At 63.5% G+C, this 46,596-nt stretch carries 40 protein-coding genes; 17 read left to right on the forward strand and 23 right to left on the reverse strand.

The window, feature by feature from the left end; genetic code table 11:
• Positions 1-471 precede the first annotated feature (471 nt).
• The 3 genes from FG93_RS29945 to FG93_RS29955 all read left to right on the forward strand — a co-directional run bounded on the left by FG93_RS29945 (position 472) and on the right by FG93_RS29955 (position 5,118).
• Positions 472-1,686 carry an MFS transporter gene (locus FG93_RS29945; RefSeq protein ID WP_043242396.1) on the forward strand — a complete coding sequence of 405 codons (1,215 nt, stop codon included), beginning with the start codon at positions 472-474 and terminating at the stop codon, positions 1,684-1,686.
• Between the two features lie 73 nt (positions 1,687-1,759).
• On the forward strand, positions 1,760-2,812 hold the full coding sequence (locus tag FG93_RS29950; protein WP_052514381.1) for a glycosyltransferase family 4 protein: 1,053 nt from the start codon (positions 1,760-1,762) through the stop codon (positions 2,810-2,812).
• 62 nt (positions 2,813-2,874) lie between these two features.
• Positions 2,875-5,118: a glycogen debranching N-terminal domain-containing protein gene (locus FG93_RS29955; RefSeq protein WP_043242398.1), complete on the forward strand. Its 2,244-nt coding sequence runs from the start codon at positions 2,875-2,877 to the stop codon at positions 5,116-5,118.
• Between the two features lie 801 nt (positions 5,119-5,919).
• On the opposite strand, the gene FG93_RS34105 is transcribed toward FG93_RS29955, so the two are convergent.
• Entirely contained in the window at positions 5,920-6,606 is a 687-nt protein-coding gene (locus FG93_RS34105; protein WP_081882008.1) for a reverse transcriptase domain-containing protein, read from the reverse strand.
• Positions 6,607-7,434: 828 nt separating this feature from the next.
• Between FG93_RS34105 and FG93_RS32725 the strand changes: the two genes are divergently transcribed.
• A complete protein-coding gene (locus FG93_RS32725; RefSeq protein WP_152579702.1) occupies positions 7,435-7,779 on the forward strand; it encodes a hypothetical protein in 345 nt (114 codons plus the stop codon).
• 589 nt (positions 7,780-8,368) lie between these two features.
• Here FG93_RS32725 and gcvA read toward each other — a convergent pair.
• Positions 8,369-9,262, reverse strand: coding sequence for a transcriptional regulator GcvA (gene gcvA, locus FG93_RS29965; protein ID WP_200878184.1), 894 nt, complete (start codon positions 9,260-9,262; stop codon positions 8,369-8,371).
• A 139-nt stretch (positions 9,263-9,401) separates the two neighbouring features.
• On the opposite strand from gcvA, the gene FG93_RS29970 reads away from it, so the two are divergent.
• The gene (locus FG93_RS29970) at positions 9,402-10,106 is read left to right on the forward strand and encodes an SDR family oxidoreductase (protein ID WP_043242464.1); all 705 of its coding nucleotides are present in this window, start codon (positions 9,402-9,404) and stop codon (positions 10,104-10,106) included.
• 290 nt (positions 10,107-10,396) lie between these two features.
• On the opposite strand, the gene FG93_RS29975 is transcribed toward FG93_RS29970, so the two are convergent.
• Positions 10,397-11,137 (reverse strand): bifunctional 2-polyprenyl-6-hydroxyphenol methylase/3-demethylubiquinol 3-O-methyltransferase UbiG, encoded by a 741-nt coding sequence (locus FG93_RS29975; RefSeq protein WP_043242403.1) that lies wholly within the window; start codon positions 11,135-11,137, stop codon positions 10,397-10,399.
• Positions 11,138-11,716: 579 nt separating this feature from the next.
• Here FG93_RS29975 and FG93_RS29980 point away from each other — a divergent pair.
• On the forward strand, positions 11,717-12,067 hold the full coding sequence (locus tag FG93_RS29980) for a hypothetical protein (RefSeq protein ID WP_152579703.1): 351 nt from the start codon (positions 11,717-11,719) through the stop codon (positions 12,065-12,067).
• Positions 12,068-12,206: 139 nt separating this feature from the next.
• Here the strand turns inward: FG93_RS29980 and FG93_RS29985 are convergent, their stop codons facing one another.
• From FG93_RS29985 to FG93_RS30015, 7 genes are all read right to left on the reverse strand, one after another.
• Positions 12,207-12,662, reverse strand: a complete 456-nt coding sequence (locus FG93_RS29985; protein ID WP_161783912.1) for a Spy/CpxP family protein refolding chaperone — start codon at positions 12,660-12,662, stop codon at positions 12,207-12,209.
• Positions 12,663-12,832: 170 nt separating this feature from the next.
• The gene (locus tag FG93_RS29990) at positions 12,833-13,417 is read right to left on the reverse strand and encodes a Crp/Fnr family transcriptional regulator (RefSeq protein WP_052514382.1); all 585 of its coding nucleotides are present in this window, start codon (positions 13,415-13,417) and stop codon (positions 12,833-12,835) included.
• Between the two features lie 61 nt (positions 13,418-13,478).
• Positions 13,479-14,195 carry an amino acid ABC transporter ATP-binding protein gene (locus FG93_RS29995; protein ID WP_052514387.1) on the reverse strand — a complete coding sequence of 239 codons (717 nt, stop codon included), beginning with the start codon at positions 14,193-14,195 and terminating at the stop codon, positions 13,479-13,481.
• Positions 14,196-14,345: 150 nt separating this feature from the next.
• Complete coding sequence (locus FG93_RS30000) at positions 14,346-15,449, reverse strand: amino acid ABC transporter permease (protein WP_043242409.1); 1,104 nt, start codon at positions 15,447-15,449, stop codon at positions 14,346-14,348.
• A gap of 3 nt (positions 15,450-15,452) precedes the next feature.
• On the reverse strand, positions 15,453-16,568 hold the full coding sequence (locus FG93_RS30005; protein ID WP_052514383.1) for an amino acid ABC transporter permease: 1,116 nt from the start codon (positions 16,566-16,568) through the stop codon (positions 15,453-15,455).
• 66 nt (positions 16,569-16,634) lie between these two features.
• Positions 16,635-17,663, reverse strand: a complete 1,029-nt coding sequence (locus FG93_RS30010) for a transporter substrate-binding domain-containing protein (RefSeq protein ID WP_052514388.1) — start codon at positions 17,661-17,663, stop codon at positions 16,635-16,637.
• Between the two features lie 37 nt (positions 17,664-17,700).
• Positions 17,701-18,915, reverse strand: a complete 1,215-nt coding sequence (locus FG93_RS30015; protein WP_043242418.1) for a PLP-dependent aspartate aminotransferase family protein — start codon at positions 18,913-18,915, stop codon at positions 17,701-17,703.
• A 79-nt stretch (positions 18,916-18,994) separates the two neighbouring features.
• Here FG93_RS30015 and FG93_RS30020 point away from each other — a divergent pair, with 79 nt between their 5' ends.
• From FG93_RS30020 to FG93_RS33110, 3 genes are all read left to right on the forward strand, one after another.
• The gene (locus tag FG93_RS30020) at positions 18,995-19,891 is read left to right on the forward strand and encodes a LysR substrate-binding domain-containing protein (protein ID WP_043242421.1); all 897 of its coding nucleotides are present in this window, start codon (positions 18,995-18,997) and stop codon (positions 19,889-19,891) included.
• A gap of 137 nt (positions 19,892-20,028) precedes the next feature.
• Entirely contained in the window at positions 20,029-20,997 is a 969-nt protein-coding gene (locus FG93_RS30025; protein WP_081882009.1) for a linear amide C-N hydrolase, read from the forward strand.
• 143 nt (positions 20,998-21,140) lie between these two features.
• Positions 21,141-21,302: a hypothetical protein gene (locus tag FG93_RS33110; RefSeq protein ID WP_161783913.1), complete on the forward strand. Its 162-nt coding sequence runs from the start codon at positions 21,141-21,143 to the stop codon at positions 21,300-21,302.
• A gap of 44 nt (positions 21,303-21,346) precedes the next feature.
• Here the strand turns inward: FG93_RS33110 and FG93_RS30030 are convergent, their stop codons facing one another.
• Together FG93_RS30030 and FG93_RS30035 are read right to left on the reverse strand one after the other, a co-directional pair.
• A complete protein-coding gene (locus tag FG93_RS30030; protein WP_043242423.1) occupies positions 21,347-21,580 on the reverse strand; it encodes a hypothetical protein in 234 nt (77 codons plus the stop codon).
• 537 nt (positions 21,581-22,117) lie between these two features.
• Complete coding sequence (locus FG93_RS30035) at positions 22,118-22,492, reverse strand: hypothetical protein (RefSeq protein WP_152579705.1); 375 nt, start codon at positions 22,490-22,492, stop codon at positions 22,118-22,120.
• Between the two features lie 17 nt (positions 22,493-22,509).
• On the opposite strand from FG93_RS30035, the gene FG93_RS33115 reads away from it, so the two are divergent.
• The 3 genes from FG93_RS33115 (at position 22,510) to FG93_RS30045 (ending at position 26,865) form a co-directional block, all read left to right on the forward strand.
• Entirely contained in the window at positions 22,510-22,668 is a 159-nt protein-coding gene (locus tag FG93_RS33115; RefSeq protein ID WP_161783914.1) for a hypothetical protein, read from the forward strand.
• Between the two features lie 115 nt (positions 22,669-22,783).
• Entirely contained in the window at positions 22,784-25,846 is a 3,063-nt protein-coding gene (locus tag FG93_RS30040; protein ID WP_043242431.1) for a penicillin-binding protein 1A, read from the forward strand.
• Positions 25,843-26,865 carry a hypothetical protein gene (locus tag FG93_RS30045; RefSeq protein ID WP_052514384.1) on the forward strand — a complete coding sequence of 341 codons (1,023 nt, stop codon included), beginning with the start codon at positions 25,843-25,845 and terminating at the stop codon, positions 26,863-26,865. Before FG93_RS30040 ends, FG93_RS30045 begins: the two co-directional genes overlap by 4 nt.
• Before the next feature lie 160 nt (positions 26,866-27,025).
• Here the strand turns inward: FG93_RS30045 and FG93_RS30050 are convergent, their stop codons facing one another.
• Positions 27,026-27,532 (reverse strand): Hsp20/alpha crystallin family protein, encoded by a 507-nt coding sequence (locus FG93_RS30050; protein WP_043242433.1) that lies wholly within the window; start codon positions 27,530-27,532, stop codon positions 27,026-27,028.
• A 292-nt stretch (positions 27,533-27,824) separates the two neighbouring features.
• On the opposite strand from FG93_RS30050, the gene FG93_RS30055 reads away from it, so the two are divergent.
• Entirely contained in the window at positions 27,825-28,049 is a 225-nt protein-coding gene (locus tag FG93_RS30055) for a hypothetical protein (protein ID WP_043242436.1), read from the forward strand.
• 17 nt (positions 28,050-28,066) lie between these two features.
• Here the strand turns inward: FG93_RS30055 and FG93_RS34110 are convergent, their stop codons facing one another.
• The 3 genes from FG93_RS34110 to FG93_RS30065 form a co-directional block, all read right to left on the reverse strand.
• Positions 28,067-28,327 (reverse strand): pentapeptide repeat-containing protein, encoded by a 261-nt coding sequence (locus tag FG93_RS34110; RefSeq protein WP_081882010.1) that lies wholly within the window; start codon positions 28,325-28,327, stop codon positions 28,067-28,069.
• A complete protein-coding gene (locus tag FG93_RS30060; RefSeq protein WP_052514385.1) occupies positions 28,242-28,712 on the reverse strand; it encodes a DUF2267 domain-containing protein in 471 nt (156 codons plus the stop codon). The genes FG93_RS34110 and FG93_RS30060 overlap by 86 nt, the downstream gene beginning before the upstream one ends.
• A gap of 426 nt (positions 28,713-29,138) precedes the next feature.
• Positions 29,139-29,741 carry a hypothetical protein gene (locus FG93_RS30065; RefSeq protein ID WP_043242438.1) on the reverse strand — a complete coding sequence of 201 codons (603 nt, stop codon included), beginning with the start codon at positions 29,739-29,741 and terminating at the stop codon, positions 29,139-29,141.
• A gap of 623 nt (positions 29,742-30,364) precedes the next feature.
• Here FG93_RS30065 and FG93_RS30070 point away from each other — a divergent pair.
• On the forward strand, positions 30,365-31,258 hold the full coding sequence (locus FG93_RS30070; RefSeq protein WP_043242441.1) for a hypothetical protein: 894 nt from the start codon (positions 30,365-30,367) through the stop codon (positions 31,256-31,258).
• A gap of 164 nt (positions 31,259-31,422) precedes the next feature.
• Positions 31,423-32,079, forward strand: coding sequence for a MarC family protein (locus FG93_RS30075; protein ID WP_043242443.1), 657 nt, complete (start codon positions 31,423-31,425; stop codon positions 32,077-32,079).
• Positions 32,080-32,684: 605 nt separating this feature from the next.
• Here the strand turns inward: FG93_RS30075 and FG93_RS30080 are convergent.
• From FG93_RS30080 to FG93_RS30100, 5 genes are all read right to left on the reverse strand, one after another.
• Entirely contained in the window at positions 32,685-33,677 is a 993-nt protein-coding gene (locus tag FG93_RS30080; RefSeq protein ID WP_244448781.1) for a HupE/UreJ family protein, read from the reverse strand.
• Positions 33,677-34,543: a peptidyl-prolyl cis-trans isomerase gene (locus FG93_RS30085; RefSeq protein ID WP_043242447.1), complete on the reverse strand. Its 867-nt coding sequence runs from the start codon at positions 34,541-34,543 to the stop codon at positions 33,677-33,679. Before FG93_RS30085 ends, FG93_RS30080 begins: the two co-directional genes overlap by 1 nt.
• An 87-nt stretch (positions 34,544-34,630) precedes the next feature.
• On the reverse strand, positions 34,631-35,233 hold the full coding sequence (locus FG93_RS30090) for a hypothetical protein (RefSeq protein ID WP_052514386.1): 603 nt from the start codon (positions 35,231-35,233) through the stop codon (positions 34,631-34,633).
• Positions 35,230-37,173, reverse strand: coding sequence for a DUF3604 domain-containing protein (locus FG93_RS30095; RefSeq protein WP_043242449.1), 1,944 nt, complete (start codon positions 37,171-37,173; stop codon positions 35,230-35,232). Before FG93_RS30095 ends, FG93_RS30090 begins: the two co-directional genes overlap by 4 nt.
• Positions 37,174-37,774: 601 nt before the next feature.
• Positions 37,775-39,211 carry a PLP-dependent aminotransferase family protein gene (locus FG93_RS30100; RefSeq protein ID WP_043242451.1) on the reverse strand — a complete coding sequence of 479 codons (1,437 nt, stop codon included), beginning with the start codon at positions 39,209-39,211 and terminating at the stop codon, positions 37,775-37,777.
• Positions 39,212-39,287: 76 nt separating this feature from the next.
• On the opposite strand from FG93_RS30100, the gene FG93_RS30105 reads away from it, so the two are divergent.
• Together FG93_RS30105 and FG93_RS30110 are read left to right on the forward strand one after the other, a co-directional pair.
• Positions 39,288-39,911: an FMN-binding negative transcriptional regulator gene (locus FG93_RS30105; RefSeq protein WP_043242454.1), complete on the forward strand. Its 624-nt coding sequence runs from the start codon at positions 39,288-39,290 to the stop codon at positions 39,909-39,911.
• A 162-nt stretch (positions 39,912-40,073) separates the two neighbouring features.
• Positions 40,074-41,078: an alpha/beta fold hydrolase gene (locus FG93_RS30110; RefSeq protein WP_244448779.1), complete on the forward strand. Its 1,005-nt coding sequence runs from the start codon at positions 40,074-40,076 to the stop codon at positions 41,076-41,078.
• 109 nt (positions 41,079-41,187) lie between these two features.
• On the opposite strand, the gene FG93_RS30115 is transcribed toward FG93_RS30110, so the two are convergent.
• Both FG93_RS30115 and FG93_RS30120 read right to left on the reverse strand, forming a co-directional pair.
• Positions 41,188-42,408, reverse strand: a complete 1,221-nt coding sequence (locus FG93_RS30115; RefSeq protein WP_244448780.1) for an AraC family transcriptional regulator — start codon at positions 42,406-42,408, stop codon at positions 41,188-41,190.
• 93 nt (positions 42,409-42,501) lie between these two features.
• Positions 42,502-46,596: autotransporter domain-containing protein (locus tag FG93_RS30120; protein ID WP_161783915.1), on the reverse strand; the 4,095-nt coding region annotated here is incomplete at its 5' end.

Here is a 46,596-nt window from a genome sequence, read left to right on the forward strand (position 1 = left end):
ACAACGATCCCGTCCGTTCGTCCCCACCGCGCATCCAAATCAATCCTGTGGCCGCAACCCCACGGAATCATCACACCAACCAAAAAGCCAGCGCGTTTTTCAGCAGCCTGCTAGAGCATTTTCGAGCGAAGTGGACACCGGTTCGCGTGAAGAAAATGCGATAAAACAAAGAGCTAGAGCATTTCCGCGATTCGGAGAAACACGGAAATGCTGTAGATCACGCTGCGTTTGGACGACATCTCCAAACGCAGAAAACCTGATCGACGCTCATCGTTTAGAGCATGCTTTGTGCGAAAAACCGTTGACCACTTTTCGCGGTATGCTCTGGCACGCTGGCGGTGCGGGGGCCGTGGGGCATTCCCCATGGCTCCTGCCAGCTCCAGCGCTTCATGCCGCGGCGCGGCCGAGGTCGCCGCCTGCGGCTGGGGCAGTCCTTGACATCTTTGCGGGAAAGACCGCCGCGAGGTTTCAGTGTCTTATCGGCCCAGCCTCGACTGGTTGAACTTCCTGCTGGCGGACCTGCGCGGTGGCCTTGGGCCCTACGTCAATGTGTTCCTCCTGACGGAAGTCGGATGGGATCAAGCGACGATCGGGGCTCTTCTGACCGCAAGTGGACTGATCGGGATCGCCTTTCACACTCCTATCGGCGCCTTGATCGATGCCACCCGCGCCAAGAGGGCCCTTATTGTAGGTGGGGCCTGGGCCTTGGCGATATTGGGGACTGCCATTGCGACAGTCCCGACACTCGCGGTTGTCTTCGTCGCGGATGTCAGCATGGCCCTTTTGGGAGCCGTGTTTGCGCCGACGGTTGCGGCGATCACCTTGGGACTGTTCGGCTCCCGCGGAATTTCACGGCAGCTTGGGCGCAATGCCGCGTTTGACCGCTTCGGCAATCTGTTCATCGCGGCAATTGCTGCGGTTGTTGGCACCCATTTCGGGCAACGCGGCGTCTTCTACATGCTTCCGCTGTTCGCCGGGTTGACGACGATCGCCGTCCTTTCGATCCCTGCGAGCGCCATCGATCATCAGGCAGCCCGAGGCCTCGAGGGGGCGGGCCTCGGCCAAGGCGCTCCCTATCCATGGCGGCGGTTGTTTGCCGAGCGGCCCTTTGTCGTGCTCGCGGTCGGAACCGCATTGTTCCATTTTGCCAATGCACCGATGCTGGCGCTCGCAAGCCAAAAGCTCGCCTTGGAAGCCAAGGGCTTCGAGTCTGCCGTCACGTCCGCCGCGATCATCGTCGCTCAGCTCGCAACGATCCCGATGGCTTTCCTTGTCATGCGGGCCAATCTCATCGGCGGGAAATTGCTGCTGGTCCTGGCGTTCGCCGCCGTGCCTCTGCGCGGCATCCTGTTCGCACTTGTCGATGACCCCTATTGGATGATCGGCTTCCAGCTTCTCGACGGTGTGGGAGCAGGGCTGTTCGACGTTTTGCTACCGCTCGTCCTCTATGGCGCCGTCCGTGGCAGCGGTCGCTACAACATGGCGCGCGGAATCATCGGCACGATTCAAGGCATTGGCGGTGCGTCGAGCTATGTGTTTGCCGGCAGTCTCGTGGTCTGGGCCGGATACAGCGTTGCCTTTGCCGTGCTGTCCGGAGTGGGGCTGCTCGCCCTTTTCCTGATGGTGACGGCAATGCCGGAGACCGTCCCGCGGGTCCCAGCGGAGAAGAGTATGAGCAGTCAATAATCTCGAACTTTTCCGCCAGATTGGAGTTGCTTGCTCGCCGCCTTGGCGGAATTATCCTGTTTGGAGAAATCGGATGCGGATTGCGCAAGTTGCACCGCTGTCGGAGTCGGTTCCGCCCCGAATGTACGGAGGGACGGAGCGGGTTGCGTCCTGGCTTACTGAAGAACTCGTTCGGCAAGGCCATCACGTCACTCTCTTCGCGTCGGGCGATTCAAAGACCTCGGCCGAGCTCATCGCTTGCGCACCGCAGGGGTTGCGACTTGCTGGCATTCGCGATCACACGGCGAGCCACCTTGCCATGCTTGCCAAGGTCCGGGAGCGTGCGGCGTCGTTCGACATCATCCATTTCCATCTCGATCTGCTGCAGCATGCGGTATTCACAGATCTCGCTCATAAATGCGTGACGACACTTCACGGCCGCCTGGACCTCCCCGATTTTCTTCCGGTCTATGAGGCCTATCCCCAAATGCCGCTGATATCGATTTCCGATTGCCAGCGGAATCCGATGCCGGCGACTGCGAATTGGCTGGCGACAGTCCGTCACGGATTGGGTCCGGGGCTTTGCCCGTTCGACGGGCGAGGAGGGGACTATCTGGCTTTCCTTGGGCGCATCACGCCGGAAAAACGACCGGATCGGGCGATTGAGATCGCCAAGCGTGCCGGCATGCCCCTCAAGATCGCGGCGAAGGTCGATCCTTTTGATGAGGACTATTTCAGAACCCGGATCATGCCCCTGCTCGATCATCCCTTGATCGAGTACATCGGGGAGATCGACGAGGTGCAAAAATCTGCGTTTCTCGGGGGCGCGCGTGCTCTGCTGTTTCCGATCGATTGGCCCGAGCCGTTCGGACTCGTGATGATCGAATCCATGTCGGCGGGAACGCCGGTTATCGCCTGGCGCAACGGTTCCGTGCCTGAAGTCGTCAAGGACGGCGTGTCCGGAATCCTCGTCGACACAATCGCCGAGGCTGTCGCAGCTGCCCAACACTGCGTTGCCATGGATCGCTTCGCGGTCCGGCAGCATTTCGAAAACCATTTTACCGCCGCCCGGATGGCGACGGACTATCTCGACGCCTTCGATCGATTGCTGCATTCGTCGAGGGATCCTCGAAAGGCCGCAGAATAGACGCAGAGACATGAACCAATCCGCTCGGACCTGCCTGATCTCCAGCGATGAGGAGCAGTGGGATGAATGAGCACAGCGTCAGCGAGCGCCAGATCCCGCCGCCGCAGGAAGAATTGCTCGAGCACGCCCTCGATGCCCACCCGTCGCTCGTCGAGCGTCCGCTCCGCACGCTGAAATCCGGCGAAGCCTTCGCCGTTCTCGACAGCTATGGCGACCTGGGGATCACCCCGGATACCTCCGAGGGGTTGTTCTGCAACGACACCAGGTATCTTTCGCGACTGCAGCTGTACTTCGAGGGCAAGCGCCCGCTTCTTCTCAGCTCGGTCATCCAGGACGACAACGCGTCCTTGACCGTCGATCTGGCCAATCCTGAGATTGCCCGAAAAGATGGCACCACCATCATACCGCGCGATGCGATCGCCATCGAGCGGACAAAGTTTCTCTGGAATTCCGTTTGCTATGAGCGCGTAGGCTTGCGCAATTTCGGCCGCGTTCCCTACGAATTCAAGCTTTCATTGCTTTTCGCCGCAGATTTCCGCGATCTGTTCGAAGTCAGGGGCATGAAACGAGCTCGCCGCGGCGAGGTCGATATCCTGATGTCTTCACAGATTGCACAATTCCTCTATCGCGGCCTCGACGACAGGATACGCAGAACCGTTATTCGTTTCGAGCCTGACCCGGTTCATTTGACCAAGGACTTTGCGTCCTTTCGATTCTCGCTCAAGCCGGGCGAGCGAACGTCGCTTCTCATCGCAATTGCCTGCGATATCGTTGATGCACCCACTCCTGGCAATGGGTCCGGAGCAGACGCGCCCGGCGCAGCGCCTCAAGGCTTTGCCCAGGCTTACCGGGACGCTCGCCGGGACCTGCGCGCGCTGACCTCCAACATTGCCAAGGCAGAATCGACGAATACCCACTTCACGGATCTTGTCTGTCGATCGACGTCCGATCTGTACACGCTCATGACCCGGAGTGCGGACGGAGTATATCCGTATGCTGGCATCCCGTGGTTTTCGACGATGTTCGGGCGTGACGGCATTATCACGGCAATGATGCTGCTCTGGACCGATCCCCTGGTGGCGCGGGGCGTATTGCTGCAACTGGCGAAGGCACAAGCCGTCGCGACCGACCCCCACGTCGATGCGCAGCCAGGCAAGATCCTGCATGAACGACGAAGCGGGGAGATGGCCAACCTTGGCGAGGTTCCGTTCGGTTTCTATTACGGCTCCGTGGATGCCACCCCGCTTTTCGTCATGTTGGCGGGCCAATATTTTGGTCGAACAGGTGACCGGGCCACGATCGAGCAGATCTGGCCGAACATCGAGGCCGCACTTCAGTGGTGCGACACCTTCGGCGATCGCGACGGTGACGGGTTTGTCGAATACTATCGCGAGACGGAGAACGGCTTGACCAACCAAGGCTGGAAGGACAGTCACGATTCGATTTCGCACGCCGATGGATCTTTGGCGCAGGGGCCGATCGCCCTCGTCGAGGTTCAGGCCTATGTTTATGCCGCCAAGCAAGCGGCAGCCACGATGGCGAGCGCTCTCGATCTGGGCGAGCGCGCCGACGTGTTGCGGCGTGAAGCATCGATTCTGCAGGAGCGGTTCGATCAGGCGTTCTGGTGCGAGGATATCGGCTCCTATGCGTTGGCCCTGGACGGAAACAAGCAGCAGTGTCGGGTTCGGTCTTCCAACGCCGGTCATGCTCTGTTCGGCGGCATTGCCTACTCCGCGAGGGCGGCGCAGGTCGCTCAGTCCCTGATGAGTGAAGGTGGCTTCAGCGGCTGGGGTATTCGCACGCTCAATGTCAATGAAGCCCGCTATAATCCGATGTCCTATCACAATGGCTCGGTATGGCCCCATGACAACGCACTGATCGCTCTCGGCTTCGGCAAATATGGCTTGAAAGCCGAGGCTGCACGGTTGTTTGAGGCGATCTTCGACGCGGCGATTTACCAGGAACAGCGCCGCTTGCCGGAGTTGTTCTGCGGCTTCCTGCGAAGGCGCCGGCGGGGACCGACGGCCTATCCCGTGGCCTGCTCGCCTCAGGCCTGGGCTGCCGCCGCGCCCTTTGCGATGCTGGCAGCCTGCCTTGGTCTGCAATTGCCGGCGGCGACGAATGAGGTGAGGCTAACGGATCCGATCCTGCCATCATTTCTCGAAGACGTGACAATTCGCGGACTCAGACTGGGTGCCTCACAATTCGATCTACGGGTGCATCGACACAAACGCGACGTCACGATCAATGTCCTGAAGCGATGGGAAGACAGCAACGCCCGCGTCGTGATGGTTAAAACCAAGTAAGAGGCAGCGGCCGGCCTTTGGCCGCTCGTCGGTGCCGCCGCGGGATGGTTCGGCGCAGTCCTGGGAGGAGGGCGCCGTGATGGGCAGCGCGAAATGCCCGGCTGGGGCTGGCGGCGGTCGTCCGTAAATGGCGGGCCATCTGCGCGGCGTGAGCGTCTTGGCTACATCGTCGCCGGTTTGTGGTCGGCCGGCATGCGACGCGGGTGGAGATGATCGAGGCGCTAGAGGGGTAGCACCGTTCCTTAGCGTCGGGAGAATGTCCTGTTTCGGGTAAGGGGCCAATGTCCGGACCCGACCTGTAGCCGAAGCTGGGAAGTTCGGCTTCCGGCTGAACCCTAAACGCTATCAAGCGTGCAGCCATTCGTTGGGCCACTCTATCGCTGAAAAGGCGCTCGACATTTTCTGCCAATAGGATTGGTCGATTGACTTCGAGTGGTCGAGGAGCCCTTTGACGTGTCTGTAAAGACCGGAGACAGAGTCGAATCCTCGCCGTTCAGCGTGCGCCTGAACTCCATACTCCGTCATGTAGTAAATATGCATTCGCAAGGTATCGCGGAATTTTCGCGATAGCCGGGGTTCAGGGCCGTCGACGAGGAGACCTAGTACTAACCGTCGACCACCCGGCGGGATAATTCGGGTTTTCGCGGTATTGATCCGGAAGCCCTTTGGACGGATTAGACCTGCCACCGAATGAATCAAATTTTTAGCTTGCTCTCGACTGTAGTCACCGTGAGTCGAAAAGGTCATGTCATCACTATATCTGCTATAGCGCAGGCCCACGCGCGCCGCCAACGCTTCAAGCTAGGAATCAACGTCGAACATAACGAGATTTGACAGCAAAGGGCTAGTTGGAGCGCCTTGTGGAAGAAAGCCCACATTCTGTAGATTATACGCAGAAATATTGTAGCTGCCGAGTGGACGTTTCCACGGCGCTGCCGAGTACCTTGTGCTTAAACGGGGGGCGTCTGTAACGATTCTAGCCAATTCGAACGCTACAAGCCGACAGTATCCCAGCCTTGTGAAAACATCGAATGCGTCTCGCTCACTGATCGATCCGAAGAACGCGGAGATGTCGATTTTTATTATCCATTTGGCCCCGCGGTGCTGGGCGGCACAGTCGCGGATTGATGTCTTAGTCTGAAAAGAGAAACACGCTGGATGGGCTTTGGCTTTGCTCAGAATATAAGTGTGGATCCATTTCTGAACTTGAAGCAGTTCCGCATCCGGAACACTAATCATGCGGTGGCCACGGGACCGCTTTCGAATGCGAAAGTATGTATAAAAAGGCCCGTGGCGCGCGACTATCTGCCTAATTTTGACATAACTGACGCCGCAACGCTTGGCCAAATGCGCCAGAGTAAGTACGGCGGGCACGGCCGGATTTCCGTACACAGGCCGAGCGATTTGAATAGCTGCAGTTTTCAGCAGCTCAGGATCGCGGCCTTCAGCAAGTCCATTTGTAATATAGCGTTGAGAGGACCAGGGCATCAGCTACTTTGACTTCACCGTAGGTGAATAAAGGGAAGGCCGACTCAAGGCGTACGATGGGGATAGGCTTTCCCTTTAATCGACTGCCTTGCGTCAGCTTGCTCTTAGAACTGCGGTAATCCGCGTCCCAGCAGTTGCAGCGTACAACTACCTAGGTGCCTGCCTGGCGACAGACACACACTAGCTACCCCCTAGCCCCCTCAACTGGCTCGGATAGTAATCATCAGAACCGAGTTTGGGAAGCGTCCCTTGCTTTCCACCCATGCGCCGTGCGTAGCCAAGTTCAGCATTTCCGCGGTCCGTTAGCTGCAGAGCGGGAGTCACGAATTTCCACGATATGCACCGCTCGATGATGGCTGTGCATTCCTCGTTTGTCAGACCTGATGCATGAGCAAGCGCGGAACGCTTACGCACTCGTTTCGCAATCAAGCCTAGGATCACAAGAATTGTTTGGCCCATGGGCCCTCGGCGGGAGAGTGCGCCCGACATAGCGAGGCGCGCTTGCCCGACGCCCTGCAACACGGCAGAGGCGGCTGGAACGTCCAGTTCGGGCGGAAATGCCGACGTTTCGCCAATTGAAACAGACCGGGCGGGGAACAGCGGTTTCCACGTCTTGCCGACGCCAGCCGCAGCCCAAAATATGACAGGCACGTTGTCGGGGCAGCCGTGCTAAAAGACCGGGGCCGAGCCCGTCCCGCCGTAACCTAATGGGTATCTATGGTGCTCAGTATAAGTGGCATATTTTTTTATCGCGGACAATAACATGGAGCGCTCTTGATGCCTCATCGGTAGATCATGAAAGGTAGGGCAGCCTCGCACCAATTTCGGTTGACTATCTATCAATTTAGAAACTCGCTGTTCGCCGCGATTAGTTGCGGCGTACGCGATAAGAGCAAACCTGATCAATCCAAGAGAATGCCACGACCTGATTGTGCGGTTGGCCCACAAAGCTGCATAGAACTCGGCAACACGGTCGCCGGAACCAACAAAATCATCAACCAGCACAACAAGCCGACATTTCGCGTCGTGCATCGCATTAATGCTGGGATGATTCAAAAATTGGCTCGGATGCATACGACAAAGGCCGCGTATTATTGCGGCGACACGGCCTTCGCTTCCTATATCTCCGCCCGCACCGACGGCGTCGGCCTCTTGGTCCGCGTAAAGATATGAAAGAGAAGAATCTGGCCATTCTCGCACTGCGAAAAAAGCAGTTGGTCCGGTGGCCTTAAGCGCTGTTTCGCTCAGGAGTGATGCGAGCTGCCGCTCGAACTCTATGCCGGAAACGAGGACGAGCGACTCTAACAACCGGCGCGCCAGTTCGTGATCGGCTGTGTCGAACTGGTTGATCCAGTCTTGGCCTCGCGCCGTCTCTGGAAGCCTCTGGGATAGCGTCCGAGTCAACCTCGTTGGCCTTTCAGTTTAATTTGCATGATCCACTTCTTGTCACGCCGGTCGAAACATCCTCGCGACTTCGATCTTTCCATGGCGATGACCATGGGGTAGCCAGATGCCGGTTTAATAGCAACGAGGTTGATTTGCGCGAAGTTGGTAGCAGGACAGAAGCAGGCGTCCTCAAGCTCGGCGACCGGTTGCTGACGACGCCGCTGAATTGTCTGGCTAGCGTCCCCTTGCGGGCGCTCACTAGACGTCCGCTTTCCACCCTCCTGCGACCTTCGGAACGTCTGCCAATCGGCAAGGCTGCGCGGCGCCTCCGCGAGCCGTAAGAACGGTCCTAGGCGGGCAATCCGAGGCCGTGGTCTCAGGCCCTCGTGCCCGCCTTGCTCAGCCATTCCCGCACGTCCAGGACAGCGGCCGGGTGGCGCGGCTTGCGCGGTGAGACCAGGTAGAAGTCGGCGCCAACCCGCAGTTCCGTCGTCAGGGGGCGGACAAGGCGATGGGAGGCCAGATCGTCTGTCACGAAGAACAGGCTGGCGAGGGCAAGGCCCTGGCCGGCCGCCGCGGCCTCGATGGCAAGCGAGGTCTGGTTGAACCGGATGTTCTTGCCCGATGTCGCGGCACCTCCGGGAAAGGCGAGGTCCAGAAACTGAGGCCAGAAGTCATGGGAGTCATGCAGCAATGCGTAATGCCTGAGATTCTCCGGTCGTTCCGGTGGCCCCAGTTTCTCGATCAGCAGCGGACTTGCGACAGCGACGACCACCTGTTCGAACAGAAGATCGGCGATCAGGCCGGGCCCGAAGGGCGGACGGCCGTAACGCACCGCCAGATCCACCGCGTCGGTCTGGAAATTGGAGATCCGGTCGGTCGCCAGGATCCGCAGGTCGATATCGGGATGCGCCTCGGTGAAACCAGGCAGCCGCGGAATCAGAAAGCGTGATGCGAAGGAAGGCGTCACGCTGATGGTCAAGTGTCGTGGTTCGGGTTTCAGGGCATGTGTCGCCTCGACGATCAGCTCAAAGGCGCGGCCGATCGTGCCGACATAGCTGCGCCCGGCTTCGGTGAGCGCAAGCGTTCGCGTGTGGCGCTCGAACAGCTTCAGACCAAGGGCAGCTTCCAGACCGCGCACCTGCTGCGCCACGGCACCCTGCGTCACGCCCAATTCATCGGCCGCGAGCCGGAAGTTCAGATGCCTCGCCGCGACCTCGAAGGCACGCAGCGCGTTCAGCGGGGGAAGTCGCCGGATACCATCAGCCATTCGATAGTTTTTCTACTGGATAGAGGGCGTCGTTCTGGTTCGTGGCCTTGCGTTGCCGATGCTATCAGTTTGCCGTTGCCTGCAACAGATTGTGCGCGTTCGCGCCAATTCCCCAAATTTCATGACCAAGGAGACGACCATGCCGGCAGAAAAAGTGGCCATCGTGACGGCGGGCGGCAGTGGCATGGGGGCGGCTTCGGCCCGGCGCCTGGCCGCTGACGGGTTCAAGGTGGCGATCCTGTCCTCTTCGGGAAAGGGCGAGACGCTGGCGCAGGAACTCGGTGGCTTTGGCGTCACCGGATCGAACCAGTCCAATGACGACCTGAAGCGCCTGGTGGATGGCGCGGTGGATCGCTGGGGGCGGATCGACGTGCTGGTGAACAGCGCCGGCCACGGGCCGAGAAAGCCGATCCTCGAACTGACCGACGAGGACTGGCACGCCGGAATCGAGGTCTATTTCCTGAACGCGGTGCGGCCGGCCCGGCTGGTCACGCCGGTGATGCAGCGCCAAAACGCAGGCTCGATCATCAATATCTCGACGGCCTGGGCTTTTGAGCCGAGCGCGATGTTCCCGACCTCGGCCGTGGCGCGGGCAGGCCTCGCCTCCTTCACCAAGGTCTTCGCCGACACCTACGCGGCCGAGAACATCCGCATGAACAACATCCTTCCCGGCTGGATCGACAGCCTTCCGGCCACCGAGGAACGCCGTGAGGGCGTGCCGATGCGGCGCTATGGCACCAGCGAGGAAATCGCGGCGACGGTCTCGTTTCTTGCCTCTGAAGGAGCGGCCTACATCACGGGTCAGAACCTGCGTGTCGACGGCGGCGTCACGCGGTCGGTATGACCAGATGAAGACATCCGCGGTTCTTGCGTCCTGCTTCCTCGGCCTGGTCTGGGGAAGCAACTTCATCTTCGTGAAATGGGCCGCAGCGCATCGCCGTCATCACCCTGATCGAGGATCATGGCGAGGCCACATGGGTTACGGTCTTCGGGACCGCCGATGCAAACCCGAAAGGGCTGGATCATCGGGTTGCGCAGCCGCTCGAGAGCGGCCGGGCGCCCAACCATTCGCGACCTCGTCCGCAACGGAACCGGCCCCGTTGCGGACAGGGTCTTGCCAATGGCCGCTGCCGCTCAGTCGGTCGCTGAGCGCTCCGCGGAGAGCAGCAGCATCATCGGCCGCTCGCATTCCTCCGCCAGGGCAGGGCTCTCGGCGATCTGATCGGCTGTCGGGGCGAATTCCTCGACATGGCGGATCGAAAAACCCGTGGCGATCAGGCTGTTGAGTGTCGTCGCGAGCGTCCGGTGATATTTGAGCACGCCGTCGGTGAACCAATTGGTCCGGCGCTCGCCTTCGATCGCGTAGCGGTTCACCGGCCAGGTCTTGCGGCCGTCCTCGTCGGTCCACCAGCGTGGCTGCACGGCGGCCATGTAGATCGGATGTTCGATCGTGAACACGAACTGCGAGCCTGGCGCCAGCGAGCGATGCACCATGCGCAGCAGGCGCCCGAAATCGGCGATATAGTGGAAGGTGAGCGCGCTGAAGGCGAAGTCGAACGCAGCCGGCGGCAGGTCCAGCAGCTCGAGATCCGCGATTGCGTACGTGACGCCCGAGTCGGAGGTATCCGCGATCGCCCGCGCGATCATCTTCTCGGAGACGTCCAATCCGAGCACGGACTGAGCGCCGTGCTCGCGCGCCCAACGGGCAAACCAGCCGAAGCCGCAGCCCAGATCGACGACGCGCTTGCCCGTCAGGGCGGGCAGCATGGCACGGATCGCGGGCCATTCCGGCGCCCCGGCGAGACCATGCACCTGCCGGGGAAGCTGGCTGTAGCCGGCGAAGAATTCGGGGTTGTCATAGATGTTCTGTGCCAATGCTTTCACTCCATCAAGATCCGATGGACGAGGCACAGGCATGAAAATGGCCCCGTCCGTTTCCGGCGAGGCTGCGGGGGCGCGATACGCGTGAGTCAGCGCGGCGATCGGCTTCCCTGCATCCCGCCTGTTGGGATGCCGGCAACCCGGGCAACGATATGCGTATCCGTCTCGACCATGACGGATGTATCGGAAATGGCACCGTGCCTGTCAACGCCGCAGCGCTTGTCAAACGGATGCCCGCAAGTTGAGAGTTTGACGCGAGCGGACTTCGCGACGGTCCCTCATCCCGGCAAAAGGATCGCAGGTTCCGCTCCGCCGATCTCGCCAGCCTGCCAGTTATCGTCATCCCGGTGAACCGGGCTTGCTGGGGTCGCCGCTTTGGAGCCGATCAGATGTGAACCCTTTCACTCAGGCGGCGCCTTCCCATATCTTTTCTGGGCCAAACCGTGGGGAGGCCGAGCCGATTTCAGGCACTTGACCTCATTCGGCTGATACCGAAATCGCGTCCCGGCTCCAGCGAAGTTCGAGCTCATCACTCTCGCAATCCCACGAGAGAGGGTGCTGCTGGAGGGGGCCATGGACATTTCACCGTTACCCCTCGTTTTGCTCGGGGCCTCGCTAACAATCCTTGCTTCTGCTGGCCCGATAGAGGCCCACCCGGGCGGCGCTTCGTTGACCGCAGCTGAAATCACCTTCGCAATCAAGGGCAAGATCTGCACGACGAAGGCCGGAGCGAAATTCTCCTTCGGTGTCGATGGAACTTACATCTATGATGGCTTGTGGCAGAGCCATGGGAGCTACGCCGTCGACGCGGATTCCATCACGGTAACGTTTGCCAATGGCCTGAGACGGTCCTTTGCGATCTCGGTCAGAGACGGTATTTTTTACTTGGAGAAAACGGCCATATTCTGTGCAACAGAAGGTTAGAGCATTTTCGAGCGAAGTGGACACCGGTTCGCGTGAAGAAAATGCGATAAAACAAAGAGCTAGAGCTTTTCCGCGATTCGGAGAAACACGGAAATGCTCTCGCGGCCGTTTCGTAGGTGATCCCTATTTTCAGTGACCCTCAATGCTTGACCGCGTGGCCGCTGTGTTTCGAGGGCGCTTTGATTTCGGAATAGCCGCGCAAGGCATCGTATCGAGCGATCTGTTCAGGGGTGAGCAATGCCGCCGTTTCCAGGTGCGCTTCGAGATGCACTCTCCGTAACGTCCCTTGCCCGGCGCCAAGACGCGCCGTCAGCTCAGCCAATCCTGCGGGATTGATCGTCCGCCCCGCGAAGGCCGCATCGAGTTCGCCTTCGAGTGCCAGAATTTCAGCTCCGATCTGCTTGGCTTTAGCGCTCATGCGCGCCATCGACGCCTCCAGGCCCCGGCGCTGCTCCGCCGTCAGACTGAGGTCCTGCGCCAGGTCAAGGCTGTGACTGGGGCCGGGATAGTGGTTGAGTTCGGCGGATTTCGCCAAGCCCATGCCGCGTCCCTGCACGAGATCGTCGACCTCCTTGGCCGAGAGCGCCTTGACCACGCGGCGCTCCTCGCCTGCATAGGGGCTCGCTGTCTGCGCCGCGGTCGAGGCCGCTGTCGCGGTCAGCGCGCAAAGACACAGCAGCGATCCAGCGGTTCTGCGTTTCATCATCGGGCGTCTCCTTCGCGCACTTGATAGCGCACCGACGCCGGCACGCGACATGATCGCAATCATGTCAGCGTGATGCTGTCCTCTCCGCGGCGAACCGCGCCCTCGGCCTCGAGCTGCGCCAGCGTCCGGTAAAGCGCCTCCGGTGTGAGTCCGATTGCCGCTGCGACATCCTTGAGCCTGCCGTCGATCGAGATCGTGCGGCCGTCGCGACCGGCTCGTGCCACGAGGTAGGCCAGAACGCGCTCACGCGCCGAACGGATGTCGCGCAGGGTCAAGGCCGCTCTAAGGTCCATGACCTGTCGAGCAAGGTCGGCCATCAGATCCATCGTCGCGCTGGTGTTGGCCTGCAACAGCGTCAGCACCGCCGCCTTGGGGAAGCAGGCAACCGAACTTTCGATCAGGGCGACGGCGTCGCAATGATAGGTTTCGGCAAAGAGGGACGCCTCGGCGAAGCGCTCGCCCGGCCCCGCGACGAACAAGGCCGTCTCACGCCCACCAGCGCTAAAGCGCACGAGGCGCATCCTGCCGCTCCGGACAAGGAAGAAGCCGCGGGCGGCATCTCCGGCCGCGAACAGCGTTTCGCCGGCCGCCAGTTCGCGGATGACCGGTTTCACTCCCATCAGGACAGTGTCAGGCAACGTCATCGGCGCAGTCTCGCCCGCCAGCGCCGATTTTCAAGCAAGGGATCGATGCCGGGCGCAGGCCTCAATGCAGGATCTGGCTGAGGAAGAGCTTTGTGCGTTCGTGCTGCGGATTCCCAAAGAACGCGTTGGGCTCGTTCATCTCGACGACCTGGCCGGCATCCATGAAGATGACGCGGTCGGCGACCTGGCGGGCAAAGCCCATCTCGTGGGTGACGCAGAGCATGGTCATGCCCTCGTCGGCCAGGCTCACCATGGTGTCGAGCACCTCCTTGACCATCTCGGGGTCGAGCGCCGAGGTCGGCTCGTCGAACAGCATGATCTTCGGGCTCATGCAGAGCGAGCGCGCGATCGCGACGCGCTGCTGCTGGCCGCCCGAGAGCTGGCCCGGATATTTCAGCGCCTGCTCCGGAATCTTGACGCGGCTGAGATAGTGCATGCCGATCTCCTCGGCATCCTTCTTCGGCATCTTGCGCACCCAGATCGGGGCGAGCGTCAGGTTCTCCAGGATCGTCAGATGCGGGAACAGGTTGAAGTGCTGGAAGACCATGCCGACATCGCGGCGGATCTCGTCGATCTTCTTGAGATCATTGGTCAGCTCCGTGCCGTCGACGATGATCTGGCCCTTCTGGTGCTCCTCGAGCCGGTTGATGCAGCGGATCATCGTCGACTTGCCCGAACCGGACGGGCCGCAGATCACCAGCTTCTCGCCGCGCGCCACCTTCAGGTTGATGTCGCGCAGCACGTGGAACTCGCCATACCACTTGTTGACCCCGACCATCTCGACGGCCGTGTCGGTGTTCAGGGAGGTCTGCTTCAGCGCCGCCGGCGCCGGCGTCTGGTCGATGGTCCGGGCGGTCTTCGCCGGGGCTGCGGTCATGGCTGGCTCCTTAAAGCATCGGCCCGAAAAGTGGATTGCGGTTTTCGGGATCTAGTGAGCGGTGGGTCCGCGACGCTCGAGAAAATCGGCGAAGCGGGCGAATGAAAAGGACAGGGCGAAGAAGATCGCGCCGATGAACAGGAAGGTCTCGGCGGCGGGCGAGGGCCAGGCTGGATCGGCGAGCGCCGCCTTGCCGGAGCTGATCAGGTCGAACAGGCCGACCACCAGCACCAGGCTGGTGTTCTTGATCATGACGATGATGGTGTTGGCCAGGGCCGGGATCACCACCCTGATCGCCTGCGGCAGGATGACGAGATACTGGGTGCGCCAGAACGGCAGGCCGAGCGCGGCCGCGGCCTCATATTGCCCCTTGGGGATGGCCTGCAGGCCGCCGCGAATGACTTCCGCGAGGTAGGCCGCGGCAAAGATCGTGAGAGCGACGAGAGCGCGCACGAATTTGTCGGGCAGCAGCGCCTCCGGCAGGAAGAGCGGCAGCATGATCGATGCGACGAAGAGGATCGAGAGCAGCGGCAGCCCGCGCACGGATTCGATCGTGACCACCGCCCCGATCCTGACCGCCGGCATGGTCGAGCGCCGCGCCAGAGCCAAGAGGATGCCGAGCGGGAAGGCGATCCCGATCGCGACGACGGTCAGGATCAGGGTCACCGGCAGGCCGCCCCAGGACGAGGTCGGCACCTCGCTGAGCCCGAGGCCGCCGCCCATCAGCCAGACGATCAGCGCAAGCGCCGCGATCCAGAGCGGCACCAGCCGCGGCGTCCAGCTCGCCGGCCGCACCGACCAGGCGAGCAGCGCCACGATCATCAGGCAGACCAGGGCCGGCCGCCAACGCTCGTCGAACGGATAGATGCCGAACAGCAACTGGCCCGACTTGGCATGGATGAAGCTCCAGCAGGCACCGCTCGCCAGGCGGCAGGCATTCGGATCGGGATCGAGCAGCACGGCGTCGATCACCAGCCAGCGCAGCATCGGCGGCACCACGAGGATCAGCAGGGTGCCGAAGACCAGCGTGAGCGCGGCGTTCAGGGGCGAGCCGAACAGAAGCCTGGCGCCCCTGAGGAAGGAAGCCAGGAGCGACGCCAGCCAGGCCTGGGGTGGCGCGGTCTCGCTGGGGAGTGGCAGTGAAATGCTTTTCACGGTTCAACGTTCCACGATGGCGATGCGGCGGTTGTACCAGTTGGCCGCGCTCGACAGGCTCAGGTTGAGGGCGAGATAGACGCCCAGGATGATGAAGACACCTTCGATCGAGTGGCTGGATTTGCTGATGATCGTGTTCATCACCGCAAGGAAATCCGGATATCCGACCGCGATCGCAAGCGTCGAATTCTTGACGACATTGATGTATTGGCTGTTCATCGGCGGAACGATCACGCGCAGCATTTGCGGGACCACGATCAGTCGCAGGATTTTTGCCCGCGAGAGGCCAAGCGAACGGCCGGCATCCCACTGGCCCGAACCGACGGAGAGGACGCCGCCGCGCACGATCTCGGCGATGAAGCCGGTGGTGTAGAGCGTCAGTCCGAACAGGATCGTGCTGAGCTCCGGCGTCAGCTCCAGCCCGCCGCGGAAATTCGAGCCGGTGAAGACCGGCCAGTCGATCGAGGCCTCGATATCGGCGAGCCAGAGGCCGAGCAGCAGCACGCCGGCCGCACTCCATCCAAGCCCGGAGCGGAGCCTGCGAGCCGGGCCGGCAAGCCAGGCGGATGCGAGCAGCAGAAGCGCCAGCAGGATCAGGCCGAGGCCTGTGCTGTCCAGTTCGAACCGGAGGGCCGGGACGACGAAGCCGCGCATCGAGGCAAAGACGCCGGGAACCGGATTGAGCGCCTCGCCGACCGGCGGCAACACCTTCCACCACAGCGAGTACAGGAAGATCAGCAGCACGATCGGCGGCGAATTGCGCGCGATCTCGACCCAGACCCGGCAGGTGCCGGCCGCCAGCGGGTTACTGCTCAGCCGGGTCACGCCGACGATCAGCCCGAGCACCGATGAGAAGGCGATGACGAGCGCGGAAATGAAGATGGTGTTCACGAGCCCGACCACGATCGCCCAGTAATAGGGATCGCGCGACTTGTAGGAGAGCAGCGCCTCGGAGATGACGATCCGGGACGGCATCGTCAGGAAGTCGAAGCCGATCGGGATGCCGCGGGCCTGCAGGTTCGCGAAGGTCGTGCTGACGAGAAGGCTTGCGCATCCGATCACGGACGCGACCAACGCGCATTGAATGAAGATCGATCTGGCTCTGGCGTCGCTAAGCATGCCACCCTCCCGGTCCCAAAACGTCAAAGAAGAGGGGAGCGCTCGTCGCGCTCCCCTGGAAGGCGCCTAGTCCCACGGGAACGGGTAGTTCAGCCCGCCATCCTTCCAGAGCGCATTCAGGCCGCGCTCGACCTTGAGGGGGCTGTTCTTGCCGAGATTATTGTCCCAGATCTCGGCGTAGTTCCCCATCTGCTTGATGATGGTGTAGACCCACTTGTCCTCGAGCCCGAGCGGCTTGCCGAAGCCCGGCTCCTGGCCGAGCACCCGTTTGACCTCGGCGTTTCCGGTCTTGAGTTTCTCGTCGACATTCCTGGACGTGATGCCGTTCGACTCCGCCCAGAGCAGGGCGTTCACTGTCCAGCGCACGACGTCGAAAAGCTGGTCGTCGCCACGCGCGACCGCGACGCCATTGGGCTCCGCCGCGTGACCGACCTTGATGATGTCGTAGTCGTCCGGGTTCTTCGCGACCGAGGCGCGCTGCCCCGCCGCTGCGGTGCCGTCCGTGACATAGGAGTCGCAGCGCCCGCCGAAGAAGGCGTCGCGCGCCTGGATCGTCGAGTCGAAATAGACCTTCTTCATCGAGATGTTGTGTTCCTCCTCCGTCTCCTCGATCGCCTTCTCGGTCAGGCTGCCGCCGCCCTGCAGGCAGACCGTCTTGCCGTCGAGCTGCTTGGGATCGGTGATCTTGTCGGCCTTGCGCACGAGCAGGCCATCAGTGTCGTAGAGGTTGATCCAGACGAAGCGGACGACCGTGTCGCGGCTATAGGTGATGGTCGAGGTGCGCGAGAGCACGTCGATCTCGCCGGTCTGCAGGGCAGGGAAGCGCTGGCCCGCATTGAGCGGCACGTAGCGGATCTTGTCCTTGTCGCCGAGAATGGCTGCCGCGAAGGTGCGGCAGATATCGGAGTCGAAGCCGCGATAATAACCCTTCTCGTCCGGGCGGGAGAGGCCCGGAACACCTTGGCTCGCGCCGCAGCTGAGATAGCCGCGCTGCTTGATCTTGTTCACGACGCTTTGCGCGGACACCTCGCCAATGCCCGCCGCCAGGCCGGCAATGGCGCAAGCCGCCCCGGCCAATGTCTTCAATCCTGTCATCATCCCCTCCGTTCTCTTGTTGTGAAATGGATCGTGGTCATTCCGCAGCCCGGCCACTGGCCTGGGCTGCCTCGGGCTCTCCCGCTGCGGAGAAGAGCGCGAAGGCTGCAGCAAGATCGGCGATGAGGTCGTCGAGCGCCTCGAGACCGATCGAGAGGCGCCAGACCGGCCCCGGCGGCAGCCAGTCCAGGCTCGTCCTGCCTTTTCGCGGGTCGCTGACGGCAATCAGCGAATGCACGCCGCCCCAGCTCGCACCCAGCCGCAGCAGGCGCATGCGGCGCAGCGCTTGCGCCTGCAACGGGGCGAGATCGGCCCGGAGCACAAGTGAGAACACGGCAGCCGATCCGGCGAAGTCGCGTTTCCAAAGCGCGTGGCCGGGGTGGTCGGGCAGGCTCGGATGCAGGATCCGGACGACCTCGCTGCGGGCCGACAGCCACGACATCACGCCCTGCGCCGTGTCGGCCGCGTGACGCATTCTGATCGGCATGGTCATCAGCCCGCGTTCGCACAGCGCGCAATCCTCGGGCGAGACGCCGTAGCCGAGGAAGCGCGCCGTGTCCTTGAGCTGGCGGAACAGCGCCTCGTCGCGCACCGCGAGCGAGCCCATCAGCAGGTCGCCATGGCCGCCGGCATGTTTCGACAGCGCCTGCATGCTGATATCGACGCCATGCGCGAGCGGCTTGAACAGCAGATGCGACGCCCAGGTGTTGTCGGCAGCAACCAGCGCCCCGACCTTGCGTGCGGCTGCGACGATGGCGGGCACGTCCTGCACTTCGAAGGTGGCCGAACCCGGAGACTCGACCCAGACCAGGCGGGTCCGCGCATCGAGCAGCGCTGCGATGCCGGCGTCGAGCCGCGGCGCATAGAAGACTGCCTCGACACCGAGCGGCCCGAGCAGACGGGCGATCATGTCGCGCGCCGGGCCGTAGAGCGTCTCCGGCACCAGGACCCGGTCGCCGCTGCGGCAGACCGCCATCGTCGCCAGCGTCAGGGCCGCCATCCCGGAGGGGACGACGAGCGCGCGCCGTCCGCCTTCGAGCTGGGCGATATGGTCCTCGAGCTGGCGGCTCGTCGGCGTGCCGTAGAGCCCGTAGCTGAAGCCGTCATAGACCCGCTCGGCCCGGCGCTCAAACGCTTCGAGATCGTCGAAGACGATGGTCGAGGCGCGCTCGATCGGCATGGCGACGGCCCGGAAGGGCTCCTGCGAACGGCCGGGCGGATGGATATGGGAGGTGTCGTCGCTTGGTTTCATGCGCAGACCCTAGCGAGGCTACCCATTGCCATCTATGGCCGCAGCGATAGAGTTGATCCGTTTTTGATATGGACTAGCCATGAACCTGCGCGATATCGACGTCTTCAACGCGATCATGATCAGCGGCGGAGCGGGCGCGGCGGCGACCCTGCTCGACACGTCGCAACCGGCCATCAGCCGCTCCCTGGCGAAGCTCGAGGCGGAATTGGGCTTCAGCCTGTTCGACCGCATTCGCGGCCGGCTCGTGCCGACGCGGGAAGGGCAGCTCTTTCATGCCGAGGTCAGGGCCAATCTGGTCGGGCTCGATCGTCTCAAGCTGCGCGCCGCCCAGATCAAGGAGGTCGGGGCCGGCGCCATTCGCGTCGCCAGCCTCTCGGCCCTCGGCCACGGCGTGGTGCCTCGCGCCATCGCGGCCTTCTCGCGCAAGCATCCGCAGGTGCGCGTCAGCTACCAGGTCCGGACCTCCAATGTCGTGCGGGACCTGATCGCCTCCGGCAGTTTCGACATCGGGCTCGCCGCCGACGAGATCGACACCAGCGGCGTGCTGCACAGCGTCTTCACCACGCCGCGGGCCGTCTGCGTGATGCCGGAGCGCCACCGCCTGGCGCAGCGTTCGGTGATCACGCCGGCCGATCTCGATGGCGAGGCCTTCCTGGCCCTGGCGCCGGAGGACACGGTCCGCCTGGCGATGGACCGCATCTTTGCCGAGCACGCCGTGCAGCCGCGCATCCGGGTCGAGACGCCCTATGGCGTGACGATCGCGATTCTCGCCGCGCAAGGGCTCGGCATCGGCCTGGTCAATCCCTTCGTCATTGCCGATCGCATGATCGGCGGCATCGCGGTGCGCCCCTTCGAGCCATCGGTCCATTTCCGGGCGCTGCTCCTGCGCCCGCCCGACGGCGCGAATTCACGGCTCGTCGCGGATTTCACGAGCGAACTCTTCGCCGTTCGAAACGCGTTCTCGGTCGCCGATTGAGGGGCGGCCAGCAGACGTTCCGAAGGGCGCAGGAGAGTGGTGGGAACCGGAAGTTGCTGAAAGCCGCAAACACAGAGTATCGGTGCCTTTGCATGTCGGCAGCGGACCGACTGTGAGTGCCCGGGGAGGTGACGGATATGTGCACGCGGATCATGTTCCAAGGCGACAAGGCCGTGATGACCGCGCGCTCGATGGATTGGAGCCGAGATCTAAAGAGCAATCTCTGGGTCTTTCCGCACGGCATCGCCCGCGACGGCCAGGTCGAGAGGAATCCGCTCAAATGGACCTCGAAATACGGCAATATCGTTGCGGCAGCCTTCGATATCGGAACCACCGACGGCATGAACGAGAAGGGGCTGACGGCCAATCTGCTCTGGTTGGCCGAGTCGAAATATCCGGAATGGGATGGCAGCAAGCCCGGCATCTCGATCGCTGTCTGGACTCAATATGTCCTCGACAATTTCGCCACGGTTCAGGAGGCGGTCGAGGCCATGCGGGCGGAGGGCTTTGTGATTGTCACCGGCGGCTTCCCCGGCCAGGAGGAGCTCAAGGCGGCACTGCACCTGTCGATCTCCGATCCCTCCGGCGATAGCGCGATTTTCGAGTTCATCGACGGTAAGCTGGTGGTTCATCACGGCCGTACCTTCCCGGTCATGACAAACTCTCCGGTCTTCGATGAGCAACTGGCGCTCAATGTCTATTGGCAAGGAATCGGTGGCTCCGTGATGCTACCGGGCAGCAGTCGCGCCGCCGATCGCTTCGTACGAGCCTCCTACTATGCGAGCATCTTGCCTAAGAACGGCGAGGCGAACGCAGCGCTCGCCGGCTTGCTCAGCGTCATCCGCAATGCCTCGGTGCCGATTGGTGTCGCGACTGCGGGGCAGCCCAATATCTCCTCGACATTGTGGCGTTCTGTCTCCGACCAGACCAACCAAGTCTACTATTTCGAGACCGCGCACACGCCGAACACCTTCTGGGTCGACCTGAAAAAGTTCGACCTGTCGGCCGGCGCCGGAACACGCAGGCTCGAACTGACCGGCGGCCAGATCCATGCCGGCGAGGTCTCCAGCCAGTTCAAGCCGGCCGAACCCTTCAAGATCCGCTGAAGCTTTCGTCTGCAACGGGTCGAACCCCCCGTTGGCCGCTTTCCTCGCCAAGGGTTGGCAGACCCGCCGCAGGAGCTGCGCTTCGACGCCATGCGGGGGGGCATCCGGAAATTCTCAATTTCACCGTAACGAAGCTGAAGCAGATGATCATCAGTGGCGACGCCGATGAGGGCGCGGTTGTGTTCCTGGAAACAGACAATGAGATCACACTCGAACCTGTGATCGGGCCCGACGTTCTGGCTGCTTTGGAAGTGGTTCTCGTCAAGGCTGCCGCTGTTCACGCGAAGCATCACCCCGTTCGGTGATCCTGCTGGTCGGGCTCGGACCGCGCACGCAGACGCGGTTGGGCCTATTGGCTGGTTTGGGGCACCTTGGCGTCTTCTTCCATGTGCACGGCGATGAATGCATGCGCGAACCGCTCGTTCTGAAAGCGGATCATCAGCACGCAATCCTCGATTATTGGGGGAACAACCTGGTAGGGGATGCTCCACTCGCCAAGCCAGTCCTCCATCTTCTGAAGTCGAGGCAGAAATTGGCGTCCCGTAATGGAAATCAGGACGTAGCCAAGCAGCTTCACAGGCATCGCATTTCACAATGGTTTGCGGTGAATCAATCATCTTGGCGGCGGCCTGCGTTTTGCCCTCGTCCCGGATCTCACTCTGGCACAAAGGGCCCGCGGCGGCTTCCGGCGGGCCAAGTGTGGGTTCCTGGATAGTCTGGGGAAGGAAACGCCCTGACAGCATCCGGGTTCCATGCGTGAAAAGCCGGTGACCCGGGGCGCGGCTGGACGCGAGCTTTGGGAGGCAGCTTTGGGAGGCATGACTCTATCCGCTCCGGCATGGAGACTTCGAAGAGAGATGGCGCCTGCCGGGAATCTTTCGCACGCGAAAGGGCTGCTCCGGGCCGTAGGCCGTGCTGCCCTTAGGCTAGTGGAAGGATGGCCAGCACGTAGAGAAAACGAACGGTTCCGATCGGCGATCAAAGCCCAAAGCCCCGCCGGTTCCGGGGGAGGAATTGCGGCGGGGCTCCCAGGCTGCGACGGCGCCGGATGTGGGACGACGCCACCACGCATAGCGAACCCATGGCGAAGCGCCGAGTTCCGCGGAATATCCGTAATTTGTCAGGGTTTTTTTGGGATTACCGTCTGCCGTTCGAGAGGGTCAGCCATGGCGGTCTCATCGAAGCGCAGGACGGCCAATTCGGCGAGTTCGAACGAATGGCCCGCCGACCACAAACCAGCGATGATGTAGCCAAGACGCTCACGCTGGCCGACGGCGTTCAATGGGTCGAATGATCCTCGCGCCTCGATCTCGCTCCAAGCCTTCTCGAACTCCGCCGCAATCACGGCGAGTTCTTCAGGCGTGGCGACGATCGAACGGAATGGCATCGCTTCCCCCTGCGATGCGCAATTTAGAACTTCTTGAATAAACGTAAAATGAACACGCACAGCAAGCCCCCGCCGAATGCGGCTCCGCAATAGGGCATCGTTGCCCATCACCGATCCTGCTGGCCATGCGGGAGGCGCAGCGCGCCGAGTTTCTCGTCGGCATTCCGGGCGCGCTCGACCGCGAAAGCAAAGGGGTCAAGGGCGTTCGCGGAGAGGCCGCCGTCGCCGGGCTGAAAATCGATATCGAGCGGTTGCGGCCGATTGGCGCGGCGCCGATCAGGTGAAGGTCGGCGATTTGGCTAAGACATCCGCCGCGACGGGAACCTTCTCCTCAAACGGTTGTTGGTTTATTGATGTATTCGCCATGACTTACGAGGCGGCTGTTCGGCCGTCAGCAGGATGGACTCGATCCTCATCAAGATCTTCGCCACGGCGCTGACCTTCAGCCAGGTTACCACCCGGCCGGATGCGGTGAAGACCGAGTTCGACGCGGTGAGCGACCGCGCCGAGGTGGCGCAGCTCTTGAACGCCGGCTGCGTCCACATGCGCAAGGCTTTTGACATCGAGGATATCAACCTCGACGATTTGATCGCCACCGCCACGGAGGACAAGGAGGCCCTGGGCGCGGAGATCAAGGCGCTCAAGGGATTGAAACTTGACGACCTGCACGGGGCCTATCGGCAGTTCTGCAAGCTCGAGACCGTGGAGAACGCGTCCGTCGATCTCGGTCAGGTCATCACCTTCTACAACAACGCGGTCAAGGACCTGCCCGACGTCGCGCAGCTCAAGGGTCTCAAGCTGCCGGGCACGAGCGTGATCCTCGGCAACAAGGGCGAGCGCTTTGCCGAGGTTTTCACACCGAACAACCGCCGTGTCCCGGTGCCGCTTGCCGACATCCCGGACGTGGTGCGCAACGCCTTCATCGCCGCCGAAGACAAGCGCTTCCATCAGCACGCGGGCATCGACGAGCGCGGGCTGGTGCGTGCGTTCATCGGCAATCTGGCGCAGCCGGGCCGGCCGCAGGGCGGCTCGACCATTACCCAGCAGGTCGCCAAGACCCTGCTTGTCGGGAACGATGTCACCTATGAGCGAAAATTGCGCGAGATGATCGTCGCCTCGCGCATGGAGCGCGCCCTGACCAAGGCGGAGATTCTCGAGCTCTATCTCAACTCGATCTATCTCGGTCGCGGGGCCTGGGGCATCGAGATGGCGGCGCAGGGCTATTTCGGAAAACCGGCGAAGGCGCTGTCGGCGGTCGAGGGCGCGCTGATCGCCGGGCTCGCCAAGGGGCCGGGCGCCTTCAATCCCGATCGCCACCCCGCGCGCGCGCGCGCGCGCCTGGCCTACGTGCTGGGTCGCATGCACGAGGACGGCATGATCGACGCCGCCACGGCGCAGGCGGAGTTGCCGCAGCTCGTCGCATACCAGCCGCTGCGGCGGGACTTAGGCTTCCACTTTGTCGACTACGTCGCCCGCGAGGCCAAGGCGGTCGCCAAGCTCGATACGCTCACGCAATCGTCCTACACGGTGCACGCGACCATCAATCCGGCCTTGCAGCGTGTCACGGAGGCAGCATTGCAGGAAGGCCTCGCGCGATACGAGTTGAGCACCGCGCGCTCCAAATTCGAGGGACCCGAGGCGAATATTTCCGATGCCGTCCGGCTTGCCGCGGCGGACCCGAAGCGCGTGGAGCCGGCCTGGCTCGCGGCGCTGAAGACGACAAGGCTGCCGCTCTACGATGTTCACTGGGAAACGGCGGTCGTGCTGGACAACACGCACGGCAAGCGTGGCAACGCGATCACGGTCGGCCTGATCGACGGACGCATCCTGCCGCTGAACACCTGGGACGCCGCGATCCGGCGCAATCTCAAACCGTACGACGTCGTCTACGTGCAGGTGTCCGAAGTTACGGCCAAGCAAAAAGTCACGGGCAATCAAAAAGCAACGGGCAAGCAAACGGCACGGGCCGATCTGCGCGTTCGGCCGGCTGTGCAGGGAGCGGTGCTCGTGCTCGAGAACGAGACCGGCCGCATTCTCGCGATGACCGGCGGCTTTTCCTATCCGGCAAGTCAGCTCAACCGTGTCGTTCAGAGCCCGCGGCAACCCGGCTCGACCTTGAAGCCGCTGACCTATCTCGCCGCTCTGCGCAACGGCCTGCAACCCAACACGCTGGTGATGGACGCACCCATCACGCTCTCGCCGATCGGCGCCACGGCCTATACGCGCCAGCGCGGGTTCTGGTCTCCGAAGAACTATGATGGCGGCGCCTTGGGCGCCATCACGCTGCGGAACGCGCTGGAAAACTCCCGCAATCTCGCCACCGCGCAACTGCTCGCGACCGGCCTCGACGACAGCGCCGAGCACGGCCTCGACCGCGTCTGCGAGCTTGCGATGGAAGCGCAGCTCTACAAGGACTGCATGCGCTACTATCCGTTCGTGCTTGGTGCCCAGGCCGTGCGGCTGATCGACCTTGCGGCGTTCTATGCGGCCATCGCCAATGAAGGCGCTCTGCCTCGTCCATATGCCATCGACAGGATCGAACAGGGCGGCCGCCCGATCTACCGGCACAATTCGCGTGTGACCTGGATCGGCTCCGCCGATCGCGCCTCGTTCTACCAGTTGAAATCGATGCTGCAGGGCGTGCTCGCGCGTGGCACCGCGCGCGCAGCGAAGCATCTGTCACCCTATGTCGGTGGCAAGACGGGGACCACCGATGACACGGCCGATGCCTGGTTCGTCGGTTTCACCAACGACGTGACCGTCGCCATCTGGGTCGGCTACGACAACGGTGACGGCGAGCGCCGCACGCTCGGGCGCGGTCAGACCGGCGGCAAAGTGGCGCTGCCGATGTTCGAGCCGATCATGCAGGCGGCCTGGGAGGTGCAGGCTCCCAAGACGGCGTTGAAGGGACCATCGCGCGACGCCATGCGTCAGCTCGTCGCCTTCGCGATCGATCCGGACACTGGCGATCCGGCGCCGGCCGGCGCCGGGCACGCTTTCACCGAGTATCTCAGGAGAGACGCGACAGGCAGAATCGGTGACACGCGATTTCGGATCGTCTCGCGCGCAGAGAGCTACGCCCGACATCGCGGCGACGACGGCGGCGACTACGGCGAAGACCACGAGCCATTCGAGCAATGGACCCCTGACAGGCGTCGCTACGGCGACAACGGCGAGCCATTCGAGCAATGGACCCCTGGCAGGCGTCGCTACGGCGACAACGGCGAGCCATTCGAACAATCGTCCCCTGGCAGGCGTCGCTACGGCAACAACGGCGAGCCATTCGAGCAATGGCCCGATGACCGCCGCCGCTACAGCGACAACCGCCCGTTCCCGATCGCGCCCTGGCGTGTTGTTCCGCGCGAGCATCCCCCCTGGGGCGGATATTTCGATGACGATGACCGACTTCCGCGACCGCCGCGACGCGTTGATCCCGACTATTTCTGGCGGCGGATCCAATGAGCATCGATGCCATGAAAACCAGCCGCACCGCTCTTCTCATCGCCGCCTGGCTGGTCGCGCACACGGGTGCGAACGCGCAGGAGCTTAGGCTGGAGGATGTACCGGCCGTCGCCAGCGTTCCCATCGCGCAGCTCACGCCGCGCACCGTTCTCTTCGCCGACCAGGGCGACGCCAGGCTCGCCGATCCCTCGACCGGACTGATTGCCTTCGAAGCCTGGGCACGCGAACGCCCGGTTCAGCGCCGCTTCCTCTCGCTTTTCCCGAGCTTCGTCGAGCCCACCAGCAGCGAGCAGGTTAAATTCAGCCTTTCGATTTACCTTGCGGAAGCACGCTTTCGACTGACGAAACCAGCGGCGGCGCTGGATCTGTCGCGCTATGCCAATGTCGCGTTCCTCGAGCGTGTCGATCCGGCGGTCAAGCACCGGCCGATCGCGGCGGCCGACGCCATTCCCAATAAAGTTGCGGGCGCCGCACGCAGTCGTCCGCCCGATCGCCGCTGGTGCGAGGAGGCGCAGGCGATCTGCACCCAGTCGCGCTATGTGTTCGAAGGAAAAATTCCGGCTGGCATTCAGCTCGCCAACAAGCTGCGCGAGGAGAGCAGGAAGCCGATTCCGGATTTCGTCGAGTTCCAGAGCGAGATCAGGATGGTCGCCGGACCGGACCTCGACGCGCTGCCGAGCCTGACCGGGCTTGAGTCGAAGGTTGCCAGCGCGCTGGAGCAAAACATCTTCTGGGCCAACCAGGTCATTCAGTTCGGCAAGCTGCTCGCCGTGGTGCAACAGCATCCGACCGAGCCGAACGCCGCCATTGCGACGGTCTATATCGTGGTCGCGGTCAGGAACGACATGCTGAACAAGCAAAGGGAGTACATCAAGACACCGGTCCTTCGGAACCTCGTGCCCGGCCAACTGCTCATGGGCAACAGCTCCTTCAACAGCGGCAGCTCGCTGAGCGCCGGGCTGCCGAAATACGCAAGAAGCCGTATCAAGGCGATCGCCGAGATGCTGGAGCGGGAATGAGCGCTGGTGCGCCGTGCCGGGCTCGTGAGGCGCTTGCGCCCACTCGTCCAAAGCATCGGCCCGAAAAGTGGATTGCGGTTTTCGGGGCAAGGCCGATGCGAACACAAGGTTAGATCATCGGACCGGGTACGATGTCCGGTCCGATGATTGGGCCGGCCGATCAGCCCTTGATCGCAATCCGCTTGACCTGCGACTGCGCCTTCGCGGTCTTGGGCAGCGTCACGATCAAGACACCGTTCCTGAACTGCGCGTCGACCTTCCCCGCCTCGACCTCATGGCCGAGGTGAATGCGCCGCTCGAAACGGCCATAGTGCCGTTCGGAGAACTGCTTTTGGGTATCCTCGGCCTCCGAACGCTTCTCGCCGCGCAGCGTCAGCACGTCGTTATCAAGCAGGACTTCGACGTCCTTCTGTTCGAGCCCCGGCATTTCGGCGGTCACGCGAAGCTCCTTGTCGGTCTCCGAGATCTCGACGCTGGGCCAGCCTCCGTTGAAGGTCGAGGGTGACCCGAAGCTCGGAAAACGGCCATCGAAGCCGCGGAAGACGTCGTCCAGGAGCCGGTTCATCTCGCGATGCAGAGAGACGAACGGGTTGCGATCGCCCTCGCGATAAAGGGATGGCAGCTGGTCGCCGCCACGTCCCCATGGAATCAGATCACGGACGCTCATGCTTCTCCTCCTTTCCATAGGTTTGCAGCCAGTCGGGGCGGTGCAGGAAAAGCGGTTCTCGTGGCCACATCCTCATTCGAGCAACATGGATACAAGAAGGCACCCGGCGCTCGGCTGAACCGCCTCGACGCCGCCTGGGCGCTGCCGGCCCACGATCGGCACCGGCAGTTATCGATTTAGAACAGAGAGTTGCCAGTTCAAGGGCCAGGGCGAGGGCTGTCGTCGAACTCTTTTCGGATGTTTGAGTTTCCTTTCAGGAGAGCCGGCGGGATGCCGGCAGGCCAGGGAGGGGATGACAATGACAGCCGACGACGTCACCGCGATACTCGGACCCATCGATGAGGTGCTCATGGCCGAGATCCTGTCGACCGATGCAACGCGCGACGAGCTCGCCCAGGCCTGGGTCTGGCTGCAGAGCGACGAGGCCTTGATCAACGAGGGACGACCGCTGCCGTCCGGCAGGGTTGCCGTGCTTATCGACTTGCTGTCCCCGGACATGGACGATCTGGAGGGATGAGTTTCCGCCTCGGCTCGTCACGAGTCCCGGCCACCGACCGGAAGGAAGTCGGCCGCCATGCGGCGGGCGACCCTGCAAAATCTCGTCCCTGCAAGGTCTGTCCCTGCAAGGTCTGACCCTGCGAGGTCTGTACCTGCAAGCTCTGACCCTGCGAGGTCTGTACCTGCAAGCTCTCCTGCGGCCGGGCGCCCCTCAGTGCCGGAGTCTCCTCTCTTCCGTGACATCGCCGGCGCTCTTCTGCGCCGGCCAGAGGGCGCGGATCCCCTCTGGCAGCGCATGGCGCACCTTCGCGATCTCGCCAGGGTCGAGATGGTGCTGCAGCACCGCAAAAACGGCTTTCGCCGCCGCTGCGGGATTGACCGGCCTGACATTGCCGAGCGTGTCCTGGATGCGCTGCACGAACTCGTCCTGCGTGCGCAGCGCCAAGGGCTGCTGGGAGGGGCGGTACTGGTCGTAGAACGCGCCGCGCACGAAGAGCGGCAATTGCGCCGCGAGATGGGCGGCATCTTCAGGCTGCAACCTGTCGCGCAGGACGCGAAGCACCACGCTGAGGACATGCCAGGCCAGCTTGCGGTCGGGGCCGATCTGCTCGGTGATTTCGTTCAGCCAGATATGGGTAGCCTGCGCCGACCGTTCGAAGACATCCAGGCCTATCGTGCTCATCGTCTTCCTCCGATGCGGTGGGGTTCTCGGGGCAACTGAGCCGGCGGGCATCGGTTCCCAAAAAAGGGGAGTGGGGTCCCAGGTCCGCTGCTGCTCCCAAGTCCGCTGCTGCTCCCAAGTCCGCTGCTGCCCCAAGTCCGCTGCTGCCCAGGTCCGCTGCTGTCCTGCGCCCAGGTCGCCGGGCCCACGGCTTTGGGCCGCCTGCTATCGGGGTCGACCCGGAATGTGATCGGGACACGATCCCGTCGAGGACCGCCAGCCCTTGCGGACGTGAGGGAACGAAACCTCGTGGGAAGCGCCGGCACGCGCCAGCGGAAATGCTCCAGGGATCGCGCTGGGTCCGTTCGGACGCCGGAGCGGCGCTCCAGCTCTTCGTTTGAGTATCGGATTATTCCGAAAACCGGATCCACTTTTCGGTCCGATGCTCTATTCTTCCAATTTCTTGTTCAGCTCGGGATCGAGCTTGTTTCGATCGACCGACTGATAGAACGCGACAGGTCTGCATCGCCCCTCGACATCCGCAAGGACAATGGCCGTCCACGGACCCGTGGCTTCGCCCGGATTGTCGCGGGCGTCGGGGCGGACATCGGGCATGATCTTGCGGGGGACGATCACATACCAGGCGCGGCCGTCCGTTGCAGCCTTGGCGGCCGCCGCATACTCGTCCAGGATCGCGCGCAGGCTCTTGCGCATTTCGTCTTCCGTTTCCCCGCGCAGGTATTTTCGGGCAGATTTTCCGGCCTCGCCATACTCATGGTGAATGTTCAGCTGCAGCCGCGCGTCATCCACTTCGACCTTCGTGGCCAGGATCACCGCTCCGCCTTCGCGAAGATAGTCTCGAACCCGGACGTCGCAGGCCAGGAATCTGTCTGCGGGAGGTTGCACGACGCTCGCTGCAGGAGGGACGGCGGCAAGGGCCCGGGTCTTCTTTTTCCGGGCAGCATCCGCAGGCGTCGCAGTGATGGCGGCGCTCAAAACCGCCCCGACAAGCACGACCGGAAGAAGGGCTTTCATGACGGTGCTGCCCATATGGTGCTGTCAATACCGTATTGGACTTAAAACGCGCTCGCCGTATCCCTGGTTCCGCCGCCCGGGCAAGCAGTGCGGAATTGCCGATGCGGTCCCGCCATGGCGAGAGAGGCCCCAGCCGCACCGGAAGGACAAGTTCGCCCGCTCCGTCTGCGCGGGGTGGGCATGTCCTGGCGCGGCCCGACGTGAGACAGTCCCGGCCGATGAGGGCGGCGTCCAGAATAAACAGGGGAAAGTCGATGCCTGGCAATAACATACCTCAGGTCGTTCGCGTCATATCTGATCTCAGACCGCGTCGAACCCGTCCGCCAGCGCTGCTCGGCCAGGATGGTTGCCAGCAGCGCAGTACCTCATCGCAGCGCATCGAACTCATGGAGCGGCGAGACCCAACGCCCGCTGCGCGCGCGGCCGCGACGATCCCGGCTCGCGCTCGGCCGCCAATCGGTCAATGACGATCCCGGATTCGAACTTGGGCAGGACAGCTCAAGTAAAACGGCTCAAGTAAATATGTCACACCCGTCGCTGCCGAGCGGTTGATGGCAAGTTGCAGATTGAACGGGAGCAGTCTTCGACGGATGCTGGGCGCGGAATTTTAGAGCATGAGTCGCAAAAAGGGGATTGCGATGACACTCAACCGCGCAAGGTTCTGCGGCTTCACCTTGTCCATGATGCTCGGGCTCGGCAGCATCGGCGCGCAAGCCGCTGATCTGCCACCCCCGGCTGCGCCCGTGCCGCCCGTGATGACCTCGGCATGGACCTACCGGTTCACGCCCTATGGCTGGCTCATCTCTCTCAACGGAAACCAGACCGTGAGGGGGCGAACCGCGAAGGTCGATGCGAGCTTCATCGATATCGTCGACGCCACACTCGGAGAGGGGGGCACGCTGTTTGCCCTGATGGCGGATGTCGAGGCCCGCAACGGCCGGTTCTCTCTTCTTGGCAATTTCGCCGGGCTCAAGGTCAGCGTGGATCGCGGGGGCATCAGGACGCGCAGCGTAACGCCGGATATCGTGGGCGCGGTCGGCGCATCCGGCGATGCCAAGACCTCGATGGCCATCCTCGAAGCCGGGGCTACCTACGAACTGGCGCGCTACGGATCGGTCGCCTTCGACGTCCTGGCAGGCGCGCGCTACTGGTATCAAAGCGCCGAGCTCTCCTTCGACGCGGGCGCGACTCTCGACGTCGGCGATCTCAGCTTCGGGCGCAACGTGGCGATCGCCCGCTCCGGCTCGGTGGACTGGGTCGACGGCTTTGCCGGCGCGCGCATGCGGATCGGCGTCGCGCCCGGCCAGGACATCTTCCTGCGCGGCGACCTTGGTGGCGGCGGCAGCAAGTTCTCATGGCAGGGTATTGCGGGTTACAGCTTCGATTTCGCCGAGAAGAACGGCATCACCTATTCGGGCATCCTCGGTTACCGGGCGCTCTACGCCGACTATTCCCAGGGTGAGGGACGTCGGCGTTACGCGTTTGACATGTTGATGCATGGTCCGGTCGTCGGGCTCAGCCTGAAGTTCTGAAGCAAGGCCAGGATTGCCAATCCTTGCGGCAGGTCCACGTCGCGCCGGGTGACGTTTTTCCGGGCGATGATTTGCCCGGCGATATCTTGCGGCCCGGAATGCGTCGGTCCGACGTCACGTGTTGACAGAGCTTGGGCGTTCTCTTGCCCGGAAGGGGTAACCGGATGAGGACCGAGCTTTCTCTCTTCATCGGGACCTTCACGACCTTGCTTGCCATCATCAATCCGTTCGAGGTGCTGCCGGTCTACCTCAAGCTGTTGTCCGGCAAGGACAATGCAACGCACCGCACGGTCGCCCTGAAAGCCTCTGTCTACGCATTGTTGCTTTGCTTTTTCTTCTTCATTTTCGGAACACTCCTGCTTCGGATTTTCGGGGTTCCGCTCAGCATGGTGCGGGTGGTCGGTGGCATCATCCTGATGAAGATCGGGTTCGAGCTGTTCATGCCCAGGAAGTCGGGCGACGATCTGGGCCTCTCGGGCGCCGATACCGGCGAGGCCAACATCGCTTTCGTGCCCCTGGCGATGCCGATCATGTTCGGCCCCGGCGGCATCGCCACGATCATCGGGATGACTGCGACGATCAAGGATTCATCCAAGGAGATCCTTTCCTTCATCGCGATTTCTGCGGCAATCGTGGCGACGATGTTCACCACCTATATCTGCCTGATCTATGCAGAGAAGCTCACGCAAAGAATCGGCCCGATGGGGATCGACGCGATCACGCGCATCGTCGGGTTCTTTGTTTCCGCGATCGGGGGCGGCCTGATTTTCGACGGCGTGATCGAGGCCCTGCAAATGCATGGCGTGATCGCCTTGCACTGAGCGCCGTCTCCGAAGGGCGTGCCTTGCCAAAAATGGGAGGGCGAAAGCTGTTGTCAGGCAAGGCGGTCGGCCGGCGGGCGAACCGGCGCCGGCTGAACCCTGCATGAGCCAGCCACAACGCCCGTTGCTGGAGCATGCTGCGAAAAAGTGGCAACGGTTTTCGCATCAAGCATGCTCTAAACAATGAGAAGCGATCACGCTGCGTTCGGACGATGTCGTCCAGCGCAACGTGATCGCGTGGCTACCTGCTTGCAAAGACACCTCGCGATGCGACGGGTTGGGTAACCTTCTCCCAAGATCTCATCGCCATGCCCGAAAGCGGAGGCTCTCGGGGGCCGCAATGGGGGGCTTCCAGACGTTCACGCTGGGTCTCTCTAGTGTCCGGATCGCGCGCCAAGTGCGAAAATTGACTCCATGCCCGATTAAAGAAGCGGACATCGATCGGCCGCTGTCCCCGCTGTCGGTCAATTCAATTTGCGATTGGGTCGGTTCAACTAGTGGTCGCGAAGGACTGCCCCGTCGATGCCACCGCGCGTCTGCGGCGCCCGCCCACCCCAGTCACCCTACATCGTCGACACTTGGGTCGGGGACAGGCTTCGTCCTCGTCAGCTCCAGAAGCTCTCGATACGCGTGACCAGCCAGAGCATTGACATGGTGCCGATGAGATATGACGCCGCCATGCGGACGGGCGCGAACGAGATGGCAACCAGGGCATTTGCGGCCCTGATCGCCACGAGGACGGCAGCGACGAAGAGCAATTGCCCGGCCTCGACGCCGAGATTGAAGGTCAGCAGGGCCAGCGGGACATCGGTCTGCGGCAGGCCGATCTCCTTCAGCGCACCGGCGAAGCCAAACCCGTGCAGCAGACCGAAGGCGAAGGCCACGAGCCAGGGATAGGTCTCCGAGGTGCGCCGCTGGCCGGGTCTAGACCGGGCGAGTTCGCTTGCGACGAAGGCGATGCTGAGCGCGATCGCCGCCTCGACCGGCTTTTGCGGCAGGCTGAGATAACCGAGCGCCGCGCCCGCCAGCGTAATGCTGTGGGCGAGTGTAAAGGCTGTGATCGTCGTCAGCAGCATCCAGCGGTCGCGGATGAGGAGCATCAGCGCCAGCACGAACAGCAGATGGTCGAAGCCGAGGAGGATATGTTCGACGCCGAGCAGGAAGTAGGTTTTCGCCACCTCGACCATGGTCTGGGAGCCGGTGACGACGAGGCTCGGCGTCTCCGGCGTCAAGCGCGCGACCTGTGTCGAGCCATCGGCGTTGGCCAGGCGCACCAGCACGTCGGTCAGGCTCGTGCGCAGACCGTCGATTGTCAGGCTGCGGCCTTTCAGTCCACCGGGGCAGCTCGCCATCCAACGCTCGAAATAGGCGCCGGCTTCGAAGGAATTGACCGCCTCGCCCTTCGGCCTGCACGGCTCCGGCAAGTGAACATAGAGTCCGAGCCTCATTTCACCCAACGCGGGCGTTTTCCAGAGGATGGCGAAGTCGCCGGCCGCCGTCTCCCGGATGTCGAGATAGGCCGGGCGCAATTCATGCGCCTGCGCCTGCGCGGCCGACAGGATCTGCCAAAGACAGACCAGAGCGGCGAATAGGCGGATCACGGGCTTCGCCCGGTTGGGGCTGCGTTCTCCGCTTGCGTCTCGATCCTCACCCGGTAGCGCCTGAGCCGTTCGGCGAGCTGGGCCTCCTCGGTTTGCCGACGCCGCTCGTTCGTCCATTCCTGTGCGAGGCTGTCGCGGGCCTCGTCGAGCGTCGCCGACCGACCCGTGCGGCTTTCCCCGACATGAACGACATGAAGCCCGAAACTCGACTTCACCGGTCCGGCCCACTCGCCGGGCGGTGTCTGGGCCAACGCTTCCGCGAAGCCCGTTCCAAAGATCTGGCCGATCGAGGCCTTGCGCGTCGGCGGCAGTTCTAGCGGCAGGATGGTCGGGTCGCCCAGGGTCGCGGGGTCGGTGTCAGGCTTCGCGCGCAGAACCTCGAGCACGGAGGCGACGTCCTGCTCGATCGTTTCCCCGCGCCGTTCCGGGCTCAGGAAGACCTGCCGAAAGGCTAGCGTCGGATCGATCCGAAACCGGTCGGGGTTGCCCTTGAGAAAAGCCTCCAGCTCCGCCTCGCTTGGCGTTGCGCTTTCAGATTGCGCCTGGCTCAGGAATTCCATCTTCAGGCGCAGGCGACGACGGATCACCGTGTCGTCCTTGTCGAGCCCGAGCGCGAGCGCCTCGCGGTAGAGGATCTCCTCTTTCACATGGTCGTCGATCAGGCCTTTGATTTCGCTTGCGGTCGGGGGGCGCTGCCAAGTCTTGGCGAAGAGGCCGGCGAGTTGCTCGATCTTGCCTCCCGTCACGACAATCTCGTCCGAGCGGGACTCGTCAGTGCGGTTGAGCGCCCCGTAGAGCGCGAAGATTGCCAGCGCGAGAACCAGGAAATGTGCCAGCGGTTCTTTGAGCAGACGTCCGATCATCGCAGGGCTCGATCATCAAGAGTGAGGGGCGTCATAGCGGTCACTCCATTCCTGGCCGCAAGCGGCGGCCAGGTTCTGCCAGGCAAATCAGCTGCCGTCCTTGCCGGCTGTGGCAGTCATCGGGGCAGGCAGGCGATCCAGCCAGGCGGACACCCGATCTCGCCCGTCCCGCGTCCCATAGAGCCTCAGCAACCCCTGCTGCCGAGCGGCGAGCGGCGTGATCCGTCCTGAGACCAGCGCGGTGACGACGGGCTCGTCCGTCACGATGACGATGTCGGACGTCTGCGCTCCCTCGACATGCGTCACCACGCCGAGCCCGTGCTGCGCGGGCGCGAACCGGGTCCAGAGCATGGGGCCAATCAGCAGGATCGAGAAGGTCGGCGGAGCCTCCCCATCCATCGTCGCGCTAAGTCGGTCGCGCAGCGCGCCGAGATCGGCCGCTGCCTTGCGATAGCCGGTCAGCGCTCTCGCCGCGGCTGGGCGATCGTCGCGTGCGATCGCGCCATCCAGCTGAGCTCGCCAGACGGCGGATGTCACATGCAGCGCCTCCGGATAGATCCAGTTGAGCGCACCGCGCGCCGCATCGGCCCCCTTGGGATCCTCGAACCCGCAGGCCGAAGCGGCAATCGTTCCGGAAAGGAGAGCGACCGCCGGGAGCAGGTGTCGGACTCGGTGCTGGCGCCGGATCACGGCGTGTACCAGATCGGCGAGGTATAGGCGCGCTCGGTGATCGTCATCTGCGTGCCCGGCAGCGGCCTGGTGCCGAAGCGCTTCGCGTCATAGGCGGTCCAGCGCGGCGTGGGAATTTCGAGGACACGGACATAGTAAAACGCGCGCAGACCTGCGTCGAAATCCGGATCCTTCCACGTCGCGATCAACTCGGACGCGCCGATCGTGTTCGTCCAGCTCGCGTTGACGACGTCCACCGTGCTGCCGACCGAGGGCACCTTGCCATCGGGGCCGGGCTTGCGATCTCCCGACCAGACGACGTCGTAGACCTTCTCCTGTGGCTTCCCGTCCTTGCCGAGCCAGCCCTTGATGATCTGGATCCGGTCTAGATTGGCGCCGATCGCGTCCTTGAGTGCAGCAACGAGGAAGGTCGGCGCCTTGCCGGCTGGCGCGCTCTTTAGATCGCCTCCCATCGGCACGCCCTTGGTGTAGCCGACATGGGCCGGCAGCCGGTTGCGCGCGTCGTTCTCATCGAACTCCCAGCCGCCAAAGAAGCGAACCGCCATGCGCGGGCCGGTCGTCGCATAGGTCTCCTTGCGCTGCATCGCGTCCCAGAGCGCCTCGCGCGTGTTCTCCGTGGCCCAGACGGCGGCGTAGCCGGAGGACGAGACCTCCCAGTCCATCACCTTCACGCCCGTCTGCGGGTTGGCGAAGAAGGTCTTGGTCATGCGTTCGGGGCTCGGCTCCTGCGGCGTGGTCTTGCCGAAGAAGTTGTCCTCCTCCATCGCCGCCAGCCCGGTATGGGCGTCGGAACTGCCGATCATGCCGAACTTGTACGGGTTCGTGCCGAGCTGCTGCTCCAGCAGAAGGCCGTTCTTCAATGCCGAGCGGGCATATTCGAATTCGAGCATATCCTTGGTTTTGGCGGCGCTTCCGTCGAGGTTGCCCTTGTCCCAGGTCTCGAAATTGGCGAATTCGTCGTTGGGCGAGAGGAAGGGGTGCGCTTCCCCATCGCCCTTCGTCTGGGTCGCCTCATAGAGACGCTCCCATTTCGCGCGCTCCTCGACATACTGCTTGTCGACCGGCTTGCCGGTGAAGGATTCGATGAGCGGAAACATCCGCCCGTTGCTGAGATTGCCGTTATGGGCGATCGCCAGGACGCTGCCGCCGGTCTTCGCCTCGTAGCCGGCCATCCACTTCCAGAGTTCGCGTGGGTTGTCGCTGCCAAGAGGCGCCTGCGTCGTATAGGGCTCGACCTGGCTCGCGCGCATACCGTTGTCGCGGAAGATGACGTTGCGATGCAGGTTGTTGCCGGCAGTGTTCGAGGTCCATTCATAGCCGATGAAGGCCGTGAAGCGGCCGGGCTCGTTGGCCTCCTCGGCGGCTTTGATCGTCTGCTGCCAGGCCGATTGGAATGTGCGGGTTCCGGGCACGGGCATGATCTCCTTGTCGATCGTGCCCTTGCCGAAACTCTGGATGATGTCGATCGCTGCCGCTGCGCCCTGGCCGGCAAAGATCATGTCATGCCATTTCTTACCCTGCTGGCTCGCCATGATCACGGGATCGCCGCCCACGATCAGCGGAAAGAAGCCCATTCCGTCCGAATGATCGGCGACGACGAGGAAGTCCAGCGGCCGGGACAGCTTGGCCCGCTCGCCGGCCGACGCCGTGATCTCCTCGCCGCGCGCGAAGCGGTAGGCTTCCTTCGGCCCGAGGCGGGCGCCGAAAGCGCCTGCATCCATGGAGAACGCCGTGTGCAAATGGGTATCCCCGAAAAACGGCCGCGTCGGAAAGTTGCGACCTGCGTAGGGAGAGTAGCCGGGTTTCTGCGCCAGGCGCTCCGCTGAGGAGCGGTCCAGCGTTCCCGCATCCTGAGCCAATAGGACAGAGGGCGAACCGAGCGAAGCGCCAAGGATAAGAGCGCCGATGGCGGTAGAGACTTTGAGAGTCTTCAAGATCATCTCCCTATTTTGGGCGCAGGAAATCGCGTCAAACGGAGGCTACGTTCTTTGATGCTAACAACGGCTGGCAGCGGTTTCGCCTAAAACGCGAATTCCAATACTCGCCGCCACCGACGTGCCAACTTGAATGCGGGGCCGTCGGCACTTGCGACGTGGGGTCGGCCGGTTCGCAGTCCGGGCGGCCATCGTACGCAGACACCATTCCCAGCGCCACAACGCTCGATGATGCGTCGCATATCAGCTTCCGAGCCCAGTAGGGACTAATTTGGAAGAGGTTTAACAGGATTGCCCGTCCAGTACACGAGCAATCATCTGGACGATCTTGCTGGTCTTGACATTGATCCAGTGCCTCGCCTCGCGAGCGGACTGGTGACTGGCACTGCATACCAATGGAACTGCCGGACAGCAGACCTCTGGGACGGCAGCTAACGGACCAAGTCCAGGCGTTGTCAAACCATCCTGACAACGTCCGTTACGGGTCGATTTTGCCCCTTCGCTCTCGGTGCGGAAGCTGACATTAAGTTCAGGCGACAGCACGCGAGAACGTGTACCCAGCAAGCTGACCGAGGTCCGCCCGGGAGCACGGGGCCAGCACCGTCCGTCAGCGCTGCCCGGCCAGGACGGTTGCAAGCAGCGCGATGCCTCGTCGCAGCGCATCGCTGTCGAGCCCGGCATAGCCCAGGATGAACCCGGCTTCGCGGGGCCGCAGTCCCGCCGGATCATAGAGCGGCGAGACCGGATGGAGCCCCACGCCGGCGGCGCGCGCGGCCGCTATGATTGCGGGTTCGCGCCCGGCTGCGACATCCTTGAGCCAGGCGACGACATGCAGGCCCGTATCGGCTCCTTCGACGGTGACGGAGGGCCCGATCTCCTCGGCCAGCGCTTGCAGCAGCACGGCCCTGCGCTCGGAGTTCTTGCGGCGAATGCTCCGGACATGACGCTCATAGGCGCCCTCGGCCAGGAGCTCGGCCAGCGCCTCCTGCTCGAGCAGGGGCGTGTGCCGGTCGGTCAGGCGCTTGGCCTCGGCGAAGGCAGGGATAAGCGAAGGCGGGGCAACGAGATAGCCGAGCCGGAGCGTCGGCGAGAGCGTCTTGGAGAATGTCCCGGCATAGATCACCGAGGCCGGGTCGAGCGTTTGCAAAGGCGGGATCGGCGCGACGTCGTGTCGATACTCGCCGTCATAATCGTCCTCGATGATCGAGGCGCCGGTTTTTGCCGCCCAGGCCAGGAGGGCGCGCCGTCGCGTCGCCGAGAGCACGCCGCCAAGCGGAAACTGGTGCGAGGGCGTGACATAGGCGAGCCGGGCCGGGGGCAGGGCATCGGTTGTAAGCCCATCGCGATCGACCAGAACGGGGCGGGCGATGCCGCCGGCGGCCGCGAAGGCGTGGCGGGCCAAGAGATAGCCGGGGTTCTCGATCACGAAGGCATCGCCGGGATCGAGCAGCAGGCGGGCGCAAAGATCGAGCCCCTGCTGCGAGCCGCTGACGATGACGATCTGCTCGGGCGAGCAGGTGATGCCGCGGGCCCGCCAGAGATAGCCCTGCAGGCCTGAGCGAAGCGCAGGCGAGCCTTGCGGATCGCCATAGCGCAGCCGCGGCTTCCGTCGCAGGCTGACCCGGTTCAGGGCCCGCCGCCAGGCGAGGACCGGAAAATCCGCGCCGGCGAGGTCGCCATAGCGGAAATCGGCAATCGGGGCCGGCTGCGTCGTGGCCGGCCGGGGCAGGGCGGATGCAGCAAGGGCGAGCAGGCGTTGCGCGAAGCCTGAGAGATGCCGCGGCGCGGAGATCTGCGCCGGCGCTGGCGCCGCCGCGCCGAGCCCCTTGGCCACGATCGGCCGCGTCCCGGCCCGGCTGAGCAGGTAGCCCTCCGCGATCAGCTGGCCATAGGCGAGCGTCACCGTCGTGCGCGACGCACCCCATTCGGCCGCGAAGGTCCGGGTCGACGGCAAGCGGTCACCAGGCTGGTAGGCGCCCGCATGGATCTGCTCCTTGATCGCCGCGATGATCCGGCGCGCGACGCCGTCAGTGAACTGGACCACATCAAACCTTCGGAACTGGCCGTTTCCAGGAAGCCAGATTGGGCGCATCTCACCCGCCAGCACAAGGAGTTCCGCGATGTATACCCCGCCCGCCTTCCGCGACGACGACAGTGACAGCCTGCGAGCGACGATCCGTGCAGCGCGGCTCGCCAATTTCGTCACCGCGACGGCGGATGGCGTGCTGGCGACGCCGCTGCCGCTCTTTCTCGAGGAGAGCGAGGGCGAGCATGGCGTGCTCTATGGCCATCTCGCCAAGGCCAACCCGCAAGGCCGGAGCGCGGCGCTGGGCGACGCCCTGGCGATCTTTATGGGCCCGGACGCTTACGTCACGCCGTCATGGTATGAGGCCAAGCAGGAGAGCGGGAAGGTCGTGCCGACCTGGAACTATGTCGCGGTCCACGCCTATGGCCCGGTCGAGTTCTTCGATGACGCCGTGCGCCTTCTCGACGTCGTCACCCGCCTGACCACCCTGCATGAGGGGGCGCGCGCTGCGCCCTGGGCGGTGTCCGACGCTCCGCCCGATTTCGTGCAGGCGCAACTGCGCGGCATCATCGGCTTGCGCCTGCCGATCACCCGGCTGGAGGGCAAGCGCAAGCTGAGCCAGAACCGGAGCCCCGCCGACCGCGCCCAGGTATCGGCGGGCCTGGCGGCGAGCGATCGCGCCACGGACCGCGAGACCGGCGCTCTGATCCCGCTCTGACCGCCGGCTGCCAAACCGGAACGGAACGGAATCCGCGCAATCCCGGCGTCCTCGATCGCGTTCGAGGTCTCTGCCGGACGGTTCTTGAACCATGAAGGTCGCTCATTCCGAGCCGAGGCCTCCATGCTGAGACGATCACTCTGCGCAGCCGGATTATGGCTGATGACGACGGTCCTGGCTCACTCCGCCGCTGCCGTCGGTTTTCGCCAGACGAAGCTCGACACGGGCGGGACGCGGCCGCTCCAGGTCAGTCTCTGGTATCCTGCCGACTCGAGGCCTGCCGAACAGGGGACAAGGACCGAAATCGTCGGGGACAATCCCGCCTTCCATGGGTTGCCCGTCATCCGCGACGCCGCACCCGTCTCCCATGACCTGCCGCTTGTCGTTCTCTCGCACGGCCATGGCGGCAGCTGGCGCAATCTCTCCTGGCTCGCCCGGGAATTGGCCGCAGGCGGCTATGTCGTCGCCTCTCCGGACCATCCCGGCACGACGACCTTCGACATGGATCCCGCGCAGGCGGCGATGCTGTGGGAACGGCCGCACGATCTCAGCCGTGTCATCGACGCCGTCGAACGCGATGCAACGCTTGCGGGCAAGGTCGATATCAGCCGGGTCGCCGCGATCGGTCATTCCCTGGGGGGATGGACCGTTGCGGCCTTGGCCGGTGCACGTTTCGACACGAAACGGTTCGAGACCGACTGCCGGGGCAACACCAGTCCCCGCGCCTGTCTGCTCCAGGGCGATCTCGGCCTGGACAGGATCGAACTCGAACGCGACCTGGCCGACCCGCGCCTCAAGGCGTTCGTCTCTCTCGACCTCGGTCTTGCCAGGGGCTTTACGCCGGAAAGCCTGGCGAGCCTTCGCATGCCGGCCCTGGTGATCGGCGCAGGGGTCGATATCGGAGGATTACCGCCCGGGCTCGAATCCGGCTATCTCGCGGCGCATCTGCCCAAGCCCTCGGCGATCTCCATCGAAATTCCCGACGCCACGCATTTTTCTTTCGTGGGGCTCTGCAAGCCCGATGCTGTCGCCTTCATCGAGACGGTTGAGCCCGGCAACGGTGTGATCTGTAGGGATGGCGGAACGCGCAGTCGCGAAGAGATCCACCGGGACATCGCCTTGCGCGTCATCGGCTTCCTGGCCAGCTCCATTCCGGTCAGGCCGTAGAGCATGCTGCGAAAAAGTGGCAACGGTTTTTCGCATCAAGCATGCTCTAAACCATGAGAGTCGATCACGTTTTCTGCGTTTGGACGATGTCGTCCAAACGCAGCGTGATCTAGCGGCCGTGCTCCGCCGCGCGAGGTCCACCCGAGCGGCGATAATCGCTCGGGGTCGTGCCGGTCACGCGCGCGAACTCCCGATTGAAGTTTGATTTCGTCTGGAAACCGCACTCGAACATCACGGCCGTGATCGGCAGGTCCGTTTCTCCCAGCAGGCGCATGGCTTCGCGAACCCGGTATTCGTTGACGAACTGCGGTACGTTGCGACCGTGCCTGCGGTTGATCGCGCTCGAGATGGACCGGGACGGAAGCCCAAGCCGGCGCGAGAGGCGGTTCAGGGTGAGATCCGGATCCCGATAGATCTTCTTTTGGCGCATCACGGTATCGACCATCTCCATGATCCCCGCGTCTTCCTCTGTCGCGGAAGGAAACGCCGCTTCACCTGGATCATGCCCGGGGTCTTCGGCCTGGGGCGTGCCGGATGGAGTGTCGTTGTCCGGTACGCTTCGGCCGATCACCGCGATCGCATAGGCGATGACCGGAAGGATGAGGACATTGCCGGCCGCAACGATGGCGCTCGCATGGCTGCCTTGATGGGACGCAAAATCCACCACGATCAGAAGATCGATCAGGCCGGAGCAGAGCAGGAGCAGGCCGACGGTGGAAACGGCCCTGCATGCGCCATTGGCATCGGACAGTCGCACGCTTTCGAAATGATCGGGCCCGGCAGAGCCCTTGCGAACCAGGGCCGCACCGTAACCGAAATAGAGCGCGGCGAGCATGAGGTCGATCGGCGCCTGCCAGCGCTGCCACAGGGCGGAGAGGACCAGGATCGCGACCGGAGCCAGAAAGTGAGGCCAGGACCGCAGCGCGGGCGGCTGCCGCAGCGTTGCAAAGCAGAGCCAGGCGACGGGCGGCAAGAGGGCTGCCATGACAGGCTGCAGGAACCGGACCCACGGCGCATCGATCGTCCAGCGCAACCCGACCGTGACCACCAGGAGAATGCAGGCGCCGATGAAGACGTTGACCGGCCCAAGCAGCGTCTTGTCCTGCAGCGTCCTGTCCCGGAGCGTCCTGTCCTGGAGAAACACGCGGATGAACAGGATGGTCAGCAGCAGCGCGACCACGAAGGGCAGGGGGATCGCGGGCATCCAGTGATCTCTGATCCGTTTGGCGTTCGGATTGTGGATGATGGTCGAGGACCGGATCGTCCGTTCAGTCGAGAAAGCCGGCGCCTGTTCGGCGTTGCTCTCGCAGATCGGCGCAGCGGTCAACACCGACGTGTGTCCGGAGCGCCTCCCACTCGCGGCGCGACGCCCCCAAACGGATCGGAGCCTCGCTGTCTTTCTCAAAACCGCCAGGTGACTTTCTCAAAACCGCCAGGTGAAGTTGCCCTTGAGCCCGTGATCCTGGGCGTCCCTGCTGATCTGGCCGGAATAAGAGACGCCCAACGTGATGTCCGAGGCGAGCGCGTAGTCGAGGCCGGCCTCAGTGACCAGCGCATCGCGGGCGATCGGCAGCCCGGCAATGCCGAAGGGCGTGCCGCTGGTGAAGGCGAGCACCGCAGTCGTATCGATATCGCCAAAGGCATGGCGCCAGCCGAGCGTGCCCCGGACGGTCACCGTCTGCGCGCCGTCCAGGACAATATCACTCGCCAGATGCAGGCCAAGCGTCGTGAAGGTGGCGGCGAAGCGGCTGCTCATGCCGGTGAGCGCGGCTGACCGGCCGCGTTCCTGGAAACCATCCGCGCCGAGATGGACATAAGCGAGATTGGTGAAGGGTTCGAGGGTCAGTCCGCCGAGCCGAACACGATAACCTGCCTCGCCGAAGAGCTGCGCCGTGCGCGCCTGATAGCCGGTCGTGACTGCATCTGCGAAGCCAGGGAAGGTGATGCTGCGGCCTATGTCGAGATCATGCCAGCTCTGGGCGGCGCCCAAGCGCAAGCCGAGATGACCCCACTGCGTGCCACCATAGAGGGCGAGGTGGTAGCTGTCGCTCGCCGCTTTGGAGAGCCGGCTGTTCACATCGAGCCTGCTGTTGCTGTAGCCGCCAGCGAGGCCGATCCGCCCGGCCGTGCCAAGCGGCAGGTCGGCGCCGATCAGGAAACCACCCATCGTGCGCGCGAGTTTTGCGGCATTGCCGTCGCTGTCATGCCGGCTCCAGGAGCCAAAACCGCGCCCCCATAGCGCAAGATCGCTGCCGGGGAGGGTCTGGAGAGCCTGTCCCGGCGCATAGGTCATGATCGGCAACGAGCCGCTCGTTTCCGATCCGGCCTGGCGCAGGCGGCCGTTCAGCGCTTCACGGACAAAGCGGCTGTCCTCGACCAGCGCACTGCGCAGCGAGGCATGGGCCTCGCCGGAGAGCGCCTCGAAAGCCCGGCGCGCCTCGCCTGCGCTCGCCTGCTGCACCACGGCGCTATAGACGGCGTTGCCCTGCCCGAGGGTCTCGACCGCCCCGCCGATCGCAATCTGGCTGGGCGTCAGGCCGATGCTGCCGAACCCGTTCTGGTTGCGGACGACATCGAGGAAGACGCTGCCGGGATCATAGGCGAGGGCAAGATCAACGAAGGGCGCGTCCTGGGTCAGTGCCGTGAAACGGCCGCTGACGCCGCCGGTTGCGGTCAGGATGGTGTAGCGCGTGCCGGGCAGATAGGCCCCCGGCGCCTTGTGGACGGCGACGCTGCCGCCCGTCAGCGTCGCCGTGCCGCTCGCAACGATCCGGTCGCTGGCACCGCCAGGCTCGATCTCGACCTGATAGACCGATCCGGGGCCGAAGCCGATAGTGCCGGCGACGTTGAGCGTGCCGATCGAATTGCCTGGAGCCACCGTGCCGCCCGCGGCGACGCTGAGCCCGCCAATGCTGCCGATGCCGCCGAGAATACCGCCATTGACGATGACCGGGCTCGCCAGGCTCGCCCCGCCATGGCCGGCGTCGCCGATGACGAGCCTGCCGGCGGTGAGCGTCGTTGGACCGGTGTAGCTGCTCTGGCCGTTCAGGGTCAGGGTGCCGGAGCCGGTCTTCACCAGCGCTGCGCCTGCACCAGTCACCGCGTTGGTCAGCGTCAGCCTCGAATCTGCAGCGGTGTCGAAGCCGCCAATCCCGGTGAGCGTTACGCCGCGGTCGCTTGAGAAATCCGCGACCGTCCGCAGCACCCCGCCGTTCAGCGCGAGCCCGCCCGAGGGCGCGCCGAGATTGGCGTCCCCAGAGACTTCAAGCACACCGCCAGTGACCGTGGTGCCGCCGGAATAGCTGTTGTTGCCTTGCAGGATGAGAGTGCCGCCGCCGACCACCAGCAGGCCGGATGCGCTACCGTCGGCGATCGCCGAGGCGATCGTCGTGGTGATTCCACTGTCGATGTTGAGCGTGCCGACCTGGCCCGCAACCGGCGCCAGGGCGAGCGTGCCGCCGCTCAAGACATAGCCGTTGGTCGAAAACTGCAGCGTGTCGAAGGTCCGCGTGCCGGAGACTGTCACCGGTCCACCGGTTGCTCCCGTGAAGACACCGACCGAGCTGCCCCAGCCTTGATTCTTGCTTCCATTGGCATCGGTCCAGTTCGTTCCGAAGGCTCCCCAGGTTCCCGCGCCACCATTGACGGTGCCATTGCCGGTTGAATGTCCACCATCCCAGACCTGCATGGCCTGGCCGATACCGAGCACGGCGAGGTTCACCTGGCCGGGGACGTCGGACTTCATCGCGTAATGGGCGATCGTGAAGCTGGGCGTTGCCGAGGTGAGAGCCGTCGCGCTGAACGTGCCCGTCAGCGCTCCGCCATAGTTGAACAGGCGGTAGTAGCCCGCCGCCGCCACCCGTGCGTCGAGCACGCCACCGAGGGTCAGGTTCCCGTTGACAGTGATGAGGTCGTTGCCGGCGGCGCCGCTGCCGCCCATCAGCCCAGGTGTGTTCAGCTCGAACCGGGAAATCGAACCGGCATCGAGCCTCAGCGAACCGACGGTCAATGTGCCCGGGCTGTTGCCAGCCGACAGGATGCCGCCAACCGTCACCGACCCGGCGATGCTGCCGGCGCCGGAGAGGGTGCCCGCGGCGCCGACTGTGACCGCCGTATTCCCGAGCGAACCGTTGACGCGCAACTCGCCGCCATCCACCGTTGTCGCACCGGTATAGCTGTTGGCGCCGGTGAGCGTCAGGATGCCGGATCCTTGCTTGATGAAGCCGCCAGCCCCGACGATGGCGCCGCCATAGACATTGGCGGCCGTCTCATTCACGACCAGTGTGGCTGAGCCGAGCCTGACTTGCCCCCCCGAACCGGAGAGCCGCGACGTCGTGAGATCGAAGCCGTTGAGATCCAGCGTGCCTCCCGTAATCGAGTAGGCCGTGTTGTTGCCGAAGGCTCCTTGATTGGCGGCTTTGAGCGTGCCGCCTGCAATCGTCCAATCCTGCGAGCCGGTGCCCGTCACCGTCCAGGTGCTGTTTCCGGCCTTTTGGAAACGCTCGAAGCCCTGGAACAGACCGGCGGCACCAAGAGAGGAAAGGTCGAAGGGGGAGGCGGGATCACTTGACCCACCCAATGTCAGGGTGTTGCCCGCTCCCAGGGCAATGACCTTCCCCTGGAAACTATAGCCGCTGACAAGATAAAGCTGATTGCTGGCGCCAGTGATCTCGACGGCATTGGCCCGCGTCACCCCGTCGCCACCGAGGCCGCCGGAGATACTGCCGCCATTCAGCAGGAATACATTGTCGGCGACGATCCGCACGCCGGCCCCGCCCTGACCATCATAGGGGCTCGGAGAGCCAACAATATTGTCCGGCATGATGCGATAGATGCCGCCATTGCCACCCGAGATCTCGCCGTAGTTGACGATTTGCGTCGTGCCTGGATTGCTGCCGAAATCTATTCCGATTCCACCATGGCCTGCACCAAGAGCCTGCGTCGGAAGGCCATAGACAAAATCGCCGCCATGACCGCCAGTGATTCTGCCGCCCGCGTTGTTGCTGATGCTGTTGGGGAGGGGGGAACTGGAACCCGTGCTCCCGCCATCCATGCGCACGCCTGCGCCGCCATTCCCTCCCTGGCTGGCTCCATCTCCGCCGCGGCCGCCTTCAATCGTCGTGCTGTTGTCGATGCGGGTGTCGCCATAGCCATGAGCCGACGCATTGGCGAGGATTGCTGCTCCGCCCTCGCCGCCGATACCTTGGGCCGCGAAGCTGGTACCGTAGCCACCGCTTCCACCGGTGATCGACCCGGCGCGTTGGTTGAGCGTGCCTCCGTCTTTGAGAAAGACGCCGGCGCCGCCGCCTCCGCCATATCCGCCAAGTCCCCCCTCTCCGCCGAGAACCACAGTCCCGTCGATATTCAGCGTGCCGTAGTCGGGGAGTGCGACACCAACGCCTCCGCCCCCGCCGCCGAAGCCCAAGCCCCCCTTGCCGCCCATGACGAGCCCTGCTGGGGCAAGGCTGTAGCTCGCATCCCAACCGAACGTGTAGACGAGGCCGGCTCCGCCTCTTAC

The sequence above is a fragment of the Allobosea sp. LC85 genome (genome assembly GCF_000735605.1).
In the GTDB taxonomy this organism is placed as follows: Bacteria; Pseudomonadota; Alphaproteobacteria; order Rhizobiales; family Beijerinckiaceae; genus Allobosea.

Bases quoted from the DNA above. Each gene is read 5' to 3' on its own strand.
- FG93_RS30040 (WP_043242431.1), top strand. From the start codon at position 22,784: ATGGACTCGATCCTCATCAAGATCTTCGCCACGGCGCTGACCTTCAGC.
- FG93_RS29990 (WP_052514382.1), bottom strand. From the start codon at position 13,417: ATGACGTTGCCTGACACTGTCCTGATGGGAGTGAAACCGGTCATCCGC.
- FG93_RS33115 (WP_161783914.1), top strand. From the start codon at position 22,510: ATGCGGGAGGCGCAGCGCGCCGAGTTTCTCGTCGGCATTCCGGGCGCG.
- FG93_RS30045 (WP_052514384.1), top strand. From the start codon at position 25,843: ATGAGCATCGATGCCATGAAAACCAGCCGCACCGCTCTTCTCATCGCC.
- FG93_RS34105 (WP_081882008.1), bottom strand. From the start codon at position 6,606: ATGCCCTGGTCCTCTCAACGCTATATTACAAATGGACTTGCTGAAGGC.
- FG93_RS30065 (WP_043242438.1), bottom strand. From the start codon at position 29,741: ATGGGCAGCACCGTCATGAAAGCCCTTCTTCCGGTCGTGCTTGTCGGG.
- FG93_RS30035 (WP_152579705.1), bottom strand. From the start codon at position 22,492: ATGGGCAACGATGCCCTATTGCGGAGCCGCATTCGGCGGGGGCTTGCT.
- FG93_RS29955 (WP_043242398.1), top strand. From the start codon at position 2,875: ATGAATGAGCACAGCGTCAGCGAGCGCCAGATCCCGCCGCCGCAGGAA.
- FG93_RS30030 (WP_043242423.1), bottom strand. From the start codon at position 21,580: ATGCCTGTGAAGCTGCTTGGCTACGTCCTGATTTCCATTACGGGACGC.
- FG93_RS30085 (WP_043242447.1), bottom strand. From the start codon at position 34,543: ATGATCGGACGTCTGCTCAAAGAACCGCTGGCACATTTCCTGGTTCTC.
- FG93_RS30110 (WP_244448779.1), top strand. From the start codon at position 40,074: ATGACGACGGTCCTGGCTCACTCCGCCGCTGCCGTCGGTTTTCGCCAG.
- FG93_RS29995 (WP_052514387.1), bottom strand. From the start codon at position 14,195: ATGGTCGGGGTCAACAAGTGGTATGGCGAGTTCCACGTGCTGCGCGAC.
- FG93_RS29980 (WP_152579703.1), top strand. From the start codon at position 11,717: ATGGACATTTCACCGTTACCCCTCGTTTTGCTCGGGGCCTCGCTAACA.
- FG93_RS30020 (WP_043242421.1), top strand. From the start codon at position 18,995: ATGAACCTGCGCGATATCGACGTCTTCAACGCGATCATGATCAGCGGC.
- FG93_RS30095 (WP_043242449.1), bottom strand. From the start codon at position 37,173: ATGATCTTGAAGACTCTCAAAGTCTCTACCGCCATCGGCGCTCTTATC.
- FG93_RS30010 (WP_052514388.1), bottom strand. From the start codon at position 17,663: ATGACAGGATTGAAGACATTGGCCGGGGCGGCTTGCGCCATTGCCGGC.
- gcvA (WP_200878184.1), bottom strand. From the start codon at position 9,262: ATGGCTGATGGTATCCGGCGACTTCCCCCGCTGAACGCGCTGCGTGCC.
- FG93_RS34110 (WP_081882010.1), bottom strand. From the start codon at position 28,327: ATGCGCTGCCAGAGGGGATCCGCGCCCTCTGGCCGGCGCAGAAGAGCG.
- FG93_RS30070 (WP_043242441.1), top strand. From the start codon at position 30,365: ATGACACTCAACCGCGCAAGGTTCTGCGGCTTCACCTTGTCCATGATG.
- FG93_RS30060 (WP_052514385.1), bottom strand. From the start codon at position 28,712: ATGAGCACGATAGGCCTGGATGTCTTCGAACGGTCGGCGCAGGCTACC.
- FG93_RS30005 (WP_052514383.1), bottom strand. From the start codon at position 16,568: ATGCTTAGCGACGCCAGAGCCAGATCGATCTTCATTCAATGCGCGTTG.
- FG93_RS33110 (WP_161783913.1), top strand. From the start codon at position 21,141: ATGATCATCAGTGGCGACGCCGATGAGGGCGCGGTTGTGTTCCTGGAA.
- FG93_RS30055 (WP_043242436.1), top strand. From the start codon at position 27,825: ATGACAATGACAGCCGACGACGTCACCGCGATACTCGGACCCATCGAT.
- FG93_RS30015 (WP_043242418.1), bottom strand. From the start codon at position 18,915: ATGAAACCAAGCGACGACACCTCCCATATCCATCCGCCCGGCCGTTCG.
- FG93_RS29970 (WP_043242464.1), top strand. From the start codon at position 9,402: ATGCCGGCAGAAAAAGTGGCCATCGTGACGGCGGGCGGCAGTGGCATG.
- FG93_RS30025 (WP_081882009.1), top strand. From the start codon at position 20,029: ATGTGCACGCGGATCATGTTCCAAGGCGACAAGGCCGTGATGACCGCG.
- FG93_RS29950 (WP_052514381.1), top strand. From the start codon at position 1,760: ATGCGGATTGCGCAAGTTGCACCGCTGTCGGAGTCGGTTCCGCCCCGA.
- FG93_RS30105 (WP_043242454.1), top strand. From the start codon at position 39,288: ATGTATACCCCGCCCGCCTTCCGCGACGACGACAGTGACAGCCTGCGA.
- FG93_RS30075 (WP_043242443.1), top strand. From the start codon at position 31,423: ATGAGGACCGAGCTTTCTCTCTTCATCGGGACCTTCACGACCTTGCTT.
- FG93_RS30050 (WP_043242433.1), bottom strand. From the start codon at position 27,532: ATGAGCGTCCGTGATCTGATTCCATGGGGACGTGGCGGCGACCAGCTG.